Below are 55,763 nucleotides of genomic sequence, written 5' to 3' on the forward strand. Positions count from 1 at the left end.
GGCGGTATAAGCCGCCGGGGCCGCCGCGCTCCGTGGTGGGAGACCGTGGGAGGTCAGGCGCCGATGCGCTGCTTGACCTCGGAGAAGCTCGGGTTGGTCGCGACCGACTCGTCCGGGAAGACGACGGTCGGCACCGTGCGGTTGCCGCCGTTGGCCTTCTCCACGAACGCGACCGCGTCCGGCTCGCGCTCGATGTCGATCTCGCGGTAGCCGATGCCCGCGTCGTCGAGCTGGAGCTTCAGCCGGCGGCAGAAGCCGCACCAGCCGGTCGTGTACAGGGTCAGGTCAGCCATACCGGGCACAACACCGCACCCCGCCGGAATCTTCCCGGCCCGCCGGAGGTGCCGGGTGCCCGTGAGCTGTCGGGGGCGGGTGTCAGGATGGGGTGGTGCCGTCCCGTACCTCCGCCGCCCGCCCTGCCCGCGCGACCCGCGGGGCGGTGCCGGGCAGCCCGGACGGTGACGGGCTGGACCCGGAGCAGCGCGCCGCGGTGACCGCGCCGCGCGGGCCGGTCTGCGTGCTCGCCGGGGCCGGCACCGGCAAGACCCGCACGATCACCCGCCGGATCGCCCACCTCGTCGGGCAGGGCCACGTCGCGGCCGGTCAGGTCCTCGCCGTCACCTTCACCGCGCGGGCGGCGGGGGAGCTGCGCACCCGGCTGCGCGCGCTCGACGCGCCCGGGGTGCAGGCCCGCACGTTCCACGCCGCCGCGCTGCGCCAGCTGCGCTACTTCTGGCCGCAGGTGATCGGCGGGCAGCCGTGGCCGCTGCTCGACCAGAAGCTGCGCCTGGTCGGCCAGGCCGCCGCCCGCGCCAAGGCAGGCACCGACACCGACGCGCTGCGCGACCTGGCCGCGGAGATCGAGTGGGCGAAGTCGACGCTGGTCGCCCCGGTCGACTACGCCGCCGAGGCCGCCCGCCGCAGACGCGATACCCCCGGCCCCGCCGAGCAGGTCGCCGCCGTCTACGCCGGCTACGAGGAGCTCAAGAACACCGCGCAGGTCCTCGACTTCGACGACCTGCTGCTGCACACCGCGGTGTCGCTGGAGGAGCACGCCGGGGTCGCCGAGGAGTTCCGGTCCCGGTACCGCTGCTTCGTCGTCGACGAGTACCAGGACGTCACCCCGCTGCAGCAGCGCCTGCTCGACGCGTGGCTGGGCGAGCGCGACGACCTCACCGTCGTCGGCGACGCCAACCAGACGATCTACACCTTCGCCGGGGCGTCGCCGCGGTTCCTGCTGGACTTCCCGCGCCGGTTCCCCGGCGCCGCGGTCGTGCGGCTGCAGCGCGACTACCGCTCCACCCCGCAGATCGTGACCTGCGCGAACACGCTGATCGGCGCCGCCCGCAACCGCCCCGCCGGGTCCCGGCTGCAGCTGATCGGGCAGCTCCCGCCCGGCCCGGACCCGGACTTCTCCGAGCACGACGACGAGACGGCCGAGGCCGCCGCCGTCGCAGGCCGGATCCTCACCCTGATCAACGACGGCACCGAGCCGTGCGAGATCGCGGTGCTGTTCCGGATCAACGCCCAGTCCGAGGCCTACGAGCAGGCCCTGTCCGACGCAGGCGTCCCCCACCAGGTGCGCGGCGGCGACAAGTTCTTCTCCCGCCCCGAGGTGCGCCGCGCGATGGTCGCGCTGCGCGCCGCCGCCCCCGAGCAGCGGCCCGGCACCGACCTCGTCGAGGTCACCCGGGCCGTGCTCACCGCCCGCGCCGGGCTGTCCGACGAGCCGCCCCGCGGGGCGACGCTGCGGGCGCAGTGGGAGTCGCTGCTCGCGCTCGTCGGCGTCGCCGAGGAGCTGGCCGCGCTGGAGCCGCAGGCGGACCTGGGCCGGCTGTGCGCGGAGCTGGAGACGCGCGCCGACTCCGCGCAGGCGCCCGTCGTGCAGGGGGTGACGCTGGCGTCGCTGCACGCGGCGAAGGGCCTGGAGTGGGACGCGGTCTTCCTCGTCGGGCTCGCCGAGGGCACCCTGCCGATCGGCTACGCCGGCGACGACGAGCAGGCCATCGAGGAGGAGCGCAGGCTGCTCTACGTCGGCATCACCCGCGCGCGACGGGTGCTGTCGCTGTCCTGGGCGCTGGCCCGGGCGAACGGGCGCGGCTCCAAGCGGCGCCGTTCCCGCTTCCTCCACGGCCTGATCCCCGACTCGCACCCGGCGTCGCGGGTCGCGGGGGAGCGGCGCCCCGGTGCGGCCCGGCCGCGCTGCCGGGTCTGCGGGACCCCGCTGTTCGGCAGCGCCGCGACCAAGCTCCTGCGCTGCGACGACTGCCCCTCCGACGTCGACCTCGAGCTGCTGGACCGGCTCAAGCAGTGGCGCGCGGGGGAGGCGAAGTCCCAGGACGTCCCGGCGTTCGTGGTGCTCACCGACGCGACGCTGACCGCGATCGCCGAGCAGCGGCCGTCGGACCCCTCGGCGCTGGTCGGGATCCCGGGCATCGGCGCGGCCAAGCTGGACCGCTACGGCGACGAGATCCTCACGCTGCTGTCCGAGAGCTGATCGACCGAGCTGATCATGCTTCGCGCACGCCGTCGGTGAACTTCCGGCGATTCTTCGTTAATTCGGTTGCCGCCGTGTGCGCGGCGCTTCTAGTGTTCTCGGCACCGACGGAACGAGAGCCGCGCGCGTGACGCGCACTCTGCCGATTCCGATGATCATGCGCCCGGCGGGAGACCGCCGAGTGGGACGACGAAGGAGGTGCCCGATGGACAGCACGACTCGCTACGAGCGGCTGTGGACCGGCACCGACGCGTGCGTCGTCCCTGCGCGCCCGGGGATCCCGGCGACCGCTGCCACCACCGTCGAGCACGGGATCGCGCACGCGTTCCTGGCCGGGGTGCCGATGCAGGCCGCTGTCCCGGCGCCCCGTATCGGGGGACTCGTGTCCCCGATGGCCGATCACAAGTGCAGAGATGCGTCCGTTCCCGGGCGACGAGGGAGTACCTGACCTCGGAGCTCGCATCCAGTCCCAATCGGGGCCGCGGAACCCACGCATCACGGGTTCCACGGCCCCGATTTTTTTGTCCGACAACAGGTTCGATCGAGGAGGTTCGATCGTGTACGTGCGATCAGCTCCGTGTGACGGCGGAGTGTTCCACGAGGGCGGGGGCGGCTCGTCCGGCCCCGAGGACGTTCTGTCCGGATTGCTGCAGGCGGCCACGGTGCACGACGCCGGTGTCGCGCTGCCCTGCCACGACGGCGACGCGGACCTCTGGTTCGCCGAGTCCCCGGCGCAGCTGGAGCAGGCGAAAGCGCTCTGCGCGAGCTGCCCGGTCCGGGACGACTGCCTGGCCGGTGCCCTGTCCCGCGGCGAGCCGTGGGGCGTGTGGGGCGGCGAGATCTTCGAGCGCGGCCGGGTCATCCCGCGCAAGCGCCCGAGGGGACGTCCGCGCAAGGCCGACCTGGAGCGCGACCGGGCCCTCGCCCTGGCCGCGGGCCAGTAACCGGCACCCGCAGCACTCCCGTTCCGGCCACCGGCCACCCGAGACCACCCCAGGAGACCCACGATGAACGACTCGATCTTCGTGACGGCGATGCCGTCCCCGCGCCCGCTCCGCCCGACCGGCGGGGAGCACACCGCCACCCACCCCACGCAGGAGAACGCGATGTCTCTCATCCAGGAAGCGCTGGCGAGATCCCATCAGCACGAAGCGAGGCAACGGGCGGCCGAACACCGGCTGGCCCGGCAGCTGACCGCGGGCCGGGGCTGGACCCGGCTCGCGTCGTGGGCCGCGGCCCGCGCCGAACGGGCCCGCACCCGCGCGGCCTGAGCAGCTCCGCCACACGAGACCGCCGCCCCGTCCGGAACTCCCGGGCGGGGCGGTGGTGTTCCCGCGGGTGCCGGCCCGGGCGCCGCAGGTGCGCTCTGCTCTGCTCACCTGTACGCATCACCGCAGTTCAGCGCGGTGCCGGAGTCCGGCGGGACGGTCGCGGGCTCAGCCGGTCGGTGCGTCCGGCTCGAACATCTCCGGCTGCCACTGCGCGACGATCTCGCGCAGCCGCACGTGCGTGTCGAGCTGGCACAGGATCCCGACGGTCCCCATCGTCACCCGGTGCACCAGCAGGAACCGCGGCGGCAGGTTCAGCGACCGGCCGATCGCCGCGTCCGGGTGCCGCAGGTCCCCGACCCGCTCGGCCTGCGCCTGCAGCCAGGGCCGGTCGAAGTGGAACTCCTCGGTCTCCAGCGGCTCGGTGAACGGCGCCAGGTAGTCCATGACCCGCTCCGGGGTGACCCGCATGCCGTCCCGGACGAAGCCCGCCGAACGCATCAGGTTCATCAGGTCCCCGGCCCGGCGCTCCAGCGAGTACTTGGTCATCATCACCAGCTCGGACGGCATGCCCTCGGGCATCCGCGCGACGGCACCGAAGTCGAGCACGAGCAGCCGGCCGTCGTCGGTGATCTGGAAGTTGCCCGGGTGCGGGTCGGCGTGCAGCAGGTGCGCCCGGTCCGGTGCGGAGTAGTGGAACCGGGACAGCAGGGTGCCTGCGTGGTCGCGCTCGGCGCGGGTGCCCTCCCGGATGATCGACGCCAGCGGCCTGCCGTCCACCCACTCGGTCACCACGGCCTTCGGCGCCGACGCGACGACCCGTGGGATGCGGATCTCCGGGTCGTTCTCGTAGAACGACGCGAACTCGCGCTGGTAGGTGGCCTCGTCGCGGTAGTCGAGCTCCTCCTCCATCCGGTCGCGGAGCTCCTGGACCAGGGGCCGGACCTCGGTGCCGGGGACCAGCGGCTGCAGGATCCGGCTCATCCGGCCGAGCTGGCGCAGGTCCGAGCGCAGCGCCGCCTCCGCACCCGGGTACTGGACCTTGACCGCGACCTCGCGGCCGGTGTGCCAGACCGCGCGGTGCACCTGACCGATGCTCGCCGACGCCGCCGGGGTCTCGTCGAACTCGACGAACCGGCGCTTCCAGGAGCGGCCGAACTGCTGGGTCAGCATGTAGTCGACGTCGGCCATCGGCATCGGCGGCGCCGCGGCCTGCAGCTTGGTCAGCGCCTCCCGGTAGGGCTCGGCGTACTCGTCGGGGACGGCCGCCTCGAACACGCTCAGTGCCTGGCCGAACTTCATCGCGCCACCCTTGAGCTCGCCGAGGACGGCGAACAGCTGCTCGGCGCTCTTGGCGGCCAGCTGCGCGGCGATCTCGTCCCGGTCGGCCCCGGTGAGGCGGCGCCCGAAGCCGGCCGCGGCCCTGCCGGCGACGCCGAGCGGGAGGCCGGCGAGCTTGGCGGTGCGCGAGGCGGTCCGTCGGGGTATGTCGCTCACCCCTCGATTGTCCACCCCGTGACGGGTTCGGCGCACGGCGTGATCGTGTCGCGGTACGTCGGCGCCGTGCGGGCCCGGTCCGCACCGCACCCGCAGGCCGGGTGCGCCGACCAGCGCCGCAGCGTGACGTCGGTACCGGCAGGCGACAGCTCCAGCGACGCGCCGAGCACGGCGGGCGGAACCCCGGTGACCGGGCCGTCCAGCGTGGCCAGCACCTGCCCGACGACGAGTGCTGCGGTGCCGGAGACCACGTGCGGCACAGCGGTTCCGGTGTCTGCGGCGAGCTGTGCGGAGACCAGCGGCCAGAGTGGGTCGAGCGTGGTGCGGGCCAGGTCGACGCACCGCAGGCACGGGCTGCGGCCGGGCAGTACCAGCGGCCCGACGACGCCGCTCCCGTCGCGCAGCGTCACCGGGAGGTGGTCGGTGCCGGGGACCTCGACGGTGCCCACCGGGACGACCAGATCGGGTGCCGCACCCGTCGGCGGGCCGGTGCGGACACGGGGCGCCACGACGGCCAGGACCTCCCGCAGCGCGGCGTCGCGGGCCCGGCCGACGGCCTGCGGACCGAGTCCGGCGACGACGTCGGCGGTGCCGGCCGTGCCGGACACCCGCGGGTGCACGTGCCCGACCCCCGACGCGGCCAGCCCCAGCACCACGGCGACGGCCGGCGGTCCCTCCCCACGCACGACCACCACCGACGACGCCCGCACCCGCTGCAGACGGGCGTCCCGGTCGGGGTCGGTGAGCAGGCCGTCGTCGAGCAGGGTGGTGAGCAGAGCGGTCAGCGCCTGCGCGTCCGACGGGACGGCCGCCCGGGCCAGCAGCTCGGAGACCGGCCGGGGCCCGGCCTCCAGCAGGTCGAGCACGGCGACGGCGGCGGGGGAGAGGTTCTCCACGACACGCGCGGTCTCCGCGCCGCTGCCGAGCTGGCGCGCTCCGGGCCCGCGGACGAGCACGACCAGCCCCGGCGCGAGCCCGAGCCGCTCCGGCAACCACGACGGGGACGGGGACCTGGTGCGGCACACCGGGGACACGGAGTCGCTCATACCGGACGAGGGTGCCGACCCCCGCGTGGGGGCGCGGGCGAACGGCCGCGGATGTTCGCGATCGTGACCACGAACCCCCGGCCGACCGGCCGGAACGACGATCCCGGGTCGTACCCTGGACGGCATGGCGAGTCCACCGGTGGAGGTCCGACGCAGCGCCCGCCGGAAGCGAATGGTCAGTGCCCGGCGCGAGGGCGACCGGGTGGTCGTGTTCATCCCGGGCTGGATGAGCGCGGAGCAGGAACGCGACTGGGTCGCGGAGATGGTGAAGCGGATCGAGGCCGGTGAGGCCCGCCGCCGCTCACCCGGACGCAGCGGCGACGAGGCCCTGCTCGCCCGCGGCCGTGAACTGTCGAAGCGCTGGCTGGAGGGGCGGGCGAAGCCCGTCTCGATGCGCTGGGTGCCGACGATGCGCACCCGCTGGGCGTCCTGCACCCCCGACGACGGCACGATCCGGATCAGCGAGCGGTTGCGCGACGCACCGGGCTGGGTCGTCGACTACGTGCTGGTGCACGAGCTGGCGCACCTGCTGTCCGCCGCGCACGACGACGTCTTCTGGAACTGGGTGTACCGCTACCCGCGCACCGAGCGGGCGATCGGCTACCTCGAGGGCCTGAACGCGGCCGCGTCGCTGAACCTGAGCGGTGTCGACGACGGCGACGACGGCACCGACGACCCACCCGGCGGCATCCTGCCCGACGCCGAGCTTCCCGACGCCGAGCCACCCGCCGCGACCGGCTGAGCCGCGCCCGGGTACTCCCGACCGCGGCTCCGGCCCGTCGCGACCGGCCGGGCCGGCGCGACGGGGGACCGGTCAGGCCTTCTGCGGGCCCCCGGATCCGGTGTCACCGTCGGAGTCGGAGCCGGAGTCGCCGTCAGAGTCGGATTCGGAGCCGCCCTCGGACTCGGTGCTGTCGTGGGAACCGGTGCCGGGCTTCGACTCCCCGGAGCCGCTGTCCGTGTCGCTGTCCGTGTCGGTGTCCTTCTCGGCGTCGGCGGCCATCTGCCGCTCCAGCTCCGCGATCGGGTCGTCCGGCACCGAGCCGGAGCCGCCGCGGACGAACGCGGCCGGGTCGTCCAGGTCGTCGGCGGACGGGATGAGGTCCGGGTGCGCCCACACGGCGTCGCGCCCCTCGATCCCCTTCTCCTGCCGCAGCAGCGTCCACAGCTCGGCCGCGGCACGCAGCTTCCGGGGCCGCAGCTCGAGCCCGACGATCGTCGCGAACGCCTCCTCGGCCGGTCCGCCGGACGCGCGGCGGCGGCGCATGGTCTCGCGCATCGCGTCGGCGCCCGGCAGGCGCTCGGACAGCGCCTCGGCGACGACCGCGTCGACCCAGCCCTCGATCAGGGCGAGCAGCGTCTCCAGCCGCGCGAGCGCCGCCTTCTGCTCCGGGGTGTCCTCCGGCTCGAACATGCCCGAGGACATGGCCTCCTGGATCGACTCCGGGTTCGACGGGTCGATCCCGCGGGCCAGCTCCTCGATCCGGGAGGTGTCGACGGAGATGCCCCGCGCGTAGTCCTCGACGGCGCCGAGCAGCCGCTCGCGCAGCCAGTGCACGTGGGTGAACAGCCGCTGGTGCGCGGCCTCGCGGGCGGCGAGGTAGAGCGTGACCTCGCCTGCCGGGCGGTCCAGGCCCTCGGTGAACCGGGAGATCGCCTCCGGCAGCAGCGCGGTCGTGCGCTCCGGCGCGACCGGGACACCGAGGTCGGTGGAGGTCAGCACCTCCTTGCCGAGCTGGGCGAGCCCCTGGCCGAGCTGGCTGCCGAACGCCATGCCACCCATCTGGGAGAGCATGCCGAGCATCGGGCCGGCCTGGGAACGGACCTCCTGCGGGAGCCCCTCGACCCACGCCGACGCCAGCCGCTTCGCCACCGGGTCGCACAGCCGCTTCCAGGTCGGCATACCGGCCTTGACCCAGTCCGTGGGCGTCCAGGCCTTCACCTCGCCGCCGGTCGCGGGGAACTCGGTGGCCGGGTCGAGCCACAGCTCGGCGAGCTTCACGGCCTCGACGACCGCGGAGCGCTGGGCGTCGGTGAGCGACGACGTCGACTGCGCGAGCTGCTGGGTCGCGAGCTGCGCGGCCAGGTCGTAGTTGACCGGGCCGCCGTCGCCGGAGCCGGTCTGGCTGTGCGAGAGCATCTGGCCGAGCTGGGACAGCATCTGCCCGAGCTGGCTCATGTCGAACTCGCCGCCGCCGGGCATGCCGCCCATGCCGGGGATCCCGCCGGGCATGCCGGGGAAACCGCCCATGCCGCCGGGTCCGCCCTGGCCGGGGGCGTCGCCCGACTGCGGGTGCGAGCCGAAACCGAACGGGTCCTTGGGCCCCTGGTCCCCGGAGTCGCCGGAACCCGAGCCCGAGCTCTTGTCCGGGGTCTTCCCGGAGCCCTCGGTGCGGCCGTCGTCGGAGTCGCCGCCGCCCTCCTCGCGGTCGCGGTCGCGGTCGGCGGGGCCGAAGCCGAACGGGATGTCGCTCATGCCCCCACCGTACGCGGGGCGGGGGTCGCCTCGCCGCGCCCGACGGCCGACGATCGGTGCTGTTCGCCGCGGCCGAACAGCGCCGGCCCCGGGAGCCGGACCGGACCGGGGAGCCGAGGGTCAGGAGCAGCCGGCAGGCGTCCCGCCACGGTCCACGGTCTCCAGCGCCGACACGGCCTCGCCGAGCGACCCGATGCGGATCAGCTGCAACCCGTCCGGTGCGTTCTGCGCGGCCTCGGCGCAGTTGGCCGCGGGGACCAGGAAGAGCTGCGCACCGACCTGGCGGGCCTTCGCCATCTTGAACGGGATGCCGGAGATCGGGCCGACCTTCCCCGCGGCGTCGACGGTGCCGGTGCCGGCGACGAACCGGCCACCGGTCAGCGGGCCGGGCGTCAGCTTGTCCACCAGCGCGAGGCTGAACATCAGCCCGGCCGAGGGCCCGCCGACGTCGCCGAGGGTGATCGTGAGCTTCTGCCCGGGAGCCGGGGAGGTGGCCGGGGTGATCCCGAGGAACGCCTTGGCGGGGTCGTCGGGGCGCGGGCCCGGGGTGAGCGTGACGTCCCGGGGCGGGCCACCGCCGCGCACCGTGGTCAGGGTCAGCGGCTCACCGGGTTTCGCGGCGCCCATCGCGGCGAGCAGGGTCGGTACCGAGGTCACCGGCCTCCCGCCGGCGGCGCGGATCTCGTCGCCCGGCGCGAGCACCCCCACCGACGCCGAGCCCTCGGTCAGCGCGCCGACCGTCACCCGGGTCGGGAGCTTCAGGTAGGTGAGCGCGGCGGCCTCGGCGTTGGCGATCGACCCGTCGAACTCCTGCTGGTTCTCCTGGGTGACCTGGTCGGTCGACAGGCTCGGCGGGTACAACGACGAGCGCGGAGCCAGCTGGTACTGCGGCGAGACCCAGAGCTGCAGCGCCCGCACCACGGAGATGCCGTCGCTGACCCCGACCGTGGTCATGTTGAGGTGGCCGGTGGTCGGGTAGGTCGGCAGCCCCTCGGCGGACACGACCGGCGCCCCGTGCTCCTCGCCGAGCGTGTCGAACGTCGGGCCGGGGCCCAGCGCGACGACCGGCGCGGGCACGATCGCGCCGACGGCGACGAGCGCCAGCAGGAGCACGAGCGCCGACCACCACGACGAAGATCGAACGCCCACCCGGGCAGACTACGGAGCCGCCGCGACACCGGTCCGCGCGGGACCGCGGCATGCGAAGGACGTCCGATTGGTCCCGACACGCCGAGAGGAAACCGGGAACTCACCGGCCCTCCGTAGAGTTGACCGGACGGTGGCGCGCACACCCCGGCGTGCGGGCACCGTCAGCCGGTGTGACCTCCGGTGTCGTACCCGAACTTGGAGTGTGCCCGTGTCGTCCATGCGGCCCCCCGTGGGAGCGCCGTCGCTGACCCGCCGAACCCGGATGCTGCTGATCGCGGCGGGCGTCCTGGTGGTGCTCCTCCTGGGTGGGTCGCGGCTCCTGAACTTCTACGTCGACTGGCTCTGGTTCGGCGAGGTCGGCTTCCGCAGCGTCCAGCTGTCGCGGCTGTTCACCCAGGTCGTGCTGTTCGGCGTCGTCGGCCTGCTGGTCGGCGGGCTCGTCGCGCTCACGCTGTGGCTGGCCTACCGGGCCCGGCCGGTGTTCGTGCCGGTGTCCGGCCCGGAGGACCCGGTTGCCCGCTACCGCACGGTGATCATCCAGCGGCTGCGGACGTTCACGATCGCCGTGCCGGTGGTCATCGGGCTGATCGCGGGGCTGGCCGCACCGACGCAGTGGCAGACGGTGCAGATGTTCCTGCACGGCACGCCGTTCGGGAAGGTCGACCCGGAGTTCGGCAACGACATCTCCTTCTACGCCTTCACCCTGCCGTTCCTGCGGATGGTGCTGAACTGGCTGTTCGTCGCCGTCACGATCTGCTTCGTGCTGGCGCTGGTCACGCACTACCTGTTCGGCGGGATCCGGCTGTCCGGGCGCTCGGGCTTCGTCTCGACCGCCGCGCGGGCGCACCTCGCGATCCTGGCCGGGACCTTCGTGCTGCTCAAGGCGGTCGCGTACTGGTTCGACCGGTACGACCTGCTGTGGTCGGGCCGCAACTCCCAGACCTTCTTCGGGGCCACCTACACCGATCTGAACGCGGTGCTGCCCGCCAAGTTGATACTGCTGATCATCGCGGTGCTGTGCGCGCTGGCGTTCTTCGCCGCGGCGTTCCGGCAGAACCTGCAGATCCCGGCGGTCGCCGTCGTCATGCTGGTGATCTCCTCGATCCTGGTCGGCACGGTGTTCCCGCTGGTGCTGCAGCAGTTCGTCGTCGCCCCGAACGCGAACGAGCGCGAGGCCCCGTCGATCGAGCGGAACATCGCCGCGACCCGTGACGCGTTCGGCATCACCCCGGACAAGGTCGACATCAAGCCGTACTCGGGGGAGTCGCAGGCCACGCCCGCGCAGGTCCGCGCGGACACCGACACGATCCCGAACATCCGGCTGCTCGACCCGGGCAAGCTCAACAAGACCTTCACCCAGCTCCAGCAGCGCCGGAACTTCTACGGCTTCTCGCCGAACCTCGACATCGACCGCTACACCCTCGGTGGCCGGACCCAGGACTACGTCGTCGCCGCCCGGGAGATGGACGCCAACGCGCTGGCGGGCAACCAGCAGGACTGGATCAACCAGCACCTCGTCTACACCCACGGCAACGGCTTCGTCGCCGCGCCGGCGAACCAGATCAACGCCGCGCTCGAGGACGCCGGCGGCCAGGGCGGCCTGCCGAAGTTCACCGTCAGCGACACCCAGACCCGCGGTGCGATCCCGGTGCAGCAGCCGCGGATCTACTACGGCGAGCTGCTCGACAACCAGTACTCGATCGTCGGCGCCGAGCCGGGCACCGCACCGCGTGAGTACGACTCGGACAACGCGCAGTACACCTACACCGGAGCCGGCGGCGTCCCGATCGGGAACCTGTTCGACCGCGCGGTGTTCGCGTTGGCCCACGGCGAGCGGAACATCCTGTTCAACAGCTCGATCAACGACCAGTCGAAGATCATGTACGTCCGCAACCCGCGGGACCGCGTGCAGGCCGTCGCGCCGTGGCTCAAGCTCGACAACGACCCGTACCCCGCCGTCGTCGACGGCCGGGTGCAGTGGATCGTCGACGGCTACACCACGCTGCAGAACTACCCCTACGCCGAACGGGTCCCGCTCGGTGACGCCACCTCGGACTCCCGGCTCGGCACCGGCAACCAGCAGCTGCCGAACGAGAACATCAGCTACCTGCGGAACTCGGTCAAGGCCACCGTCGACGCCTACGACGGCACCGTGAAGCTCTACGGCTTCGACGAGTCCGACCCGGTGCTGCAGACCTGGGAGAAGGCGTTCCCGGGCACGGTGCTGCCGAAGTCGGACATCAGCAAGGACCTGCAGGCGCACCTGCGGTACCCGGAGGACCAGTTCAAGGTCCAGCGCGAGCTGCTGACCCGGTACCACGTCGACAACCCCGGCGAGTTCTTCTCGACGGTGTCGTTCTGGGACGTGCCCTCCGACCCGACCGTGCAGGGCGGTGGCGGCGGCGCGCAGGACTCGCAGCCGCCGTACTACCTGTACTCCGGGCTGCCGGGTCAGGACGGCCCGTCGTTCCAGCTGACCAGCGCGCTGGTCAGCCTGCGGCGGCAGTTCCTGTCGTCCTACGTCTCGGTCAGCTCCGAACCATCGACCTACGGGAAGATGACGGTCCTGCAGCTGCCCGACGACACCCAGACCCAGGGCCCGCAGCAGGTCCAGGCCCGGTTCCTGAGCTCGCCGGACGTCGCGACCCAGCTGAACATCCTGCGGCAGAACCAGACCACGATCGACTACGGCAACCTGCTCACCCTCCCGGTGGCCGGTGGGCTGCTCTACGTCGAGCCGGTCTACATCGAGCGGGCCGGGCAGGAGTCGGCGTCCTACCCGCAGCTGGCCCGGGTCCTGGTCAGCTACGGCGACCGTGTCGGCTACGACGCCAGCCTGTCCAAGGCACTGGACCAGGTGTTCGGTGCCGGGGCCGGCGCCGCGGCGGGCAACAACGCGCCGGTGACCGGCGGCCAGCCGGCCCAGCCGACGCCGCAGCAGAACGGTCAGGCCCCGGCGCCGTCCGGGGCGAACCCCGCCCAGGCGGCCGCGGCCCAGCAGATCAAGCAGGCCCTGACCGACCTCAAGGCGGCCCAGAAGGACGGCGACTTCGCCAAGCAGGGCGACGCGCTGGCCGAGCTCGACAAGGCCGTGTCGGCGTTCCAGGGTGCGACCGGCGGCTGACCTGCACACATGCGGGACCGGGCACCCCGAGCGCGGGGCGCCCGGTCCCGGTGTGTACAGTTGCTCCTGCAACAGAGACGGAGTTCGCCGGGAACCGGCGGTGCTCCGGACGGCGCGGGGTGGAGCAGCTCGGTAGCTCGCTGGGCTCATAACCCAGAGGTCGTAGGTTCGAATCCTACCCCCGCTACTACCCGAAGGGCCCCGGCATCGCGCCGGGGCCCTTCGTGCGTCACAGGGTCCGTTCAGCGGTGCGTCATCACGGGTTCGCCCGGACGGCACCCCCGCTGCGGAAGCCGGAGGAGTGGCGTTGTACAGTGGGTACACAACACAGACGGAGTTCGCCGGGAAACCGGTGGAGTTCCGGACGGCGCGGGGTGGAGCAGCTCGGTAGCTCGCTGGGCTCATAACCCAGAGGTCGTAGGTTCGAATCCTACCCCCGCTACTACCCGAAGGGCCCCGGCATCGCGCCGGGGCCCTTCGTGCGTTCCGGGCGCTCGTGCTCGGTCCGTGCCCAGCTCGTGCTCAGTTCGTGCGGGGCGCGACCTCCAGCACCCGGTACCCCTTCTCCGAGGTCAGCCGGGTGGTGGGGAAGCCGTGGCCGTCGAGCCAGCGATGCAGTGAGTCCGAGCCGAGGTTCTTCGACACGACCAGGAACGCGCGCCCGCCCGGCGCCAGCCGCGGCAGCCACGCCAGCATCATCGCGTGCAGCGCCTGCTTGCCCGACCGGATCGGCGGGTTGGAGTAGATGCCGGCGAACGTGACGTCGGCGGGGACCTCGTCGGGGTGACACGCCGTCACGTTGCCCAGCCCGGCCGCCTCGGCGTTGCCGCGGGTCAGGCCGAGGGCACGCTCGTTGAGGTCCACGGCCCACACCGGGAGCCTGCGGCGCCGCGAGGCGATCGTCAGCGCGATCGGGCCGTAGCCGCAGCCCAGGTCCAGCAGCGGGCCGCGGACGGCTGGCATCGGCACGGAGTCGAGCAGCACCTTGGTGCCGCGGTCCAGACGGCCGTGCGAGAAGACGCCGGAGTCGGTCGTCAGGGACAGCTCGACGTCCCCGGAGTGCACGCGCACCGTCCCGGGACGGCTCGCGACGGACGGGCTGGCGCTGAAGTAGTGGTCCCCCACGGACCGGAATGCTACGGCCCGGACAATGAGCGCATGAGCACCCCGCAGGACGTCCCGATTCGCGACGAGCCGATCCGGATCGGCCAGTTCCTCAAGCTGGCGAACCTGGCCGCGGACGGCGGGCACGCCCGCGAGCTCCTGGAAGCCGGGGTCGTCACCGTCAACGGCGAGCTCGAGTACCGGCGCGGCGCCCAGCTGCACCGCGGCGACGTCGTCGCGGTCGACGGGGTGGCCGTGCGGCCGTCCTGACGGCCCCGCCGACCGGCCCGGGCAGGCTTCAGTGCCAGCCGAGCGCGGTCTCGGTGTGCCGGGCCAGGCGCGGGGCGAGTGTCTCGGCGTAGCTCGCGGTGAGGTGGTTGTCGTCCATGTAGACGAGCACGTTGCCCACCTCGCTGGGACACGTCGTCGCGGTGCAGATGCCATCGGCCATGTCCAGGAACGACACGTTCGGCGGCACGTCCGGGATCATCGTGTACGGCGCCGGGTTCTCGTAGGCCGCGCTGCGCGGGATCGCGCAGCTCTCGGCGTTGCGGCCCTCCCGGCCCACGCAGTCCGGCACGTTGAAGTCCGGGCGCGGGTTGTCCCGCACGGCGATCACCGGGATCCCGGCGTCGTGCATCTTCCACCACGCCCCGACGAAGCCGGCCGGGGTCTGCTCGCGACCGCCGGGGCGGACGTCGCGGGTCGCCATCCCGATGACCGCGTCGGGCCGTTCGGCGGCCAGCTCGTCGGCGGCCTTGGCGTTCCAGTCCACGCAGCCGGCGTCGTTCGGGTCGGTGTCCGAGGTCGTCGAGAACGGGCACGCGCCCCGGAACATCCCGATGATCTCCCAGTTCTTCTGCGCGGCCACCGGCATCATCGTGGCCACGAACTGCTGGGCGTGCGAGTCCCCGACCACGGCGACGCGCTTGGCGGCCGGACCCGGCCCGGGGGCGGGGATGTGGCACACCTCGACGTCCTGGCGCTCCGGGGCCGCGGACGGCGCGCACTGCCACACCCCGCGCCGGTAGCTCCAGTCGTCGGAGGCCTTCACCAGGGTCGGGGTCAGCTCGGCCTCGGGCACGTCCGTGACCCCCGCCGACGGGTCCAGCACGGTCGCGCCCGGGTGGGTCGCGGTGCCGGCCTCGACCTGGGTCGACGACCGCACCAGGGCGAGCCCGGCCCAGCCGGCGCAGCCCAGCAGGACCACGAGCGCGAACACCAGTGAGATCCGCAGCGCGCGGCGGGTCCCGGCCTGCTGCAGCGGGCGCTCCACGAGGCGGTGCGTGGCGTAGGCCAGCACCAGCGACAGCGCGATGACCGCGCCGCCGGAGTACGGGCCGAGGTGGTCGCGGCCGGTGTACACCAGCGTCAGCGTGAGGATCGGCCAGTGCCACAGGTAGAGCGGGAAGCTGACGTCACCGAGGCTGCGCAGTACCGGCCCGGACAGCAGCCGGTCCGCGCCGAGCCGGTGCCCGCTCCGCCCGGCCAGCAGGACCAGCACCGCGGCCATCGTGGGCCACAGGGCGGCGTAGCCGGGGAAGGCCCGCTCGACGGTCAGGACGGCTCCGCAGGTCACGAGCAGCACGACACCGACCCAGCCGAGGGAGGCGCGTACCCCCGGCGTCAGGACGGGGCGGGTCTCCAGCCGGGAGATCCACAGTGCGAGCAGGCCGCCGAGCGCGAACTCCCAGACCCGGGTCAGCGAGTGGAAGTACGCGAGCGGCTGGTCGACGATCGTCAGGTAGACCGAGTAGGCCAGTGACACCCCGCCGACGACGGCGAGCGTGCCGCTCAGCAGCCGGTGCAGGTCCGCGCCGCGCTGCCGGGCGACGAGCGCGACGGCCCCGACCAGCAGCGGCCACACCAGGTAGAACTGACCCTGGATGGCCAGCGACCAGAAGTGCTGGACGATGCTCTCGGAGTTGCCGCGCGCCGCGTAGTCGACGGCGTCGTGGGCGAGCTGCCAGTTCTCGAGGAACAGCAGCGACGCGACCGTCTCGCGGACGGTCTGCAGCCACCGGCTCTCGGGCAGGACCAGCGCTCCCGCGACCACGCTCGCCGCGAGGACGACCGTGATCGCCGGGAGCAGCCGGGACAGCTGACGGGTCCAGGTGGACCGCAGCCGGATCCGGTCCCGGCCCGCGGCCCGGTAGAGCCCGCCGGTGATCAGGAACCCGGTGATGACGAAGAAGACGTCCACGCCGCCGGAGACCCGGCCGACCCACACGTGGTAGACGACGACCAGGACCGCGGCCAGCGCACGCAGGCCCTGCAGCTCCGGCCGGAACCGCGGGCGTTCGGTACCGGTCGCAGCGCGAACCGGCGCGGTTCCACCGGGGGACGTCACGTGCCGGGCTCCTCTCGCCGCGGGCGCGGCCGGAGAGTCCGGGGCCGTCGCCTGGGAGAGCTCAGTATCCCAGGTATCCACCGGCGGCAGTGGACCGGCCACCCGCGGCCAGGGTGCTCAAGCCGTAGCGGTCGATCATGTAGCGGACGCCCGCGGTGATGTTGGCGACCGGGTCGGTCACGTCGCGGTCGGCGAAGTCCGGGTGCACGTAGGCGCGGAACGTCGAGGGGATCACCTGCATGAGACCCTCGGAGTGGTTGCCGGCCGCGGCGTTGGAGTCCCAGTTGTTGATGGCGTCGGGGTTGCCGCCGGACTCCTTGAGGATGATCTGCTTCAGGCCGGGCGCGTAGGCCTGCGGGAGACCCATGTGGTCCAGGGCCTCGGCGATCCAGCCGTCGACGCCCCCGGCGGAGATCTGCCGGTCCAGCGAGGCGCGGGCGGCCTTGCGCTTGGCCTGCTTCGCCGCCTCCTGCTTGTGCTCCTGGGCGATCTTCGAGGCGACCTGGCGGGCCTTGCCCAGCGACGCGACGTCGGCGAACTGGAAGCTCGACGCCGACTTCGCGGTCGTCGCCGCGTGTCCCGCGGCGGCCGGACCGGCCGGCGACGGGGTGCCGGGGAACGACACCGGGCTGAAGTAGCCGGAGGTGCTGCCGGACGAGGTCTTCTTCGCCGACGGGATCGTCGCCGAGTGCGCGGCCAGCGTGGTCGCGGCGGTGGTCTCCGGGGCGGCGGCCTCGGCGGAGGCGCCCGCGCCGTCCACGGCTGCCGGCACGACGGCGGCGAAGGCGCCGGAGGCGACCACGCCGAATGCGGCGCCTGCCGCAGCGGTCGCGGTGCCGGCACGGCGGGCCGCGACGGCGGCGTGTTTCGGGCCCGACGGCGCGGGGAACGCCGTCGGAGCCTGCGGTGCTGCGGGAGTGGTCGCGGTTCCGGGGAACGCGCGGTCTCCAGCGGGGGAGCGGTGTCCAGGCACGGGGGGAAGCCCTTTCACGTTCACGGACGGCTCCGTGCACGAGCGGCCGGGTCGGGGGTCCCGGGTGAGCCGGCTGGGGAGGCCGGCTGCTGGCCCGCTCGTGATCGGGCCGTGATGACTCGGGGAACCCTAGAGAACCCGATCACTCGGGTCCAGTGCCGGGGCCGCCCGTCGCCGTTCCCGTCGGACCGTTCACCGCGTTCTTGATCTTGTCTGCGCCGAACGGCGCCCGGCGGACGGTGTGCGGTACGCGACGGACGGTAGTTCTCGCAGGTGGCGCGCTCGCCGTCGCGGAGGGACACTGAAGCCGGCTTCAGGTTCCGTCCGGGCGCCGGACGGTACGACCACGGGAACGGCCGGGGGTGCGGAGATGGATTCCGGTGATCTCCTGACGATCGGCGAGATCGTCGATCGCAGCGGGTTCCCGCACTCGGCGCTGCGCTACTACGAGCGCGAGGGGCTGATCAGCGCGAGCCGGACCTCCGGCGGCCAGCGTCGCTACCGGCGCAGCGTGCTCCGCAGGCTGGCGTTCGTGCGGGCGGCCCGCTCGATCGGGATCGGGCTCGACGAGGTGCGCTCCGCGCTGGACGAGCTGCCTGCCGAGCGCCCGCCGACCAAGGCGGACTGGACGCGGCTGTCGCGGGCCTGGCGCGGCAGGCTCGACGAGCAGATCGAGGCGCTCACCGCCCTGCGCGACGGGCTCGACGGCTGCATCGGCTGCGGCTGCCTGTCCATGTCGACCTGCCGCCTGGTCAACCCCGACGATGCCGTCGCCGCGCAGGGCGACGGGGCGCGCCGGTTCCCCGCGGCGCTGCGCCGCCCGCCGGTGCACGGCCGGTGAATCTGCACGGCCGGTGAATCCTCGCCGACCCTGCCCGGTCGCCGGTCCCGTTCCGGGCTCCACCTGCCTAGTGTCGGAGGGGTGACGGACTCGGTTGTGGATCGCTGGTTGACCTTCGACGGCCTCGCCAATGCCCGTGACATCGGCGGGCTCCCCCTGGAGGGACGTGGGCACGTCCGCTCCGGGGTGCTGCTGCGCACCGAGTCGCTGGAGGGGCTGAGCCCCGGCGACGTCGCCCGGCTGACCGGGGAGATCGGCGTCGTGCAGGTGCTGGACCTGCGCACCGACCGCGAGCTCGTCGAGTACGGCGCGGGTGCGCTGGCCGACGCGGGCGTCGAGGTGCACCGGCTCAGCTTCCTGCCCGAGGAGGGGCGCGGCGCCGTATCGCCGGTGGGCCACACAGACCCCACCGTCGCCGGATACCTGGGCTACCTGGGCGACCGCGCGCAGAACGTCGTCGCCGGGGTCCGCCGGATCGCCGCGGCCGACGACGGCGCGACCGTCGTGCACTGCGCGGCCGGCAAGGACCGGACCGGGGTGCTCGTCGCCCTCGTCGAGAGCGCGGTCGGGGTTCCGCGCGATCAGGTCGTCGCCGACTACGCGCTCTCGGCCACCCGGATCGACGACCTGTTCCGCCGCTGGACCGCCGAACGCGGCGAGCCGATGCCCGAGGCCGCCGAGCTGGACCGGCACCGGCCGCGCGCGGAGGTCATGGAGTCGTTCCTGGGCCTGCTCGACGAGCGCCACGGCGGCCCCGTCGAGTGGCTGCGCAGCAACGGGCTCACCGACGACGAGCTGGAGCGGCTGCGGCACCGGCTGCGTGCCTGAGACCCGCTACGGGAGCTCCTCGATCGGCACGTTCGGGTCCAGCTTCCGCAGCGCGCCCGGGTCCCCGGTGACGGCCGGCCAGCCACGACGGCGGGCCGCCGTCACCACCTGGCCGGTCACGATGTCGTCGAGCCCCTGGGAGGCCATCAGCAGTCCCGCCTCCTGGGCGGCGGCCGGGGACAGCTCGTGGATCACCGTGTTGGGCAGGCCCAGCAGGACCTGCAGGGCCGCGTGGTGCTCGGGCTCGACCAGGGACCACGCCCGGCCGAGCGCGGCGCTGGGCACCGCGAGCACGATGTTCTCCTCCACCGCGGCCCAGACCAGGGCTCGCATGTAGACGGGGCGGCCGGTCGCGAAGGCTGCGAGCGCGGCGGCGTCGAGTACTCGTCCACCGATCATCGCGGGCTCAGCCCACGGCCACGGGCGGGCCCGGGCGCAGCGAACGACGCGCCGCGTCCAGCTCGTCGGCCGGCGGTGGCCCGCCGTAGAGGCTGGCCAGGGTGGCCAGCGACCGGTCCCGGTCCTGTCTGCCCTGTACCGCCTCCGCCACGTACGCGGACAGGCTCGCCGCCGATCCGCGACGCACCGCGTCCCGTGCTTCCGCCACCAGCTCGGCCGGCAGCGTGACCGTCACCCGCTCGCTGCGCATACCGCGATCGTACTACGCGCATACCGATCGCGGGCGCATGGCAGGTTACCGACGGGTATGGAAGGCTTCGAGGCGAGGAACACGGCCGTCGCGAACAGCAGCACGACACGCAGAGGAGCGGTGCGTCGCATGGATCTGACCTTTACCCCGGCCGAGGAGGAGTTCCGCGCCGACCTGCGGGCCTGGCTCACCGCGAACATCCCCGAGGAGTGGACCCGTCCGGGATTCTGGGAGTCCCTGGACGACGACGAGAGCTTCCGGCTGCGCCGGGACTGGGAGCGCGACAAGGCCGACGCCGGGTTCGCCGGCATCCAGTGGCCCGTCGAGTACGGCGGCCGCGGCGGCACACCCGGCATGAAGGCCATCTACGACGAGGAGATGGTCCGGGCCCGGGCCCCGCGCACGGTCAACCCGCTGGGCCTGACCTTCCTCGCGCCCACGGTGATGGCCATCGGCACCGACGCGCAGAAGAAGGACATCATCCGGCCGATGCTGCGCAACGAGGTCATCTGGTGCCAGGGCTTCTCCGAGCCCGGCGCCGGCTCCGACCTCGCGGCGCTGTCGACCAAGGGCGTGCGTGACGGCGACGACTTCGTGGTCAACGGCCAGAAGGTCTGGACCACCAACGCCGTGCACGGCGACAAGATCTTCACCCTGGTCCGCACCGAGCCGGGCACCGCGAAACACCGCGGCATCTCGATGCTGCTGATCGACATGGACCAGCCCGGCGTCACCGCCCGGCCGCTCAAGCAGATGAGCGGGGCCAGCGAGTTCGGCGAGGTCTTCTTCGACGACGCCCGCGTCCCGGCCACCGACTGCCTCGGCGAGATCGGCGACGGCTGGCGGACGGCGATGCTGCTGCTGTCCTTCGAGCGCGGCGCCTCGGGCATCTCGCAGTACACCGAGTTCCGCCGCCAGTACGACGAGATCGCCGAGGTCGCGAAGAAGCTGGGCCGCGACACCGACCCGGTGATCCGCGGTGAGCTGGCCCGGGTCCTGACCGAGCTGGAGTGTCTCAAGCTGCACTCGATGCACGTGCTCACCCAGGTCGAGCAGGGCCGGGACCTGGGCTTCGAGGCGTCGATGACCAAGCTGCAGTGGTCCGAGGCGTTCCAGGACCTCTGGGAGGTCTACGACCAGATCCTCGGCGAGTACGCCACCCTGGACACGCTGCCCGACGGCACCGACCTGCAGCCGCTGCACGCCCAGGCCATGTGGTCCCGCTCGGTGACCATCTGGGGCGGCTCGTCCCAGGTCCAGCGGAACATCACCGCCGAGCGCGTGCTCGGCCTGCCCCGGTAAGGAGCCGACATGTTCTTCGCTCTCACGGACGAGCAGCAGGAGTTCGCCGACGCCGTCCGGGACTACCTGGCCGAGCGCTTCGACCTGGCCGCGGTGCGGACCGTCGTCGAGGCAGGCAGCACCGACGACGGCAACCCCGAGTCGCTCTGGAAGGCGGCCGCCGAGCAGGGCTGGCTCGCCGTCACCGCCCCCGAGGACGCCGACGGTCTGGGCCTGGACCTCGTCGAGGCCCAGGTGATCGCCCGCGCGCTCGGCGCAGGCGTCGCGCCCGGGCCGTGGCGCGGCACCGTGGTGGCCATCGAGGCGATCCGCTTCGCCGGGTCCGACGAGCAGAAGGCCACCTGGCTGCCGAAGCTCGCCGCCGGGGAGGCGGTCGGCGCGTTCACGCTGCGCGGCTCGGCCGCCGACGGGCTCCCAGCCGTCGAGTACGGCGCGATCGCCGACGTCGTCGTCGCACCGAGCGAGGACGGGGTGCCCGGGCTCTCGCTCGTCACCGGGGCCACGGCGACCCCGGTCGGCAGCTACGACGGCACCGTCCGGCTCGCCGACCTCGGCGGCGGCACCGCCGAGGCGCTGCCCGGCGCGACCATCGAGGTGCAGAAGCAGCTCGACAACCGGGCCACCGTGCTCGTCGCCGCGGACCTGGTCGGGATCGCCCGCGAGGCGCTGACCCGCACCGTCGCCTACGACCGCGAGCGCGAGCAGTTCGGCGTGCCCGTCGGGTCGTTCCAGGCGATCAAGCACGCGCTGGCCGACCTGCACGTCGGCGTCACGATGGCCGAGCACGCGGTGCTGTTCGCCGCGTACGCGGTCTCCGCGGGGCTCGACGAGGCCGACCTCGCCGTCGCCGTCGCGAAGGCCAAGGCGAGCGAGGTCGCACTGGCCTCGACCGCGGCGATGGTCCAGTACCACGGCGGCATCGGCTACACCTGGGAGCACGAGGCGCACTTCTTCTACAAGCGCGCCAAGCGCCTCGCCGCGCAGTACGGCGACGTCGCCACCCACCGCGAGCGGATCGCGGCGCTCACGATCTGAGCGGCCTCCACGCGCGGTCGCGCGGCCGTCGTTCGCGCGGCCGTCGTTCGCGCAGCACTGTCCGACGTGCACGGTTCGTCCGGTCGCCGCACCCCGGCGACCGGGCGGCCCGGCCGCAGTGGACACGCCGCAGTGGACACCCGGACGGTGCACGGTGGACTCGCGGGGCGCGGCGGGTCGTGGGACCGTCGGACCATGGCCTCCGCGACTCCGGTCAACGCCACTGCCGCAGCACTTCTCGGACTGCTGCACGGCGGTCCGATGACCGGTGGTGACCTCGTCGCCGCCGCGGGCGAGCGGTTCGGGCTGTTCTTCTCCGTCACCCGCAGCCAGGTCTACCGCGAGCTGCCGGTCCTGGCCGACGCCGGACTGCTGCGCCTCGGCAAGCAGGGCCCGCGCGCCTCCCAGCAGTACGTGATCACCGCCGGAGGCCGTCGCGCGTTCCGGAACTGGATCGCCGCGGGCGGCGAGGCCGACGCCGTCCGGAGCCCTATGGTGCTGCGCCTGCTCTACGCCGGACGGCTGACGGTCAAGCAGCGCACCGAGCTGCTGCGAGCGGCTCGCGAGGCCTACGTCGAGCGGCTGTCGGCGGCCGAGGCCGTCGCCGCCGCGACCGACGACCCGTACGCCCGCCCGGTCGCCGACTTCGCCGTCGCGCAGGTCCGGGCGATGCTCGAGCTGATCGACGCGGTGCCCCGGGAATGAGCGCGGGGAGCCCCGCGTACCCTCGATCGTCGTGAATGCCGACGTCCAGGCCGACCTGAAGGACCTCGAGACCACCCTGTCCAGCATCGAGGCCGTCGCCGACGTGCCCGCGCTGCGCCAGGAGATCGAGGAGCTCTCCGAGCAGGCGGGACGTCCGGACCTCTGGGACGACGTCGAGGCCGCCCAGCAGATCACCAGCCGGCTCGCGCACGCCCAGGGCGAGCTGCGCCGGCTCGACGACCTCCGCCGCCGCCTCGACGACGTCCCGGTGCTCTACGAGCTCGCCGAGGACGAGGGCGACCAGGACGCGACCGCCGACGCCGACGCCGAGCGCGCCCGGCTGCGCAGCGAGATCGCCTCGCTGGAGGTCCGGACCCTGCTCTCCGGCGAGTACGACCAGCGCGAGGCCCTGGTGACCATCCGCGCCGAGGCCGGTGGTGTCGACGCCGCGGACTTCGCCGAGATGCTGCTGCGCATGTACCTGCGCTGGGCCGAGCGGCACGGTTACGGCACCGACGTCTACGAGACCTCCTACGCCGAGGAGGCCGGCATCAAGTCGGCCACCTTCGCCGTCCACGCGCCGTACGCGTTCGGGACGCTGTCGGTCGAGGCGGGCACCCACCGCCTCGTGCGGATCTCGCCGTTCGACAACCAGGGGCGCCGTCAGACGTCGTTCGCCGGGGTCGAGGTCGCACCGGTCGTCGAGACCTCCGACCACGTCGAGATCGACGAGAAGGACCTGCGGGTCGACGTGTTCCGCGCGTCGGGCCCCGGCGGCCAGGGCGTCAACACGACCGACTCCGCGGTCCGGCTGACCCACATCCCGACCGGGATCGTCGTCGCCTGCCAGAACGAGCGCTCGCAGCTGCAGAACAAGGCGTCGGCGATGACGGTGCTGCAGGCCAAGCTGCTCGAGCGCCGCCGGCAGGAGGAGCGGGCACTGATGGACTCCTTCAAGGACTCCGGCTCGTCCTGGGGCAACCAGATGCGCAACTACGTGCTGCACCCGTACCAGCAGGTCAAGGACCTGCGGATGAACCACGAGGTCAACAACCCCTCCGCGGTGCTCGACGGCGAGCTCGACGACTTCATCGAGGCCGGCATCCGCTGGCGGAAGCAGACCGAGCAGGCCTCCTGAGCCGGTTCGGCCGGCCTGATCGGCCGGTCGTCGGGCGTGTCGTCGCAGGGTGTGTACGCCGGGCGGCGGTACCGTCTCGCTCCGTGATCGAGCTGCGGGACGTCACCAAGCAGTACCCGGCGTCCGGCCGGCCTGCGCTGGACCGGGTGTCCGCGGATGTCGAGAGCGGCGAGTTCGTCTTCCTCATCGGCCCGTCGGGCTCGGGCAAGTCGACGCTGCTGCGCCAGCTGCTGCGCGAGGAGACACCCACCTCCGGCTCGATCGTCGTCGACGGCCTCGACGTCGCGAAGCTGCCCCGGCGCAAGGTGCCCAAGCTGCGCCAGCGGATCGGCTGCGTGTTCCAGGACTTCCGGTTGCTGTCCCAGCGCACCGTCGGCGGGAACGTTGCGTTCGCGCTGGAGGTGCTGGGGCGCAAGCCCTCCGAGATCCGCCGGGCGGTGCCCGAGCTGCTGGAGATGGTGGGGCTGCAGGGCAAGGCCGACCGGATGCCGCACGAGCTCTCCGGCGGGGAGCAGCAGCGCGTCGCGATCGCCAGGGCGTCGGTGAACCGGCCGCCGCTGCTGCTGGCCGACGAGCCGACCGGGAACCTCGACCCCGAGACGAGCCGGGAGATCATGCAGCTGCTGGAGCGCATCAACCGAGGTGGGACGACGGTGCTGATGGCCACCCACGAGGACTCCATCGTCGACGCGATGCGCCGCCGCGTCATCGAGCTCGACGACGGCCGCGTCCTGCGCGACGAGGCCCGCGCGGTCTACGGGACGGGCCGGTAGATGCGCCCCGCCCTGCTCACCCGCGAGGTCTCCAGCGGCCTGCGCCGCAACGTCACCATGACCCTGGCGATGGTGCTGACCACCGCGGTCACCCTCATGTCGGTCGGCGCCGGGATCCTGGTGATCCGCACGATCGACGACATCACCGCGCTCTACACCGACGACCTGCAGATCCAGGTGGCGCTCACCCCGGACGTCTCGTCGTCGGACACGGACTGCTCCGGGCCCGCCTGCGCCGCGGTGCGCAGCACGCTGGCCGGCACGCCGGGCGTCGGTGAGGTGACCTTCGAGTCCCAGGAGCAGGCTTACACCCGTTTCCGGGAGCTGTTCGCCGGGGAGTCCGTCGCCGACGTCGCCCGGCCCCAGTCGCTGCCCGCGACCCTGCGCGTCACCCTGGCCGACCAGCGCGCCGGGGCGGACAACGCCCGCGCCGCGCTGCAGGGCATGCCCGGCGTGCGCGAGGTCATCGACCAGCGCCGGATCGTCGGGACGCTGTTCGACTTCCTCGGCGGCGTGCGCAACGTGGCGTTCGCGCTGGCGGTCGTGCAGGCCGTCGCCGCGGTGCTGCTGATCTCCAACACCGTGCAGGTCTCGGCATTCACCCGGCGCACCGAGGTCGGCGTCATGCGCCTGGTCGGCGCCACCCGCTGGACCACGCAGCTGCCGTTCCTGATGGAGGCGACGATCGCCGGGGCCGTCGGCGGGCTGCTCGCCGGAATCGGGCTGGTCGCGGCCAAGTACGCCATGGTCGACGACCTGCTGGCCGCGATCGGGACCTCCGGGGTGATCCCGCCGCTGCGGATCACCGACGTCCTCGCGGTGTCGGTGCTGCTGGTGCCGCTCGGCGGGATCGTCGCCGGGGCCACCGGCTACGTCACGCTGCGCGCGTACGTGAAGGTGTGAACGCGCCTGCGATTCCGGTGGCGTCCCGCGGGTAGGCTGGTGGGGTGAAGGAACAGGGCCGGAAGGTGATCGCGCAGAACCGCCGTGCCCGGCACGACTACGCCGTTCTCGAGGAGTTCGAGGCCGGGGTGGCACTGCAGGGGACCGAGGTGAAGAGCCTCCGTCTCGGCCGGGCGTCGCTGGTGGACGCGTTCGCCACGATCGACGACGGCGAGATCTTCCTGCGCGGGCTGCACATCCCGGAGTACGTGCGGGGCAGCTGGACCAACCACGAGCCCCGCCGCACCCGCAAGCTGCTGCTGCACCGCGAGGAGATCGACCGGCTGATGGGCAAGACCCGCGAGGGCGGGCTCACCCTGGTGCCGCTGTCGCTGTACTTCTCCGACGGCAAGGTCAAGTGCGAGATCGCGCTGGCCCGCGGCAAGAAGGCGCACGACAAGCGCCGCGACATCGCCAAGAAGGACGCGGAGCGCGAGATCGCCCGCGCCGTCGGCCGGTCCGCCAAGGGCCGGGCGCGTGAGCTGCGCGGGAGCTGACCCGCCCGCCTAAGGTGGGCGTCGTGGATCTTCCCGCGCCGCCCGCCGACGACGGCGACGTCCCGCGCTGGACCGCCGACCTCGACCTTCCCGGGCTGGTCGACGTGCACGTCCACTTCCTGCCCGAGCGGATGCTGGCCAAGGTCTGGGCCTACTTCGACCAGGCGCAGACGCACTACGGCACCCCGTGGCCGGTGCAGTACCGCCACGACGAGGCCGAGCGCTACGCGATCCTCGAACGCCTCGGCGTGCTGCGGTTCGCGCCGCTGACCTACCCGCACAAGCCGGGCATGGGGGCGTGGCTGACGGAGTGGGCCGGCGAGTTCGCCGACACCCACCCGCGCGCGGTGCGGACCGCGACGCTGTACCCGGAGCCGTCGGTCGCCGACTACCTCGGCGCCGCTGTCGACGCCGGGGCGCGCGTGGTGAAGGTGCACGTCCAGGTCGGCGGGTTCGACCCGCGCGACCCGCTGCTGCGCGACGCCTGGGGGCTGCTCGCCGAGGCCGGCATCCCGTCGGTCGTGCACTGCGGCGACGGGCCGATCCCCGGCTCGTACACCGGGCTGGGGATCTTCGCCGAGGTGCTGGAGGCACACCCCGGGCTGCCGATCGTGCTCGCCCACGCCGGCATGCCCGACTACCGCGGCGCGCTGGAGCTGGCCGAGCGGTACCCGAACGTCGTGCTCGACACGACGATGGTCGGCACCCCGTTCACGCAGCGGATGGCGCCGCTGCCCGGTGACTGGCCTGCGCGCCTGGCCGAGCTGCCCGGCCGGGTCGTGCTCGGCACCGACTTCCCGAACATCCCCTACCCCTACGCCGAGCAGCTCGCCGCGATCCACGACTGGGCCGCGGCCGACCCGCGGCTGGGCCGCGGGTTCCTGCGCTCGGTCCTGTACGACGCCCCCGCCGAGCTCCTCGGTGTGGCGGTCCCGAGCCTTCCCGAGGAGTGACTCCCGTGAGCGACACGAATTCCGAGTCCGATTCCCACCCCGAGCCCGAGTCCGGGGCCGGCCGCGAGTTCGACCTGGTGCTCTACGGCGCGACCGGTTTCGTCGGCGCGCTGACCGCCGCCTACCTGGCCGAACACGCCCCGGACGGGCTGCGGATCGCGCTCGGTGGCCGGTCGGAGCAGAAGCTGCGCGGCGTCCGCTCGACGCTGGCCGGTGCGGCGCGGGAGTGGCCGCTGGTGGTGGCCGACGCGTCGTCGGCGACGGACATGGAGCGGCTCGCCCGCACCGCCCGGGTCGTCGTCTCCACCGTCGGCCCGTACGTCGAGTACGGCCGGGAGCTCGCGGCGGCCTGCGCCCGCGCCGGGACGCACTACGCCGACCTGACCGGTGAGGTGCTGTTCGTCAAGGACTCGATCGACCGCAACCACGACGCCGCGTTCGCGTCCGGAGCGAAGATCGTGCACTCCTGCGGCTACGACTCGGTGCCGTCGGACCTCGGCGTCCTGCTGGCGCACGAGGCGGCGCAGGCCGACGAGGCAGGCGGGCTGACCGAGGTGCGCACGGTCGCGTCGTTCCGCGGCGGGATGAGCGGCGGCACCGCCGACTCGGTGCGGATGCAGATCGAGGCCGCGCACGGCGACCGCGACGACCGCCGCGTCGTCACCGACCCCTTCGCGCTCTGCCCGGACCCGGCCGCCGAGCCGATGCCCGCGCAGCCGTCGCCGACCCCGCCGCCGGGCCGCGGGCCGGACGGCGAGTGGATCGGCCCGTTCATCTTCGCCGGGTACAACGCCCAGCTGGTGCGGCGCAGCAACGCGCTGCTCGACCACGCCTACGGCCGCAGCCTGCGCTACGGCGAGCTGCAGAACTGCGGGCGCGGCCCCCTCGGCGCCGTGGCGTCGGTGCTGCTCACCGGGGCGCTCGGCGCGCTGGTCGCCGGTCTCTCGGTACCGCTGCTGCGCCCGCTGACCGGCCGGCTGCTGCCCACCCCGGGCACCGGCCCGTCGGAGCAGGCCCGCCGCAACGGCTGGTTCCGGATGGACATCGACGCGCAGACGGAGTCCGGGGCCCGCTACCGGGCCCGGGTGCAGGGCGCGGGCGACCCCGGCTACGCCGCGACCGCGGTGATGCTGGGGGAGTCGGCGCTGGCACTGGCGCTGGACACCGGCCGGCTGCCCGACCGGGCCGGGGTGCTCACCCCGGCGACCGCGCTCGGAGACGTGCTGGTCGACCGGCTGCGCGCGGCCGGGCACACCTACGCGGTGGTGCCCGCCTGAGACCCCGCGCGACGCGCATGCCGGAACCGGAATGATCCCGGCGGCCACGGGCGTTATGCTGGTACGGCAACACAGGTGGACCACACACCGACCAGGGGGTGAACGGTTTCGACTCCGATCGTCGATCGAGGTGAAGCGTGCCGAGGAAGGCGACGATGATCTCGTTAACCATCCGTCGCAAACCAATAAGTGCCGACAACAGTCGCACTGCCAAGAGCGCTTTCGCGCTCGCTGCCTGATTCACTCAGGTAGGGCTGTCGGGCCGGAGGCGTCCCCGCTCCGGATCCCGGCATCATTGAGGGGACTCACCCTGCGGCTCGGCCGCGGAGTCGCAGGGGACATCGAACAGCGGCTGGGATCGTCACACCGGCTCGTCCACGTGACCGGTGGATCCGAGTAGAGACACAGTGGACTGCGCACGGAGAAGACCTCGTGAACCGACGGAGGACCCGGGTTCGATTCCCGGCACCTCCACCACCTCGCGAACGGCCCCGTCCCGGACTCCCGGGGCGGGGCCGTTCGTCGTCCGGTGCCCCGGTCGCCGGAGCGCCGGAGATGCCGAGGGGCACCCTCGCTACCGCCGGTGGAAACGAGGGTGCCCCTCGGGGCAGCGGCGGGGCGGTATCGGCGGGGCGGTGAGACGCGCCCCATCGTTGCGTTGTGAAATTGTGCATTGCCAACGTCCGAGGCGGCGGCGCGGTGGCATGCTGACGATCGTGCGCGTGACCGTGGACAAGGACCTCTGCATCGGCGCCGGCCAGTGCGTGGTGACCGCGCCCGACGTCTTCGACCAGGACGACGAGGGCATCGTCGAGCTGCTCGCCGAGACCCCCGACGAGTCCGAGCGCGACGGCGTGATCGAGGCAGAGAACGTGTGCCCGGCCCGGGTGATCAGCGTCGAGAAGTGATCAGCGTCGAGAACTAGCACGCGCACGGCCTCCCCGCCCCGAGAAGCAGAGGAGCTTCGATGGGTCAGTACCGTCAGTACCTCCCGCCCGGGCAACCGAGCTTCCACCTCGACTACCCGGAGCACGCGACCGCGGGCGACCTGCTCGCCGGCTCGGCGCGGCGCTTCGGGGACCGGGTCGCGTTACGCGACGGCGAGGAGACGCTCACCTACGCCGAGCTGTACGACGCCGCCCGCCGCGTCGCCGGTGGGCTCACCGACCTGGGGATCGGCCCCGGGGCGACGGTCGCGCTCGACCAGCCGAACTCCCTGTGGTTCACCGTGAGCTACTACGGCGTCCTGCTCGCCGGGGCCGTCGTCACCCCGGTCAACCCGGGCCTGCCCGCCGGGCTCGTGCACGACCAGCTCGTCGAGGCCGGCGCGGTCGCGGCGATCGCGCACCCGGCCACGCTCGGTGTGCTCGCCGAGGCCGCGGTGCCGGGGCTGCGGCACACCGTCGTCGTCCCGCCGAGCCACGCCGCACCGGGCGAGGTCCCGGCCGGGTTCACCGGATCGCGCCTGGAGACCCTGCTCGCCGCCGAGCCGGCGCCGCGACCCGCGACCGGCCCCGCCGACGTCGCCCAGCTCTGCTTCACCGGTGGTACGACGGGCCGGTCCAAGGCCGTCGAGATCACCCATCGCAACGTCGTCGCCAACTCGGTGCAGACCGCCGCGTACCGCACCGGCTCGGTGCCCCGCGTCGACGACGACGGTGGCGTGTACCTGGAGGCGGTGCCCGCGGCCCGGACACCGTGGACACCGGAGCCGGGGACGACCCGCTCGGTCGCGCTCGCCCCGTTCTTCCACGCCATGGGCCTGATCGGGCAGAACGTGGCCGTGCTCTCCGGCACCGACGTCACCGTCTTCGGCCGCTTCGACCCGGTCCGGTTCCTCGACACCCTGGAACGCCTGCGGGTCGACCAGATGCAGGGCTCGCCCGCCCTGTTCCACGCGCTGCTCGCGGTGCCCGGCGTCGAGCAGCGGGACCTGACCTCGGTCCGCTGGGTCGGCACCGGCGCGGCACCGATCGAGACCGACACCCTGGCCCGCCTCGCGCGGGTGTTCCCGAACGCGATCGTCGTCGAGGGTTACGGGCTCACCGAGGCCACGATGGCACTCGCCGTGCACCCGCTCGCCGGGCCCGGCGTCGTACCGCCCGGCTCGGTCGGCGCGCCGCTGTTCGACACCGAGCTGTCGATCCGCTCGCTCACCGACGGCTCCGAGCTCGGCCCCGGCGAGGTCGGTGAGATCTGGGCCCGCGGCCCGCAGATCGCCGGTGGCTACCGCAACCAGCCGGAGCTGACCGCCGAGCAGTTCCCCGGCGACGGCTGGCTGCGCACCGGCGACCTCGGCCGGCTCGACGACGAGGGTTTCCTGCACCTGTCCGGCCGGGCCAAGGACATGCTGATCTACAAGGGCTACAACGTGTACCCGGCCGCGCTGGAGGAGGTCCTGGTGCAGCACCGGGGCGTCGCGCAGGCCGCGGTGATCGGGGTGCCCCGCGACGGGGTCGGCGAGGTCCCGGTCGCCTTCGTCGTCCCCGCCGCGAGCACCGACGGCACTCCCGGGCTCGCCGAGGAGATCGTCGAGCACGTCGCCGCCCGGGTCGCGCCCTACGCCCGGGTGCGCGAGGTCCGGTTCGTCGAGGCCCTGCCGACCTCGGCCGCGGGCAAGGTGCTCAAGACCGAGCTGCGTGCGTCGTTCGCCGGGACCGCCGCGGGCTGATCCGGTCGCCGCGCAGGCGCGTCGCGGCGCCCCGACACTGGACCGATGGCGCAGGACAGCTCGGCCCCGCTCTGGCTCTTCGGCGACCAGCTCGGCCCGCACGTCTGGGACACCGACGAGTTCGCCGGCCGGGAGATCGTGCTCGTCGAGTCGTCGCGGGCGCTGGGCCGCAAGCCGTTCCACCGGCAGAAGCGGCACCTGCTGCTGTCCGGGATGCGTCACCTCGCCGAGCAGCTCGGCGACCGCGTCACCTACCTGCGCACCAAGACCTACCGCGAGGCGCTGGACAAGGTGGGCAGGCCGGTGGTGGTGCACCAGCCGACGTCGTTCCCTGCCTCGGACCTGGTGCAGCGGTTCCGCACGGAGGGGCTGGTCACCGAGGTCCGCCCGACGCCGACCTTCGCGCTGTCGAAGGCCGAGTTCGACGACTGGGCCGGTGACCGCGACTCGTTCCGGATGGAGGAGTTCTACCGGACCCAGCGCGAGCGGTTCGACGTGCTGATGGAGGGCACCGAGCCCGTCGGCGGCACCTGGAACCTCGACCACGACAACCGCGAGTCCCCGCCCAAGGGCGCCGAGACGCTCGGGGTGACGCCACCGTGGCAGCCGGACGAGGACGAGATCGACGAGCAGGTCCGGGCCGACCTCGACGCCGCCGGGTGGCCGACGGTCGGCGATGACGGCCCGCGCCGGTTCGCCGTCACCCACGACGAGGCGACGGAAGCGTTGCGGCACTTCGTGCAGCACCGGCTCGACACGTTCGGCCCGTACGAGGACGCGGTGCTGGACGAGGACTGGGCGATGGCGCACTCGCTGTTGTCGGTCCCGCTGAATCTCGGTGTGTTGCACCCGCTGGAGGCCGTCCGGGCGGCGGAGCAGGCGTACCACGACGGGACCGCGCGGCTGGCGAGCGTGGAGGGCTTCGTCCGGCAGATCCTGGGCTGGCGGGAGTACGTCTGGCAGTTGTACTGGCGCTTCGGGCGCCGGTACACGCGCAGCAACCGGCTGCGGGCGCGCACGCCGCTGCCGGACTGGTGGACCGATCTCGACGGCGACGCGGTGACCGCGCGCTGCCTGTCGTCGGCGCTGACCGACGTCCGCGACCGTGGTTGGACTCACCACATCCCGAGGCTGATGATCCTCGGCAACCACGCGCTGCAGCGCGGCTACCAGCCGGCCGAGCTGAACGAGTGGTTCGCGACGGCGTTCGTCGACGGGTTCGCCTGGGTCATGCCCGCCAACGTGATCGGGATGAGTCAGCACGCCGACGGCGGCCGGATGGCGACCAAGCCGTATGCCTCCGGCGGCGCCTACATCGACCGGATGACCGACTTCTGCTCCGGCTGCGCGTTCGACCCGAAGGTGCGGGTGGGGGAGAGGGCGTGCCCGTTCACCGCCGGGTACTGGCAGTTCGTGCACCGCAACCGGGAGCTGATGGAGTCCAACCACCGGACCAAGCGGGCCGTCGCGACGATGGACCGGCTGAAGGATCTCGACGCGCTGCTGGAGCAGGAGAGCGCGCGGGAGCGGTTCTAGCGTTCTGCCGGGCCGGTCCGGACGCTGCACCAGGGCAGGAACAACTGCACCAGCGGGCCGACGGCGAGGGCGTAGGCGATCGTGATCGGTCCGAACGTGCCGCCGAGCAGCCATCCGCTCAGTACGACGGTCACCTCGATCGCGGTGCGCGCCCACCGGACCGAGACGCCGAACCGTTGCGAGAGACCGGTCATCAGCCCGTCGCGCGGGCCCGGGCCGAGGCCGACACCGACGTAGGCGGCGGTCGCGGCGGCGTTGAGCACGATGCCGGTGACGGCGCACGCGATCCGCAGCGTCCACCCGTCGAGCTCGGGGATCAGGGCCAGCCAGAGATCCACCGACACCGCGATGACGACGACGTTCGCGACCGTCCCGATCCCCGGCCGCTCGTGCAGCGGTATCCAGGCGAGCAGCACGACCACGGCGACGATCACGGTCGTCGTGCCGATGCTCAGGCCGGTGTGCAGGGCGAGGCCCTGGTGCAGCACGTCCCATGGCATCGCGCCGAGGCTGCTGCGCAGCATGAGCGCCATCGAGCAGGCGTAGGCCACCAGGCCGAGGACGAGCTGGGCCAGTCGGCGGGTGCGGCGCGGCATCCGTAGCGACCAGCGGGTGGTGCGGTCGATCGTCACGGAATGGCATGCTTCCTCGGGCATTGGCCTGCTGTCATCGAGCCAATCCGGGAGAAGTGGCATGAACGCGTCGCGGCTGGCGGAGCTGCTCGGCGGGGTGCACGACGGGTCCGGTCCGGCGTACCGGGCGCTCGCCGACGGCGTCCGGGTGCTGGTCGCGGACGGTCGGCTGCCTGCGGGGACCCGGCTTCCGGCCGAGCGGGCGCTGGCGGAGGCGTTGCGCGTCAGCCGGATCACCGTCACCCACGCCTACCGCGAGCTGCGCCGCGACGGCTGGGCCGAGGCCCGGCACGGCGCAGGAACCTGGGCGCGGCTGCCGGACGGGCCGTTCCGCACCGACGGCGTCTGGGCGCCGGAGCCGGAACGGGCCGGTGTCATCGACCTCGCGCACGCCGCGCCACCGGCGCTCGACGGCATGCCACTGCTGGTCCGCCGGGCGGTGGACCGGCTCGATGTCGAGCTGACCGGGCACGGCTACGGCCCCGAGGGGCTGCCTGCGTTCCGTGCCCGGATCGCCGAGCGCTACACCGCCCGCGGCGCGCCGACCGACCCCGGCCAGATCGTGGTCACCAGCGGTGCGCTGCACGCGATCGGCACCGCCGTCGCCGAGCTGACCGGGCCGGGGGACCGGGTGCTGGTCGAGCACCCCACCTACCCGAGCGCGCTCGACGTCCTGGCCGACGCGGGTGCCCGGGCGGTCCCCGTCGCGCTCGACCGCGACCCGCCCGCGGACGCGTTGCCGCGGGCGGCCCGGCAGACCGCGGCGCGGGCCGCGTACGTGATGGCCGACTTCCAGAACCCCACCGGCGTACTGCTCGACGACGACGCCCGCGCCCGCCTGCTGCAACGGCTGTCCCGTCTCGACGTGGTCGCGATCGTGGACGAGACGTTCGCCGAGCTGGACCTGCGTGATGCCCCGGAGGGGCCGCTGCCGTGCGCCGCGCATGCACCCCGGCCCGACGACGTCGTCACCGTCGGTGGGCTGAGCAAGGTCGCCTGGGGCGGGCTGCGCCTGGGCTGGATCCGCGCCGCCCGTGAGCCAGCGGCCCGGATGCGTCGCCGGCTGGCTCGCGCCCAGATCGCACCGCCGGTGCTGGAACAGCTGATCGGCGTCGAGGTGTTCGACGCGCTCGACGGCCTGCTCGACGAACGCCGCAGGTTGTTGCGCGAGCGCCGCGACGCGTTGGTCGGCCTGCTCGCCGAGGAGTTCCCCGGCTGGCGGGTGCGTCCGCCCGACGGCGGCCTCGCCCTGTGGTGTGACCTGGGAGAACCGGTGTCGAGCGCGCTCGCCGCCGTCGCGCCGCGGCACGGGCTGCTGCTCGCTCCCGGCCCGCGCTTCGGCCTCGGCCGGGCATTCGACGACCGGCTGCGGCTGCCGCTGACCCATCCGGTCCCCGTGCTGGCCGAGGCGGTACGGCGGCTGCGCCGGGCCTACGACGACGTCGGCTCCGGAGCCGCGGCCGGGATGCGGCCCGAGCTGGTGGTCTGAGATCTGTCCGGATTCGTGTCCGTTCACCGGGGCAGGTGGCTAGGCTCGTGCGGACGTACTGACCTCGGAGGCGGCGTGGCGCGGTGGTCCCTGGCTCTGGTGGTGCCGGTGGTGGTTGCGGTGGTCGCGGGGTGTGGGTCGGTGCCGGCGGGGCCGCCGGATCCGTTTCCGCCGCGTCCGCAGGCGATCGACATCGAGCGGTTGGATCCGTGTGCGTTGCTGACTCCGGAGCAGCAGGAGGCGCGAAACGTCGGCTCCGGACAGGCCGGGTCGGCCGTGCTCGACGGTGCCACGACCCGGGCTTGCTCGTGGGTGAGCATCGATTCCCCGCTCAGCTACGCCGCTCAGCTGATTCCTCAGAGCGCCGTGGGGGCCAGTGGGGAGCCGGGAACGATCGACGGCTACGGGAGCGTCCGGGTCGCTGACCGCGTCGACACCTATCCGCGCTGCGATGTTCTGCTGGACGTCAACGACGACCAGCTGATTCGCATCCAGGTCGAAGCTCAGACTCGCCCGAGTCCCGGCGATCAACGGTCCTACCCGGTCGCCGAAGTGTGTGCTGCGGCGGAGAAGACAGCATCAGACGTCCTCAGGAGCGCACGCCGCGCAACGCCGTGATGAGCGGCGTTCACAGTGGTGAACTGCCCAGACGAATGGCAACGGGGACATGACTGGGTGCCTAGCGTCCCGAGCATGACGATTCATGCGAATGCCCCGCGGGGAACCGCCTCGGACAGCTTGATGGTGCAGATCAATCCGGACAACGTGCTCCAGGCGCACGCAGTGTTCGCTTCCCATGCCGAGGCGATCCTCAGACAGCTAGTACGGGCCAGCTTCTGGCGTCGCGTCGATCGTCCTGGTGACGACCCGATCTCGGTCGATGCTCAGCGGCTGTTCCAAGACAAGATCGACACCATCTTGGATGTGCATCGGGCGCACTACGAGGAAATCCTGGAGGTGGCGCGGCGCCTCAAGGAGGCGGCCCTGCAGTACCAGTTCACCGAGGACGAGGTCACCGCGGTCTTGAAGCCGGAGCGTGAGCGATTCGGGCTTCCGCCGCTTCCCCCACCGCCACCCAATCCGCCCCGGTCGTCCTGACCCCGCGCCGGCCGCCGGTCCGCGACGACTGGCAAATCGATCGGCGTCGTCGTCGGCCGGACCGGCGCCGGCGTACGCGTGGCGCCGCGCCGCGCCGGGGGCGAGCGACGCCCGGCCCGGCTACGGCACGGAGGTTCAGACCACCAGGTCCAGCAGCAGTACCAGGATCAGCCCGGTCACCGAGATGACCGTCTCCATGATCGACCACGCCTTCACGTTCTGGACCACGGTCAGGCCGAAGTACTCCTTGACCAGCCAGAACCCGGCATCGTTGACGTGGGAGAAGAACAGCGACCCGGCGCCGATGGCGAGCACCAGCAGCGACGTCTGACCCGCGTCGAGGGTCGGCAGCAGTGGCACCATGATCCCCGCGGCGGTGACCGTCGCGACCGTCGCCGAGCCGGTGGCCAGGCGGATCGCCACCGCGACCAGCCAGCCGAGCAGCAGCGCGGAGATCCCGGCGCCGGTCGCCCAGCTCGCGATGAGCTGGCCGATGCCGGTGTCGACGAGCGTCTGCTTGAACCCGCCGCCGGCGGCGACGATCAGCACGATCCCGGCGATCGCGGGCAGCGACGCTTCCAGCGTGGCGGTGACCGCCTTGCGGCCCATTCCGGCACCGCCGCCCAGGGTGAACATTGCGACGATCACCGAGATCAGCAGCGCGACCAGCGGCGTCCCGATCAGGTGCAGGGCGTCGTGCACCGGCTCGCCCTTCGTGCTCACGACGTCGGCGACCGCGCGGGCCATCATCAGCACGACCGGCAGCAGGACCGTCGCGAGGGTGATCGCGAAGCTCGGGCGGCGACGCTCCGGCTCGGCCCCGACGCCGTCGGAGCCGGTGCCGGAGTCGGAACCGGCGTCGGTGCCCGACCCGCCGGAGCCGGCGGTGACGGCGACCTTCGCGTCGAACAGGGCCGGCGGGGCGACGTCGACCCAGCGGGCGGCGAAGCGCGCGAACACCGGACCGGCCACGGCGACGACCGGGATCGCGACGAGCACACCGAGCGCCAGCGTGATGCCCAGGTCGGCGTTCAGGACACCGATCGCGGCCAGCGGGCCCGGGTGCGGCGGGACGAGCCCGTGCATCGCGGACAGCCCGGCCAGCGCCGGGATGCCGACGGCGATCACCGACAGCTGCGCCCGCCGCGCCACCAGGAAGATCACCGGCATCAGGATGACCAGGCCGATCTCGAAGAACATCGGCAGCCCGATCAGGGCTCCGACCAGCGCCATCGCCCACGGCAGCGTGCGCGGTCCGGAGCGGGCGACGATGCCGTCGACCAGCCGGTCGGCGCCGCCGGAGTCGGCGAGCAGCTTGCCGAACATCGCGCCGAGCGCGATCAGCGTGCCGACGCTCGCGGCGGTCTCGCCGAAGCCCGTGGTGAAGGACTCGACGGCGTCGGTCATCGGCACCCCGGCGACGGCGGCGACCAGCAGCGAGCCGATCGTCAGTGCGAGGAACGGGTGCAGCGAGAACTGGGTGATCAGCACGACCAGCGCGACGATCCCGACCACGGCGGCGGTGATCAGGCGTCCGCCGGAGGCGACCGGGGCGGCCTGCTCGGCGGCGAGAACCAGGGTGGGCAGCAGCGTGCTCACACCGACACCCCCACGAGGGCACGGGCCTCGGCGCCCTCGACGAGGGTCTCGACGTCGCTGTCGAGGTCCAGGGTCACGCCGGGCTCGTCGTCCTCGAGCGGCTCGAGCGTCGCGAGCTGGGAGGTGAGCAGAGCCGGGGGCATGAAGTGGCCGTGCCGGTCGTCCATCCGGCGGGCGAGCACGTCGCGGCCGCCGTGAAGGTGCACGAACCGGACGGTCGGGGCGCTCGCGCGCAGCCGGTCGCGGTAGACGCGGCGCAGCGCCGAGCAGGCGACGATCAGGCCGGTGCCGGCGTGCCGGGCGAGCTCGGCGCCGACGGCGTCGAGCCAGGGCCAGCGGTCGTCGTCGGTCAGCGGGACGCCGGCGTGCATCTTGGTGACGTTCGCCGCGGGGTGGAGGTCGTCGGCGTCGAGGAAGGGGACTCCGTGGCGCGCGGCGAGCGCGCTCCCGACCGTCGACTTGCCGGATCCGGAGACGCCCATGACGACGATCAGGGGCGGGGTGGACGGCGTCGAGCGCTGCTGCTGCGTCATTGCATCGGCTCCTCGGTGTGGCAGGTTCGCCCCAGAGTGCGCTTTAAGTAGTACTTATTCAATACCGTATCGATACAGATACGATGAAACGCCGCTACCTGCGGTTTTGGTGTGCCAGGATCACCGGATGACGGGGCAGGAGCGGGCGCGCAACGGCGGCGGACTGCACGCGGACGTGCTCGACCGGCTCGGTGCGCTCGTCGCCGGCGGGGAGCTCGAACCCGGCCAGGTCCTGCGCGCCGACGAGCTGGGCGAGCGGTTCGGGGTGTCGCGCACCGTCGTCCGCGAGGCCGTCCGGGTGCTGGAGTCGATGGGGCTGGTGCAGAGCCGCCGCCGGGTAGGAGTCACCGTCGCCCCGCGCGAGCGCTGGAACGTGCACGACCCGCGGGTGATCCGCTGGCGGCTCGACGGCCCGGACCGGGACCGGCAGCTGCAGTCGCTGTCCGAGCTGCGCGCCGGCGTCGAACCGGTCGCGGCACGGCTGGCCGCGGTGCGTGCGACGCCCGAGCAGTGCGGGGACCTCGTCGGGGCCGTCATGGACATGGCCGTGTACGGCCGTTCCGGGGACCTGGCCGCGTACCTGGAGGCCGACGTGCAGTTCCACCGGACGCTGCTGGCCGCCTCCGGCAACGAGATGGTGGCCGCGCTCGAGGGGGCCGTGGCCGAGGTGCTCGCCGGCCGGACCCGGCACCACCTCATGCCCGACCGTCCCGAGCCGCGGGCGATCCGGCTGCACTCCGACGTCGCCGACGCCGTCCGCGAGGGCGATCCGGACGCCGCGGAGACGGCCATGCGGGAGATCCTGGTCGAGGCGTCCGCGGCCATGCGTGCGGTCACCGGTACCTCACCCGAGGACGGGTGAGGACGATCCGGGCGTAGCACTCGGGGCCTCCGGATCGACACCTCTCCTGTGTTCCCGCCGGGAGGCGGGTGATGAAGGGGAGACGATGTCGGTCGAGCACGTGGTCGAGGAGCTCCAGCGCCTCGGCATGTCCGGTTACGAGGCCAAGGCCTATGTCGCGCTCGTCGCGGGTGGGGCGGCGCTGAACGGCTACGAGGTCGCGAAGCGGTCCGGGGTGCCGCGCAGCACCGTCTACGAGACGCTCGGCAAGCTCGTCGGGCGCGGGGCCGCGTTCGAGGTCCGCGGCGACGACGACGCCGTCGGCTACGTCGCGCTGCCGCCGGAGGTCCTGCTCGAGCGGATGCGCCGCGAGTTCGACGCCACGGTGACCAGCCTGAACGACTCGCTGACCGGCCTGCACGGGCCCGAGCAGGCCCGGCTCGTGCACCCGCTGACCGACCGTGCGTCGCTGGTCCAGCGGGCGCTCGACGTCGTCGCCACGGCCCGCCTGGAGCTGTTCGTCTCGGGCTGGCCGCAGGAACTCGTCGACCTCAACGCGGCGCTGCGCGGGGCCGAGGAACGCGGTGTGCGGGTGGCGAAGGTGGTCTTCGGCTCCGACGCCGACCCGGTCGGCTGGACCACCGAGCACCGCTGGTCGGCGCCCGACGCCGTCGAGGCCGACCTCGGGCGGCGCATGCTCGTCGTCACCGCCGACCGCGACGCCGCCGTGGTCGGCGGGCTCGCCGCCGACCACACCCGCGGGCTCTACACCGACGATCCGGCGACGGTCATGCTCGCCGTCGAGTACGTCCGCCACGACATCGCGCTGCACCTGGTCGCCGACCGCTACGCCGGCGCCGGGTTCGCCGAGTTCTGGGCGTCCGACCCGAGCGTCGCGCGGCTGCGCCGACCGCTGGAGTACCGGGCCGGCTGATCAGCCGGCCGGCATCTCGTCGGGACGGTCGCCGCCGAGGTGACGGCCGAAGAAGTCCAGGATGATCTGCGCACGCCGGACCCGGTTGCGCGGAGCGCCGCCCCGGGACAGGCCGTGGCTCTCGCCGGGGAAGCGCCAGTACTCGACGGGCTTGCCGAGCAGTCGCAGTGCGACGAACAGGCCATCGGCCTGCTCCGGCGGGCAGCGCAGGTCCTCCTCCGAGTGCAGGATCAGCATCGGCGCGGTGATCGCGGCGGCGTCGTGCACCGGGGACATCGCCCGGTAGCGCTCCGGCTTCTCGTAGAGCGTGACGCCGAACTCCCAGTGGAAGAGCCCGCCTGCGTCCGAGCTCCACTCGTTGGACTCGATGTTGTTCACCGCGCGCTCGCTGCACGCGGCGGCGAACCGGTCCGGGTGGTGCGAGGCCAGCCAGGTCGTGAGGTAGCCGCCGTAGGACCCGCCGAGGACGCCGACGCGGTCGCGGTCCAGCTGCGGGTAGGCCTCCAGCGCGCCGTCGAGCGCGGCCATGACGTCGTCGGCGTCGATGCCGCCCCAGCCGGTGCCCGGCGCGACCTCGGCCTCGGGCGCCCGGATCGCCTGCAGCCAGCTCTCGCTGCGCCCGGTCGAGCCGTGCGGGTTGCACCAGACGACCGCGTAGCCGGCGCCCGCCCAGAGCCGGAACTCGTCGAACCAGCTGCTGCCGTACTGCGCCATCGGGCCGCCGTGGATGGACAGCAGCGTCGGGAACGGGCCGTCGCCGCGACCGGTCGGCAGCAGCACCCAGGTGTCGATGTCGCCGTCACCGGCGGGGGAGGGGACGCCGAGGCGTTCGGGCATCGGGGCGGGGACCTCGGCGTGGAACGCGTCGGTCAACCCGGTGCGCCGCACGGGTTCCCCGGCGTCGTCGAGGACGTAGAGCTCGGGCTGGTGGGTCGGGTCGCCGATCAGCAGCGCGGTCGTGCCACCGGCGCGGTCGTACCCGGCGACGACGCGGTCGCCGCCGACGAGCAGCTCCGGCTGGTCCCCGGCCGCCGTGCCGACCCGGTGGAGGGTCACCGCGCCGCCGTCCTCGGCGGCGAACAGCAGGGCCTCGCCGTCCCAGACCGGGGCGCGGGCGCCCGGGAACGGCCGGCAGGTGCGGTCGAGCGAGCCCGCGAGCCGGGTCTCGGCGCCGGTCGTGACGTCGATCACGACGGGGTGCGCGTTCGCCGGGACGGCCAGGTGCTCGTCGGCGACCAGGGCGGCGACACGGTCCCCGTCCAGGGAGAACGACGGCAGCGCGTACAGCGCGGGCGTGGTGGTCAGCAGCCGCGGCTCGGCGCCGGCATCGTCGACGTCGACGAGATAGAGCCCGCGGGTCTCCGACAGGTCCCAGTCCTTCTCCCGCCCGGCCGCGACGACCAGCGTCCGGTTGTCCGGCGACCACGCCGGGTCGGAGTGCTCGAACGGGCCGCCGGCGACGATCCGCGGCGTGCCGGCACCGGCGGCGTCGACCACGAACACGCTCGACGGCCGGTCGATGATCCAGCCCTCGCCGTCGAGCCGGGAGAAGAGCCGGTCGATCCGGCGCGGGCCGCGGGAGCGGTCGTCGTCGCCCTGGTCGTAGCGGGCGGTGCGCTCGCGGGAGACGAACGCGATCCGCGCGCCGTCCGGCGACCACGCGACCTCGGAGATCCCCTCGTCGCGGGTGCACAGCACGACCGGCTCGCCGGGCCCGTCGAGCGGCAGGACCCGCAGCGACGCACCGCCTTCGCCGGTGCTGGTGACGACGGCCAGCCGTGTCCCGTCCGGCGACCACACCGGCGACGAGTCGCCGTGCTCGCTGCCGGTCAGCTGGCGCGGCGGGGTGGCGCCGTCGGCGTCGGCGAGCCAGACCGAGGTGCGGTAGCGGTCCTTGTCGAGGTCGACCCGGCGCACGGCGAACGCGATGCGCGAGCCGTCCGGGGAGACGGCGGGGGAGCCGATGTCGATGAGTCGTCCGATGTCACGGGGTTGCACGCGTCGCACGCTAGGTGGGATGACGGGCGGACGGCACCCCCCTTTCCGGGGCGTGAACCCGCTGCTGTAGTGTTCTCCATGTCGCAAGGGGCTGTGGCGCAGCTGGTAGCGCACTTGACTGGCAGTCAAGGGGTCAGGGGTTCGAATCCCCTCAGCTCCACCCTTCTTCACCAGCCGGGACTTCGGTCCCGGCTTTTTTCTTGCGCGGGTGTGCGGACGGCAGGTAGTGACATCGGTCAGCTCACGCTGAGCCGTGGTCGTCGGAGACGATCACGGCCGTAGGGGCGCTCCCACTTCGAGTACCTGTCAGCCTGACGGCGATAGACGGCTTTGGCGACAGCGGTCCCGCTGTAGCTGGCCGGGCGCACGTGAGCCGTGCGCCAGTGGGACGCCCGCTCTGGAGCGCAGCGGTGCGAAGCCCGTGCCGCGCCTTACTTGGGATCCACTCAGTAGCTGTCGGCTTTTCCGCTGATTCTAGCTATATCGAGTGGCGTTCATCCTCCTGTGCGGTGCGTTCAGTTTCAGAGTCGCGTAATCCGGTTTCGCTCAATTGATCTGCAGATTCTCCCCTGTTCGGACAGCGGTGAATATTGTTAGTTCTGAGGGCTTGGCTTGGAGTGCGAGTCGATATATGTGCGAGCCGCGGGGATGCGCAAGAGTAGGTAGGTCGCGCTGCCGATCAGGACCAGGCCGACGGAGCCAAAGGCGAGTGGGGGGCCGCCGTCAGTGGTGCTGTCGATCGTTAGAAGGGAAGCTATCGCTGCAGCGAGCGCGGCAAGGATCAGGGCCGCGGTCCGTGCCCAACGCTGACCTGCGGCGAGGAATGGAAGAATCACCAGCATTGGGCCGATGGGAAGGCTGGCCGCAGGCGTTGCAAGTGCGAATATGGAGCACAGTGCAAGGCAGGTTGTGCCAAATTGCACCGGTCGCGGAGGCCGCGGTCGTGGAGTGGCGACAGGTACGGTGCCGAATGCGCCCGGCGCGTTGGGGAATCGACGGAGAGATTCCGAAAGTCGAGTACTGTCGTAGAATGTCCGAGCCCATGCGGACCCCGGCTTCGCCATTCGAAATGCACCGAATAGCCAGCATGGATGTATTATGATGCCTAGCGCCAACATTCCATACTTCCCCTTGAGTGTTAGTGCCGTCAGTAGAGCCAAGAACGCCGTTAGAAGTATGGACATGACGGAGGATGCCTCCTGGCGGGTGATCGGTTCTGGCAGCGGCTTCCGAGTCGTGGCGGTGCGGTCCTCCGGTGAGGGTGTCATCGGTCAGTTCGGCTCGCGGGTGGCTGCTCGATGGCTCGTTTGTACTTGATGATCGCAAAGTTGTCAGGTGTGGAGCCCTGTATTGGTCAGGTCATGTTGGGTCGGAAGGCTTATGACGTGGAGACGCTCGGACCTGGGGCGTGCCTCTCAACCCGGTCGTCCGGGGCTGCGGGGCGACCATCGGGGTCGCGTTGTCCGGTCCTGACCGAGCCCTGTGGGTCAGAATCGAGCCATTGCTGCCTTCATCGAACGGTATGCCCAGCCGTCCGTTCGCCGACCATGGCAGGGGGCAGGGGTCGGCGAGTTCAGGCGGTGGAAGCACGTGATCTTGGTGCTCGGTGGGACAGGATCACCACGTGCGGAAAGTGTTGACGTTGGCCGAGCGTGAGGAGATTTCACGCGGCCTGGCCGAAGGCCTGGAGTACCGCACGATCGCGAGCGCGATCGGGCGGGACCCGTCGGTGATCTCCCGTGAAGTACGTCGTCACGGCGGCCGGGACCGGTACCGGGCCGCGCCGGCGGATGCAGCGGCCCGGGCGCGGCGGGGCGGCCGAAGAAGATGGCCCTCGACCGGCTGAACTCACCGGGTCCTGGGCGGCCAGCCAGTAACGGAGGCTCTCCGGATCGTGCTTGGCGACCGCCCGGTAGACGACGACCGGTGTCCGCCACCCGGCGAGGTTGTCGGCGAGGAAGGTCGCGGGATCGAGCGTCGGGGTGAAGGGGAACGGCCGCTCCGCCGGATTCCGCTCGGCCTCGTCGTCCATGTCGTAGAGGATCAGCCCGTCGAGATTCAGCTCGTGCAGCCGCCGGACCGTGGTGTCCGCGATCTGCTGGACACGCTCGGCTGTGGTGGTCGATCGCGGCGGCGTAACCGCGAACAGCAGGGGCTAGTCACAGCGGAGGGGATCCACGACGCCAACCTATCCACGACGGCCCCTGCGACGTCGGGCGAGCGCAGTTCCCTCAGGTCACCGCGATGACGACCTTGCCCGCGGTGTGGCCGTTCTCGACGGTGGCGAGAGCGGCCGGGGCGTCGGCGAGCGGATGGACGTCGGTGATCCTGAGCTCGAGCGACCCGTCCAGTGCCAGCCGTGCGGCGCGCTCCAGGCTCTCGCGGTCGAGGCGCCGTTCGACGACGCGCCCGCCGAGCTCGGTCACCGAGGGGTCGCCCACGGCGATGACGTCGTGCGGGTCGCGGGCCAGTGGTGCGACCGTCCGCAGCGAGGCACCACCGACCAGGTCGACGACGCCGTCGACGCCGTCCGGAGCCGCCGTGTGCACCGCCGTGGCGACGTCGCCTGCGGTGTAGTCGACGAACCGGACCCCGATCGCCTCGGCGACGCCCCGCTTGGCGGGACTCCCGGTGCCGACCACCCGCAGCCCGCGCCGCACGGCCAGCCGCGCGACGGCGCTCCCGACCCCGCCCCCGACCCCGTTGACCAGCACCGTGGCACCGGCCGGCAGGTCCAGCTGGTCGAGTGCGTCCACTGCGGTCGTCCCGGCCACCGGCAGGGTCGCCGCCACCGCCGTGGGCAGCCCCGTAGGAATGCGGGCGGTGTTCGCGGCGGACAGCACCGTCGTCTCGGCGTAGGTGCCGCCCCCGGTGAGCGCGAGGCCGAACACGGCGTCACCCACCTCGAACCCGTCGACGTGTTCGCCCACGGTGACGACGGTTCCCGCCGCCTCCACACCCAGCACGAGCGGGAACGGGCGACCACCGTCGAGCCCGGGGACCAGGCCGGCCCGCAGGTAGTAGTCGAGGGGGTTCACCCCGGCGACGTCCACTCGGATCCCGACCTCATCGGGGCCCGGGACGGGATCGGGACGCTCGATCAGCTCCTGCACCTCCGGGCCGCCGTACCTGCTGAAGCCCCAGGCCTCGGACATCTGCCACCTCCGGGTTCACCGTCCCCGGTACGTCCGGGGCCGGCTCCACCTTCACCGCTCACATCGGTGGCAGGGGCAACGTCGTGCGGCGCAGGTCACAGGATCAGGCCGAACGTGTCTCCGGGGCGGCGGCCAGCTCCGCGCGGTGCCGGCTGTTGGTCTGCAGCAGCCCGTCGAGCGCGTCCCGGGTCTCGACGAGGTGCGTGATCTCGGCGTCGATCCGTGCGCGCTCGCGCGCCATCGTCGCGAACGCCGAGTCGACGACGCCGAGGTCGTCGGGAGTCTCGACGCAGGGCAGCACTGACGCGATCACCCGGCTGGACAGGCCCGCGTCGAACAGCCGCCGGATGAGCGACACCCGCTCGACCTCGTGATCGGAGTAGTGCCGCTGCCCGGTCCGGGAGCGGCAGCTGGTCAGCAGGCCCTGCTCCTCGTAGTACCGCAGCGAGCGCGGACTCGCGCCCGTGCGCCTGGACAGCTCGCCGATCCGCACGTCGTCGAGGTTACGCCGGGACGGGCGGGCTCGGCCGGATCGACTCCGCATGCGGGGCGACCGGTGGCTGGGTCCCGGTGATCACCGGTCGAGGAGCGGAACGTGCGCTCAGCGGGTGATCTGCTCCTCAACCGGTGATCTTGCAAATGGGCCGGGCTCATCAGAACTGGTGACGCTCCGGCAGACGCAGTAACCGGGGCTGCCCCATCCGCGACACGGAGGTCAGAGGCCCGGTGCGGGCCGACCGTCGCGGAAGCAGGGGGCAACGAGATGAGCATCGGCCGCTACGTCCTCACCGGAGTCGTCACCGCGACGTTCGCCGCCGGCGCGTGCGTGGCGACGACGGGTGCGGCCGTGTCGGGCCCGGCTCGGACCCCGCTCGTCCCGGCTGCGACGACGACCGTCCCCGCCGCGCCCGCCGCCGGACTGCTGGTCGGTATCGACGCAGCCGCGGCCGGCCCCGCCGGTGCTGCGGGGCAGGCGATCGAGGCCGCCGCGCAGGAACAGGACCGGGTTGCGGCGGCAGCCCGGGAGGAGACGGCGCGGCAGAAGGAAACCGATGAGAAGGAGCCCGACGAGAAGGCTGCCGAGCAGGAGGCGGACGACCAGGCCACGGCCCCGGAGCCGGCCGCCTCGGACCCGGCCGGTTCGGTCTCGACTGGGCAGGCCGAGTCGTCGGGCGCGCAGGAGTCCGACACCGGCTGCGCGCGGCGGGCGATGGCGGCCGGGAAGTTCGACCCGTCGTGTGCCGCCTACCAGGGGTATCTGGACCCGGGGACGTCCGCGGGGCGTGCCCCGACGAGCGGGGAGATCCAGACGCAGTGGGCGTGCGAGAAGGGTCTGATCCCGAAGAACGAGTGCTGAGCCCGTCGGCCGGAGCCGGGCGGTCGTGCTCACGCCGAGTACCCACGGCGACGTTCCGTGCGTCCGTGGATGGGCCATCATGACCTGGCCGACGACGACCGGAGGACCATGACGAAGCCGTTCCGCGCCGTGGTCGTGGCCGCGGTGGCCGCGACGGCGGTGCTCGGGCTCGGCGGCTGTACCGGTATCACGACGACCACCCACACAGTCACCGACGACACCACGGTCGAGCAGCGCATCTCCGCGGTCCGGCTCGAGGGAGACGCGGGTGGCGTCACCGTCGACGGCCGGCCTGGGACCTCGGGCGCCACCGTGCACCGCTCGATCGACTCGCCGAACCCGCCGCCGCCCGGGCCGACCCACGAGGTCGACGGCGGGACGCTCGTGCTGCACGGCTGCGGGCAGCACTGCTCGGTCGACTACACGGTGACCGTGCCTCCCGGGCTGCCGGTCACCGGCGGCACCAGCAGCGGAGCCGTCGAGCTGAACGACGTCGGCTCCGTCGACGTGTCCACGAGCTCCGGAGGGATCACGCTGCGCGACGTGGCCGGCCCGACGACGGTGCACACCACCAACGGCGCCGTGCGGGGTACCGGGATCAACGGCGACGACACCCGGGTACGGACGAGCAACGGGGAGATCGACCTGACCCTGGCGACCCCGCAGAACGTGCAGGGCGAGACCAGCAACGGCGAGATCGGTCTGACCGTGCCGTCCGGCTCCTACCGGGTCACAACGCGGACGACCAACGGCGACGAGCAGGTCGACGTGCCGGACGACCCGTCGGGGACGCACCGGCTGGACCTGACCACGTCCAACGGGGCGATCTCGGTCCGGCATGGGTAGCGGGTCCCGGCAGTCGTGCCGGACACTCGCGGACAGGCATGATCTCGCCGTAGGCATCCCCGGCACGGAGCAGACCTGTTGGGAGGGGCGATGTCAGGAGACCCTGCCACCTTCGACCACCTCGTCCACTGGGTGGGCGACGTCGACGAGGCCATGGCGTCGTACGACGCTCTGGGCCTGCCGACCCGGGCCGCGCTCACCATGCCCGGGTTCCGTAATGCTGCGTGGGGCGTGGACGACGAGCGCTACGTCGAGCTGGCCTCGGTCGACGACTGGGAGGCGGTGAAGACCTCCAGGTACGCCGACGGTCTGGAGGTGCTCAAGCCCGCCATCGACGCGCTCGACGGGCCCGGCTTGCTGACCTTCGCCGTGGACGTGCCCGACGCGCGGGCGACTGCGGCCCGGTTGCGCCGAGCCGGCCGGGACGTGGACGAGATCGCGGTGTGGTTCGAGGAGAAGGGGGCAGGGTTCGTCGAGGCCTTCGTCCGTGACGCGCCCGCGTACTTCCCCTTCTTCATCAGCTACGACCCTCCGCGCGCGGAGATCGCCCGGATGCGCGCCGAGTACCGGGCGGCCGAGGGCATCACCTTCGAGGGCCGTCCCGACCTGGTCGCCCTGCTGGCCCGCACCCCCGACCCGGACACCGACGCGCGCCTGCTCGCAGACCTCCTCGGCTGTCTCGTTGTCGGCACCACGGTCGCGCTGCCGGGTGCCGAGGTGCGTTTCGAGGAAGGCAACCCGGCCGGGCTGTACGGCATCTCGGTCCGCGGTCTCGAGCGGCCGACCGGACCGACCGAGGTGGCGGGCATGACCGTGGTCCCCGGACCCTGACGGTCGGGGAGATGGCCCGACCGGCTACCCGCCCATCGCCTTCGCCAGCGTGAGCGCCAGGTTCGTCCGGTCCCGCGCCCCGACCTTGCGCAGCAGCGCCGAGACGTGGTTCTTCACGGTGCCCTCCGCGAGGTGCAGTGCCTCGGCGATCTCGGTGTTCGTGGCACCCTCGGCGACCAGCGCGCCCACCCGCCGCTCGGTGCCGGTCAGCACGGCGAGCGAGTCGTCCGGCCGGTCGGGACGTCGCAGGTGCCGGGCGATCCGCGGGTCGAGCACCAGACCGCCGGCCGCGACGGCATGCACCGCCTCCTCGAGCCGCTCGGGCCCGACGTCCTTCAGCAGGTACCCGGACGCGCCGGCCTGGATCAGGGAGCCGACGAGGTCGGCGTCCTCGAAGGTCGTCAGCACCAGCGCGGGGAGATCGGGATGGGCGTCACCCATCGCCTGGACCAGGGCGAGCCCGTCCATCCCCGGCATCCTGGCGTCGGTGATCACGACGTCGGGACGCACCGCCGGGATGAGTGCCAGAGCCTCCCGGCCGTCGTCGGCCTCGCCGACCAGCTCGATCCCGGCGAAGGTCTCGCACACCAGCCCCAGACCGCGTCGCAGGAACTCGTGGTCGTCGACGACGAGCACGCGGACGGCGGGCCTGCCCGCGCCGGACCCGGTCACGACCCGGCCCCGGGCAGGTGGAGCTCGAGACGGAAGCCGCCGTCCTCGCCGCCGTGCGGCCGGGCGATCACGGTGCCGCCCAGGACCTTCGCCCGCTCGCGCAACGAGACGATGCCGTACCCGGCCTCCTGTGTGCCGCCGCTGCCGTTGTCGTCGAGGGTGACCGTCACGCCGCTCGGTGTCGTGTCGATCCGGAGCGTCGCCCGGGTGGCGCCGGAGTGCCGGACGACGTTGGTCAGCGCCTCCTGCGCGAAGCGCACCGTGAGCAGTCCGGTCTCGGGGGAGAGGTCGCCGCCACCCACCGTCGTGAAGGCGACGTCGAGGCCGGTCGAGGTGAACGAGGCGGCGATGGACCGCAGCGACCCGACGGGGTCCTCGGTGTCGGCGGTGACCGGGTGCATCGCCCGGACCGCGCGGCGCATCTCGTCGAGCGCGTCACCGGTGGCCGCACGTGCGGTGCGGATCTCCGCACGCGCCCGGTCGGGCGACTTCTCGATCATCCGCTCGCTGAAGTCGAGGCGCATGCCGATCCCGGTGAGCCGGTGCCCCAGCCCGTCGTGCAGTGCCGCGGCGACACGTGCTCGTTCCTCGGCGACGCGGAGGTCCTGTTCGGTGGCCAGCTTCTGCTGCAGTTCCCGGTTCGCGGCTTCGAGGTCGGCGAGTGCGGCGTTGCGCTGTTGCTCGGCGAGCGTGATCCGCCGCAGTGTGTACGCCAGGTAGATACCGAATCCGACGATGAAGGCCATGCCGACGGATTCGGAGACGATCGTCGCCCACGACGATCCCGCGATCACGTGGAGGGTGGCTCCCGCCGCCGTCAGAACTGCGATCAGGCCGATGCAGTAACCCAGGTGCAGTTCGTAGCAGAGCGCGAGAACGGCGATCCACACCAGGCCGACACCGCTGACGGAATTGGCCAGCAGGCACCCGGGGATGGCGAGCACGGCGAGTACGAGGGCTGTCGACCGTGACGACCGCCCCGCTGCGTGCCGGCGGAGCCACCAGAATGCCAGGCCGCCGAAGACGGCCCCGATGGCGATCCCCGGGATTCCTCTGGCCGGTGAAGGGCCTTCGAGGAAGGTGGAGGCGTAGAGCAGCTGCGCCAGGACCAGGGCGACCTGGATGGTGCGGGTGTTCACCGCGGCGGGAGCCCACACCTGGAGCCGACCGGGCGGCCGCGCGGCCGACGGTGTGCTCTGCTCCACGGAATCAGCGTATCCGCGCGGACGGCGGATCACCCATGACCACGGTCATGATCGGAAATGACCGCAGTCCGGCCGGATGGTGACGCCGGCTCGTCGATCGAGCGGGAAAACGATTCTAACGTCGAGCTCATGGAACCTGTGCGAGCCGGGGACGCTCACGACCACGAGACGCTGCATGGGCATGAATCCCCGCCGGTCGGGAACGAGCCGCGAATACCGCTGAACTGGTGGGGGCTCGCCATTCGCTTCGTGGTCGCGGTGGTGACCCTGACCGGAATGAACCTCCTCGCCTCCGGTATCTCGTTGCTGTTCGGCGACTCGGTGTCGAGTGAGAGCGCGGTGGCCGTGCTGTCCCTCCTGCAGTACGTAGTCGTGCTCGCGGGTGTCGTCGCTGTCGTGGCGTTCTGGATGCGCGCGGTCGAACGCCGCCGGCTCGCCGACGCCGGCTGGGTCTTCAGCCTCCGGGGCCTCGGATGGCTGGCAGTCGGGCTCGGCGCGAGCCTGGCCGTCTACGGGGTGCTGCTCGCCGTGCCTGCCGTCGGGATCCCGCTGTTCGAGAGCGGTCCGACCTACTTCGACATCGCGAACGCGCCACCGCTGTGGGCGGTGCTGCTGGATACGGTCGGGCTGGCCTTCGTGCTGCAGGGGATCCCCGAGGAGCTCCTCTGGCGGGGGTGGCTCTTCGGCATCGTCCGGGACCGGCCCTGGCTCGCCTTCTGGTGGACGACGCTGAGCTTCGCGTCGATCCACCTGATCTCCCAGGGCGGGCAACAGCACTGGTACGACCGCTTGAGCTACCTGGCGATACCGCTCGGTTTCGGCGCGCTCGCCGGAGCGCTCGTGCTGGTGACCAGGTCGATGTGGGTCGCCGTAGGGATCCACGCCGGCTTCCACCTCTGGGGCTCGACGATCGAGCTGTTCACCGGCCAGGAGCTGGGGAGCTCCTCGGAGGTCAACCTCGTCGTCGGGACGGCGTTCCTGATCCCCGCCGCCGTGGTGCTGCTGTGCCGGTCCCGGACGCGCAGGCGGCGCGACGTGGCGCCGAGCGGGGCCGGCAACGGTGCGTGAGCGGCCTACGGGAGTGGCACTCAGGCGCAGAACCCCGGGCAGCGGCCGAGCGTGCCGTGGAAGACGACCGTCGTGCCGTCCGGTCCCCGCTCCACGTCGACGTCGTCGGCGCACGCCTCGATCATCGACAGCCCGCGCCCGCGGTAACCGGGATCGCCCGACGGATCCCGCCAGCAACCGGTGTCGGTCACCTCGAAGCGGACCCGCAGCCGCGGGCACACGGGGCCCTGCTCGACGTCGCCGCGCAGCGTCACGGTGCCCTCCGGGACGTCCGACGGCGCACCCGCGTAGGCGTGCTCGATGCTGTTCGACACGGCCTCGTTCACGGCCAGGACCAGGTCGGACATGGTGTTGCACGGCGTGTCGACCCCGCACAGCGCGGCCAGCCACCGGCCGGTCTCACGTCGGGAGCGTCCTGCGGCGCCGGGTTCGGCGGGCAGTTGCACGTACAAGTCGGGGGGCACGGCCACGACTACCCCGCTCGGACGTGTCCGACTCATCGGATGCCGTAGTGGGACCCGACGTGCGGCCCCGGGGCCGTGGGCATACGGTTGCCCACAATGGGCCTCGATCGTCAGGAGCCGGCAGGGGACGTGTCCGTCCCCGACCGGCCGGATAGCGGTGTCGGGCGTGACGACGAGTACGCGCACCTCGACGCGCCGCTGCGCGCGTTCGCCGCGGCAGGTCCCGGCGACCCGGAGCGTGCCCGGCTGCGCGACGAGCTGGCCCGTGGCTTCCACCCCGTCGTCCGGCACATCGCGAACCGCTACCGCCAGCGCGGTGAGCCGGTCGACGACCTCGAACAGGTCGGCGCGATCGGCCTGCTCAACGCGCTCGACCGGTTCGAGCCGGACCAGGGCGCCCCGTTCCTGGCCTACGCCGTACCGACGATCACCGGCGAGATCCGGCGTTGGTTCCGGGACCGCACCTGGTCGATGCGCGTGCCGCGCCGGCTCAAGGACATGCAGTCGCGGATGGCGCGCGCGCAGGAGGAGCTGTCGGCTCGCCTCGGCCGGGCACCACGCGTCTCCGAGCTCGCCGAGTACCTGGGCATGCCCCGCGAGGAGATCATCGAGGGACTGCAGGCGCAGGACTCGTACCGCTCGGACTCCCTCGACCAGATGGTCGGGGACAGCGAGAACCCGCTCGCGGAGATCGTGGGCGGCATCGACGCCGGGATGGACGCCGTGGAGGCACGCGAGTCACTGCGTCCCGCGCTGCGCAAGCTGCCCGAGCGCGAGCGCACGATCCTGATGCTGCGCTTCTTCGGCAATCAGACCCAGACCCAGATCGCCGCGCAGGTCGGGCTCTCCCAGATGCACGTGTCGCGTCTCCTGTCGCGCACGCTCGCCACGCTGCGCGACGACCTCGCCACGGAGCCGACACCGTCGGGCCGTCCGGACGCCGACGCGTCCTGAGCACGCCTTTTCCCGCTGCTCCGGCCGTGATCCGGACCTCCTGGACGTTTCCGTCCTCACACGTTCGGGAACCGTCTCGTACCCCGGTTCGTCACCGTCCGTTCACCGGACGGCGAGCCGGTCCGATCGAGGGGAGAACACCGGCCGATGGCTACCAGCACCAAGACCGTGAGCATCGAGGCACTCGAGGCGACCGCCGCCCGGGTGGAGCGCGCCGCCGAGCGTGCCGAGCAGGCGGCGGCCCGCGCCGAAGCCGCGGCGAGCGTGCCCGCCGCGGTTCAGCCCGGCACCGAGTCCGGGAAGAAGGCCGAGTCCGGGAAGAAGAAGGACTCGAAGAAGTCGGACTCCAAGAAGGACTCCAAGAAGGACTCCAAGAAGGACTCCAAGAAGGCCGACTCGAAGAAGGAGTCGGCGAAGGACGAGAAGAAGGCCGGCAAGAAGGCCGAGGCGGACAGCAAGTCCGGGAAGAAGTCCGGCAAGAAGGACAAGAAGGCCAAGAAGGCCGACAAGAAGGCTGAGAAGAAGGCGCTGGAGAAGGCTCGCCGCGCCGAGGAGCGGGAGGCCGAAGAGGCCGTGCGCGCCGCCGGGAAGGCGAAGAAGGCGACCGGCAAGGACGCGAAGAAGGCCACGTCGGCGGCGTCGCAGACCGCGAACGGTCACGTCAACGGTGCGGCCGCCCCGACGAGCGTCGCCACCGCAGCTAAGCAGCAGTCGGCGTCCGTGCCGCAGCAGCGTGCGGCGGCTCCCGGCGACCAGGTCACGAAGAAGGCCGTGACCAAGGACTCCGCCGCGAAGGGCTCTGCTGCGAAGGACTCCGCGACGACGAAGACGGCGCCGAAGGACCGGAAGCAGGCGACGTCGACGCAATCCACCCGTAAGCAGACCGCGCAGAAGCAGACCGGGCAGCAGAAGCAGACGGGGCAGAAGCAGGCCGGGCAGCAGAAGCAGACCGGGCAGGGACAGCAGGCCGAGCAGGAGTCGCCGCAGAAGAAGGCGGCGCGTACGCGGGCGGCGAACCGGGCGAAGGCCGAGGCCAACGGGACGGCGACCGCCCGGAAGACCACCACGCGCAAGGCCGCCCCGCGCAAGGCGCCCGCCGCGCACGAGACGATCGCTCCGGATACCTCGCGGACGGCCTGACAGCTCAGTCCCGGTAGATCCCGGGACGCTTCTCGGTGAACGCCGCGACGGCCTCCTGCAGGTCGGCGGAGACTAGCTGCCCGCCGTTCCACGTCGCGATCTGCTCCAGCCCGTCGGCGACGGAGTGGTCGCGGGCGTAGGTGATCGCGTACTTGGTGCCGCGCAGCGCCAGCGGAGACTTCGCGGCCAGCTCCGCGGCGAGACCGGCGACGCGGTCCTCGAGGGCGTCGGCGTCGGGCAGGGTCTCGTTGACCAGCCGGATCTGCTCCGCCTGCTCGCCGTCGACCGGTCGGCAGAAGTAGGCCATCTCGCGGGCCACGCCCTCGCCGACGATGTGTGGAAGCCGCTGCAGGACACCGACGTCGGCGGCGAGGCCCATGTCGACCTCCTTGAGGACGAACTGCGCGTCGCGGGTGGCGTAGCGCAGGTCGCAGGCGACCGCGAGATCCAGACCGGCGCCGACGCAGGCCCCGCGGATCGCGGCGATCATCGGCGTACGGCACCTCTCGACGGCGGTGATGCACTCCTGCAGGTCGAGGATGGTGCGGCGCAACGCATCCGCGCCGTGTCCCGGAGACGTCGGGTCGGCGGTACCGGTGAGCCCGCCCAGCATCGACAGGTCGATGCCGGCGCAGAAGTGGCTGCCGTTGCCGCTGATCACGACGACGCGGACGGACGGGTCGGCGTCGAGGGCCCGCAGCGCGTCGCGCAGCTCGAACCACATCGCCTCGTTCATGGCGTTCGCGGCCTTCGGCCGGTCCAGCCGCAGCCGTGCGACGCCGTCCGCCACCTCGATGGCCAGGGTCGTCGGATCGCCCATGGTTCGCCTCCTCGCGTGTCCCGCAGCGAGGCTACCGTGCGGTAACCCCGGATCCCGTGATCACCTGTTGTGGAGCGATGGGACCGCACAGCGTGCGATCCGCTCCGCAACCGGTGATCACGGGCGTGCGGACGGGCCTCTACCCTGCTGCGGTGACCGCCGCGCCCGACCTGACCAGCACCGCGAACCCCCGGGTGAAGTCCCTGGTCCGGCTGCGCAACCGCCGCGCCCGGGACGCGGCAGGCGTCACCCTGGTCGAAGGGCACGACGAGCTGTCGCTGGCGCTCGACGCCGGCGTCCGGCCGACCGAGCTCTACTGGGCGCCCGACCTGGTTTCCGGTGACGGGACCGACGCGCTGCTCGACCGGGTCCGTGACACCGGCGCCCGGACGATCTCGGTCAGCCGGGAGGTGTTCGCGCGCATCGCCTACCGCGAGTCCCCGGACGGCTGGCTGGCCGTCGCGCCGTCCCCGGTTCGCTCCCTGGACGACCTGGAGCTGCGCCCGGACGCGCTGGTGCTGGTCGCCGAGGGGGTGGAGAAGCCGGGCAACGTCGGCGCGATGCTGCGTACCGCGGAGGCGTGTGGGGCGGACGCGGTGGTCACCGCGTCCGCGGAGCGCGCGGGCACCGACTTCGCCAACCCGAACGTCGTGCGCGCGTCGAAGGGGACGGTGTTCGCCGTCCCGGTCGCGACGGGGACCTCGGAGCAGGTGCTGGACTGGCTGCGGCGGCGCGGGGTGCGTGTCGTCGTCACCACCCCGGCCGGGCGCACCGAGCTGGGCCGCGCCGACCTCACCGGCCCGACGGCGCTGGTGATCGGCACCGAGGCCACCGGGGTCACCGGCCTGTGGCTCGACGGCGCCGACGACACCGTCGTCATCCCGATGCGCGGCACCGTCAACTCGCTCAACGCCTCGATCGCCGCCGCCGTCGCGCTGTACGAGGCGACCCGCCAGCGCGACGGCGGCTGATCCCGCGGCTCAGACCAGCTCGGCCCGCAGCCGCTTCTTGTCGGTCTTGCCGATCCCGGTCAGTGGCAGCACGTCGACGAACGAGATCGTCCGCGGCACGTACATCGCCCCGGCGCGCTCGGCGACCAGCTCGCCCAGCTCGTCGCCGGTCGGGGCGGAGTCCCCGGCGACGACGGCGGCGTGCACGGCCTCCGTGCCGTCGCCGTCCGGCGCGCCGAACACGGCGGCCTGGCGGACGCCCGGGTGCTCCATGAGCAGGTCCTCCAGCTCGGAGGTGTACACGTGCCCGCCCACGACGACGACCATGTCCTTCACCCGGTCGGCCAGGTGCAGGTACCCGGCGTCGTCCTGCCAGGCGACGTCACCGGTGCGGACCCAGCCGTCGCGGACGGTCTCCGCGGTCAGCTCGGGCTGCTTCCAGTAGCCGTCCATCTCGGTGCCGCTGCGCACCCACAGCTCGCCGCGCTCCCCGGCCGCGACGGGCTCGCCGTCGTCGCCGACGATCGCGATCTCGGTGGTCGGCAG

The 55,763-nt window shown here is 72.6% G+C and carries 54 protein-coding genes, 3 tRNA genes, 1 other RNA gene and 1 pseudogene (1 of these 59 running past the window's edge); 38 read left to right on the plus strand and 21 right to left on the minus strand.

Translation table 11 applies throughout. The features are described 5' to 3' along the window. Positions 1 to 53 precede the first annotated feature (53 nt). On the minus strand, positions 54 to 293 hold the full coding sequence (locus ACLE50_RS20695) for a glutaredoxin domain-containing protein (protein WP_410945271.1): 240 nt from the start codon (positions 291 to 293) through the stop codon (positions 54 to 56). 146 nt (positions 294 to 439) lie between these two features. On the opposite strand from ACLE50_RS20695, the gene ACLE50_RS20700 reads away from it, so the two are divergent. From ACLE50_RS20700 to ACLE50_RS20715, 4 genes are all read left to right on the plus strand, one after another. Further along, positions 440 to 2,497 carry an ATP-dependent DNA helicase UvrD2 gene (locus ACLE50_RS20700; protein WP_410945356.1) on the plus strand — a complete coding sequence of 686 codons (2,058 nt, stop codon included), beginning with the start codon at positions 440 to 442 and terminating at the stop codon, positions 2,495 to 2,497. A gap of 205 nt (positions 2,498 to 2,702) precedes the next feature. Then, complete coding sequence (locus ACLE50_RS20705; RefSeq protein WP_410945272.1) at positions 2,703 to 2,945, plus strand: hypothetical protein; 243 nt, start codon at positions 2,703 to 2,705, stop codon at positions 2,943 to 2,945. A 187-nt stretch (positions 2,946 to 3,132) separates the two neighbouring features. Further along, the gene (locus ACLE50_RS20710) at positions 3,133 to 3,441 is read left to right on the plus strand and encodes a WhiB family transcriptional regulator (protein ID WP_410945357.1); all 309 of its coding nucleotides are present in this window, start codon (positions 3,133 to 3,135) and stop codon (positions 3,439 to 3,441) included. 63 nt (positions 3,442 to 3,504) lie between these two features. Then, complete coding sequence (locus tag ACLE50_RS20715; protein WP_410945273.1) at positions 3,505 to 3,768, plus strand: hypothetical protein; 264 nt, start codon at positions 3,505 to 3,507, stop codon at positions 3,766 to 3,768. A gap of 165 nt (positions 3,769 to 3,933) precedes the next feature. Here the strand turns inward: ACLE50_RS20715 and ACLE50_RS20720 are convergent, their stop codons facing one another. Together ACLE50_RS20720 and ACLE50_RS20725 are read right to left on the minus strand one after the other, a co-directional pair. Next, positions 3,934 to 5,262 carry an ABC1 kinase family protein gene (locus ACLE50_RS20720; RefSeq protein ID WP_410945274.1) on the minus strand — a complete coding sequence of 443 codons (1,329 nt, stop codon included), beginning with the start codon at positions 5,260 to 5,262 and terminating at the stop codon, positions 3,934 to 3,936. After that, entirely contained in the window at positions 5,259 to 6,308 is a 1,050-nt protein-coding gene (locus ACLE50_RS20725) for a hypothetical protein (RefSeq protein ID WP_410945275.1), read from the minus strand. Before ACLE50_RS20725 ends, ACLE50_RS20720 begins: the two co-directional genes overlap by 4 nt. 124 nt (positions 6,309 to 6,432) lie before the next feature. Here ACLE50_RS20725 and ACLE50_RS20730 point away from each other — a divergent pair, with 124 nt between their 5' ends. After that, positions 6,433 to 7,050 carry a M48 family metallopeptidase gene (locus ACLE50_RS20730; protein ID WP_410945276.1) on the plus strand — a complete coding sequence of 206 codons (618 nt, stop codon included), beginning with the start codon at positions 6,433 to 6,435 and terminating at the stop codon, positions 7,048 to 7,050. 72 nt (positions 7,051 to 7,122) lie between these two features. Here ACLE50_RS20730 and ACLE50_RS20735 read toward each other — a convergent pair whose 3' ends face one another. Together ACLE50_RS20735 and ACLE50_RS20740 are read right to left on the minus strand one after the other, a co-directional pair. After that, positions 7,123 to 8,784 (minus strand): zinc-dependent metalloprotease, encoded by a 1,662-nt coding sequence (locus ACLE50_RS20735; RefSeq protein WP_410945277.1) that lies wholly within the window; start codon positions 8,782 to 8,784, stop codon positions 7,123 to 7,125. A gap of 120 nt (positions 8,785 to 8,904) precedes the next feature. Next, a complete protein-coding gene (locus ACLE50_RS20740; RefSeq protein WP_410945278.1) occupies positions 8,905 to 9,933 on the minus strand; it encodes a YlbL family protein in 1,029 nt (342 codons plus the stop codon). Between the two features lie 217 nt (positions 9,934 to 10,150). On the opposite strand from ACLE50_RS20740, the gene ACLE50_RS20745 reads away from it, so the two are divergent. The 3 genes from ACLE50_RS20745 to ACLE50_RS20755 all read left to right on the plus strand — a co-directional run bounded on the left by ACLE50_RS20745 (position 10,151) and on the right by ACLE50_RS20755 (position 13,499). Then, positions 10,151 to 13,057, plus strand: a complete 2,907-nt coding sequence (locus ACLE50_RS20745; RefSeq protein WP_410945279.1) for a UPF0182 family membrane protein — start codon at positions 10,151 to 10,153, stop codon at positions 13,055 to 13,057. A 113-nt stretch (positions 13,058 to 13,170) separates the two neighbouring features. Beyond that, positions 13,171 to 13,244, plus strand: a tRNA-Met gene (locus ACLE50_RS20750). Positions 13,245 to 13,425: 181 nt separating this feature from the next. Then, positions 13,426 to 13,499: transfer RNA gene (locus ACLE50_RS20755), tRNA-Met, on the plus strand. Between the two features lie 80 nt (positions 13,500 to 13,579). Here the strand turns inward: ACLE50_RS20755 and ACLE50_RS20760 are convergent. Then, positions 13,580 to 14,182 (minus strand): class I SAM-dependent methyltransferase, encoded by a 603-nt coding sequence (locus ACLE50_RS20760; RefSeq protein ID WP_410945280.1) that lies wholly within the window; start codon positions 14,180 to 14,182, stop codon positions 13,580 to 13,582. A 33-nt stretch (positions 14,183 to 14,215) separates the two neighbouring features. Between ACLE50_RS20760 and ACLE50_RS20765 the strand changes: the two genes are divergently transcribed. Continuing rightward, complete coding sequence (locus tag ACLE50_RS20765) at positions 14,216 to 14,431, plus strand: RNA-binding S4 domain-containing protein (RefSeq protein ID WP_410945281.1); 216 nt, start codon at positions 14,216 to 14,218, stop codon at positions 14,429 to 14,431. Positions 14,432 to 14,459: 28 nt separating this feature from the next. Here the strand turns inward: ACLE50_RS20765 and ACLE50_RS20770 are convergent, their stop codons facing one another. Beyond that, entirely contained in the window at positions 14,460 to 16,511 is a 2,052-nt protein-coding gene (locus ACLE50_RS20770) for an acyltransferase family protein (RefSeq protein WP_410945282.1), read from the minus strand. Between the two features lie 61 nt (positions 16,512 to 16,572). Further along, positions 16,573 to 17,313 (minus strand): transglycosylase SLT domain-containing protein, encoded by a 741-nt coding sequence (locus ACLE50_RS20775; protein WP_410945283.1) that lies wholly within the window; start codon positions 17,311 to 17,313, stop codon positions 16,573 to 16,575. A 541-nt stretch (positions 17,314 to 17,854) separates the two neighbouring features. On the opposite strand from ACLE50_RS20775, the gene soxR reads away from it, so the two are divergent. Then, on the plus strand, positions 17,855 to 18,325 hold the full coding sequence (gene soxR / locus ACLE50_RS20780) for a redox-sensitive transcriptional activator SoxR (protein ID WP_410945284.1): 471 nt from the start codon (positions 17,855 to 17,857) through the stop codon (positions 18,323 to 18,325). Between the two features lie 81 nt (positions 18,326 to 18,406). Then, complete coding sequence (locus ACLE50_RS20785; RefSeq protein WP_410945285.1) at positions 18,407 to 19,153, plus strand: tyrosine-protein phosphatase; 747 nt, start codon at positions 18,407 to 18,409, stop codon at positions 19,151 to 19,153. A gap of 6 nt (positions 19,154 to 19,159) precedes the next feature. Here the strand turns inward: ACLE50_RS20785 and ACLE50_RS20790 are convergent, their stop codons facing one another. Both ACLE50_RS20790 and ACLE50_RS20795 read right to left on the minus strand, forming a co-directional pair. After that, a complete protein-coding gene (locus ACLE50_RS20790) occupies positions 19,160 to 19,552 on the minus strand; it encodes a hypothetical protein (protein WP_410945286.1) in 393 nt (130 codons plus the stop codon). A 7-nt stretch (positions 19,553 to 19,559) separates the two neighbouring features. After that, positions 19,560 to 19,802 (minus strand): ribbon-helix-helix domain-containing protein, encoded by a 243-nt coding sequence (locus tag ACLE50_RS20795; protein WP_410945287.1) that lies wholly within the window; start codon positions 19,800 to 19,802, stop codon positions 19,560 to 19,562. Positions 19,803 to 19,931: 129 nt separating this feature from the next. Here ACLE50_RS20795 and ACLE50_RS20800 point away from each other — a divergent pair, with 129 nt between their 5' ends. The 13 genes from ACLE50_RS20800 to ACLE50_RS20860 all read left to right on the plus strand — a co-directional run bounded on the left by ACLE50_RS20800 (position 19,932) and on the right by ACLE50_RS20860 (position 32,631). Continuing rightward, positions 19,932 to 21,104: an acyl-CoA dehydrogenase family protein gene (locus ACLE50_RS20800; RefSeq protein WP_410945288.1), complete on the plus strand. Its 1,173-nt coding sequence runs from the start codon at positions 19,932 to 19,934 to the stop codon at positions 21,102 to 21,104. Positions 21,105 to 21,113: 9 nt separating this feature from the next. After that, a complete protein-coding gene (locus ACLE50_RS20805) occupies positions 21,114 to 22,139 on the plus strand; it encodes an acyl-CoA dehydrogenase family protein (protein ID WP_410945289.1) in 1,026 nt (341 codons plus the stop codon). A 195-nt stretch (positions 22,140 to 22,334) separates the two neighbouring features. After that, the gene (locus ACLE50_RS20810) at positions 22,335 to 22,844 is read left to right on the plus strand and encodes a PadR family transcriptional regulator (protein ID WP_410945290.1); all 510 of its coding nucleotides are present in this window, start codon (positions 22,335 to 22,337) and stop codon (positions 22,842 to 22,844) included. Positions 22,845 to 22,875: 31 nt separating this feature from the next. Beyond that, complete coding sequence (gene prfB, locus ACLE50_RS20815) at positions 22,876 to 23,982, plus strand: peptide chain release factor 2 (protein ID WP_410945291.1); 1,107 nt, start codon at positions 22,876 to 22,878, stop codon at positions 23,980 to 23,982. 83 nt (positions 23,983 to 24,065) lie between these two features. After that, positions 24,066 to 24,755 (plus strand): cell division ATP-binding protein FtsE, encoded by a 690-nt coding sequence (gene ftsE / locus ACLE50_RS20820; protein WP_410945292.1) that lies wholly within the window; start codon positions 24,066 to 24,068, stop codon positions 24,753 to 24,755. Continuing rightward, positions 24,756 to 25,658 (plus strand): permease-like cell division protein FtsX, encoded by a 903-nt coding sequence (gene ftsX / locus ACLE50_RS20825; RefSeq protein ID WP_410945293.1) that lies wholly within the window; start codon positions 24,756 to 24,758, stop codon positions 25,656 to 25,658. A 44-nt stretch (positions 25,659 to 25,702) separates the two neighbouring features. Next, complete coding sequence (gene smpB, locus ACLE50_RS20830) at positions 25,703 to 26,194, plus strand: SsrA-binding protein SmpB (RefSeq protein ID WP_410945294.1); 492 nt, start codon at positions 25,703 to 25,705, stop codon at positions 26,192 to 26,194. Between the two features lie 14 nt (positions 26,195 to 26,208). Then, positions 26,209 to 27,147: an amidohydrolase family protein gene (locus ACLE50_RS20835; RefSeq protein ID WP_410945295.1), complete on the plus strand. Its 939-nt coding sequence runs from the start codon at positions 26,209 to 26,211 to the stop codon at positions 27,145 to 27,147. Between the two features lie 5 nt (positions 27,148 to 27,152). Then, entirely contained in the window at positions 27,153 to 28,424 is a 1,272-nt protein-coding gene (locus ACLE50_RS20840; RefSeq protein WP_410945296.1) for a saccharopine dehydrogenase family protein, read from the plus strand. A gap of 94 nt (positions 28,425 to 28,518) precedes the next feature. Continuing rightward, positions 28,519 to 28,901, plus strand: a transfer-messenger RNA (tmRNA) gene (ssrA, locus tag ACLE50_RS20845). 239 nt (positions 28,902 to 29,140) lie between these two features. Further along, entirely contained in the window at positions 29,141 to 29,332 is a 192-nt protein-coding gene (locus ACLE50_RS20850) for a ferredoxin (protein ID WP_410945297.1), read from the plus strand. Positions 29,333 to 29,391: 59 nt separating this feature from the next. Continuing rightward, positions 29,392 to 31,095 carry a class I adenylate-forming enzyme family protein gene (locus tag ACLE50_RS20855; RefSeq protein ID WP_410945298.1) on the plus strand — a complete coding sequence of 568 codons (1,704 nt, stop codon included), beginning with the start codon at positions 29,392 to 29,394 and terminating at the stop codon, positions 31,093 to 31,095. A gap of 45 nt (positions 31,096 to 31,140) precedes the next feature. Further along, on the plus strand, positions 31,141 to 32,631 hold the full coding sequence (locus ACLE50_RS20860; RefSeq protein ID WP_410945299.1) for a cryptochrome/photolyase family protein: 1,491 nt from the start codon (positions 31,141 to 31,143) through the stop codon (positions 32,629 to 32,631). Here the strand turns inward: ACLE50_RS20860 and yczE are convergent. Next, positions 32,628 to 33,227 (minus strand): membrane protein YczE, encoded by a 600-nt coding sequence (yczE, locus tag ACLE50_RS20865; protein WP_458788565.1) that lies wholly within the window; start codon positions 33,225 to 33,227, stop codon positions 32,628 to 32,630. The two genes, ACLE50_RS20860 and yczE, sit on opposite strands and share 4 nt — an antisense overlap. Positions 33,228 to 33,324: 97 nt before the next feature. Between yczE and yczR the strand changes: the two genes are divergently transcribed. The 3 genes from yczR (at position 33,325) to ACLE50_RS20880 (ending at position 35,850) form a co-directional block, all read left to right on the plus strand. Then, on the plus strand, positions 33,325 to 34,752 hold the full coding sequence (gene yczR, locus ACLE50_RS20870; RefSeq protein ID WP_410945301.1) for a MocR-like transcription factor YczR: 1,428 nt from the start codon (positions 33,325 to 33,327) through the stop codon (positions 34,750 to 34,752). A gap of 75 nt (positions 34,753 to 34,827) precedes the next feature. Next, positions 34,828 to 35,370: a DUF3558 family protein gene (locus ACLE50_RS20875; protein WP_410945302.1), complete on the plus strand. Its 543-nt coding sequence runs from the start codon at positions 34,828 to 34,830 to the stop codon at positions 35,368 to 35,370. Between the two features lie 75 nt (positions 35,371 to 35,445). Further along, positions 35,446 to 35,850, plus strand: a complete 405-nt coding sequence (locus ACLE50_RS20880; protein WP_410945303.1) for a hypothetical protein — start codon at positions 35,446 to 35,448, stop codon at positions 35,848 to 35,850. Between the two features lie 135 nt (positions 35,851 to 35,985). Here ACLE50_RS20880 and ACLE50_RS20885 read toward each other — a convergent pair whose 3' ends face one another. Both ACLE50_RS20885 and ACLE50_RS20890 read right to left on the minus strand, forming a co-directional pair. Continuing rightward, complete coding sequence (locus ACLE50_RS20885) at positions 35,986 to 37,440, minus strand: GntP family permease (RefSeq protein WP_410945358.1); 1,455 nt, start codon at positions 37,438 to 37,440, stop codon at positions 35,986 to 35,988. 5 nt (positions 37,441 to 37,445) lie between these two features. Beyond that, the gene (locus ACLE50_RS20890; RefSeq protein WP_410945304.1) at positions 37,446 to 37,982 is read right to left on the minus strand and encodes a gluconokinase; all 537 of its coding nucleotides are present in this window, start codon (positions 37,980 to 37,982) and stop codon (positions 37,446 to 37,448) included. Positions 37,983 to 38,109: 127 nt separating this feature from the next. Here ACLE50_RS20890 and ACLE50_RS20895 point away from each other — a divergent pair, with 127 nt between their 5' ends. Both ACLE50_RS20895 and ACLE50_RS20900 read left to right on the plus strand, forming a co-directional pair. Further along, complete coding sequence (locus tag ACLE50_RS20895; RefSeq protein WP_410945305.1) at positions 38,110 to 38,844, plus strand: FadR/GntR family transcriptional regulator; 735 nt, start codon at positions 38,110 to 38,112, stop codon at positions 38,842 to 38,844. Positions 38,845 to 38,929: 85 nt separating this feature from the next. Then, a complete protein-coding gene (locus tag ACLE50_RS20900) occupies positions 38,930 to 39,757 on the plus strand; it encodes a TrmB family transcriptional regulator (protein ID WP_410945306.1) in 828 nt (275 codons plus the stop codon). On the opposite strand, the gene ACLE50_RS20905 is transcribed toward ACLE50_RS20900, so the two are convergent. After that, positions 39,758 to 41,755, minus strand: a complete 1,998-nt coding sequence (locus tag ACLE50_RS20905; protein ID WP_410945307.1) for a S9 family peptidase — start codon at positions 41,753 to 41,755, stop codon at positions 39,758 to 39,760. 87 nt (positions 41,756 to 41,842) lie between these two features. Here ACLE50_RS20905 and ACLE50_RS20910 point away from each other — a divergent pair. Beyond that, positions 41,843 to 41,915, plus strand: a tRNA-Ala gene (locus ACLE50_RS20910). Positions 41,916 to 43,361: 1,446 nt separating this feature from the next. Next, positions 43,362 to 43,556, plus strand: a pseudogene (locus ACLE50_RS20915) (helix-turn-helix domain-containing protein); the annotation flags it as partial. 430 nt (positions 43,557 to 43,986) lie between these two features. On the opposite strand, the gene ACLE50_RS20920 reads toward ACLE50_RS20915, so the two are convergent. Beyond that, the gene (locus ACLE50_RS20920; RefSeq protein ID WP_410945308.1) at positions 43,987 to 44,910 is read right to left on the minus strand and encodes an NADP-dependent oxidoreductase; all 924 of its coding nucleotides are present in this window, start codon (positions 44,908 to 44,910) and stop codon (positions 43,987 to 43,989) included. Positions 44,911 to 45,013: 103 nt separating this feature from the next. Beyond that, entirely contained in the window at positions 45,014 to 45,403 is a 390-nt protein-coding gene (locus ACLE50_RS20925; protein ID WP_410945309.1) for a MerR family transcriptional regulator, read from the minus strand. Positions 45,404 to 45,673: 270 nt separating this feature from the next. Between ACLE50_RS20925 and ACLE50_RS20930 the strand changes: the two genes are divergently transcribed. The 3 genes from ACLE50_RS20930 (at position 45,674) to ACLE50_RS20940 (ending at position 47,944) form a co-directional block, all read left to right on the plus strand. Further along, positions 45,674 to 46,267, plus strand: a complete 594-nt coding sequence (locus ACLE50_RS20930; RefSeq protein WP_410945310.1) for a hypothetical protein — start codon at positions 45,674 to 45,676, stop codon at positions 46,265 to 46,267. Between the two features lie 108 nt (positions 46,268 to 46,375). Then, positions 46,376 to 47,113: a DUF4097 family beta strand repeat-containing protein gene (locus tag ACLE50_RS20935; protein WP_410945311.1), complete on the plus strand. Its 738-nt coding sequence runs from the start codon at positions 46,376 to 46,378 to the stop codon at positions 47,111 to 47,113. A gap of 90 nt (positions 47,114 to 47,203) precedes the next feature. Further along, entirely contained in the window at positions 47,204 to 47,944 is a 741-nt protein-coding gene (locus tag ACLE50_RS20940) for a VOC family protein (RefSeq protein WP_410945312.1), read from the plus strand. A 24-nt stretch (positions 47,945 to 47,968) separates the two neighbouring features. Here ACLE50_RS20940 and ACLE50_RS20945 read toward each other — a convergent pair whose 3' ends face one another. Together ACLE50_RS20945 and ACLE50_RS20950 are read right to left on the minus strand one after the other, a co-directional pair. Continuing rightward, complete coding sequence (locus ACLE50_RS20945) at positions 47,969 to 48,616, minus strand: response regulator (RefSeq protein WP_410945313.1); 648 nt, start codon at positions 48,614 to 48,616, stop codon at positions 47,969 to 47,971. Beyond that, positions 48,613 to 49,821: a histidine kinase gene (locus ACLE50_RS20950; protein WP_410945314.1), complete on the minus strand. Its 1,209-nt coding sequence runs from the start codon at positions 49,819 to 49,821 to the stop codon at positions 48,613 to 48,615. The genes ACLE50_RS20945 and ACLE50_RS20950 overlap by 4 nt, the downstream gene beginning before the upstream one ends. 57 nt (positions 49,822 to 49,878) lie before the next feature. On the opposite strand from ACLE50_RS20950, the gene ACLE50_RS20955 reads away from it, so the two are divergent. Then, the gene (locus ACLE50_RS20955) at positions 49,879 to 50,889 is read left to right on the plus strand and encodes a CPBP family intramembrane glutamic endopeptidase (protein WP_410945315.1); all 1,011 of its coding nucleotides are present in this window, start codon (positions 49,879 to 49,881) and stop codon (positions 50,887 to 50,889) included. Between the two features lie 20 nt (positions 50,890 to 50,909). Here the strand turns inward: ACLE50_RS20955 and ACLE50_RS20960 are convergent, their stop codons facing one another. Beyond that, positions 50,910 to 51,353 (minus strand): ATP-binding protein, encoded by a 444-nt coding sequence (locus ACLE50_RS20960; protein WP_410945316.1) that lies wholly within the window; start codon positions 51,351 to 51,353, stop codon positions 50,910 to 50,912. Positions 51,354 to 51,482: 129 nt separating this feature from the next. Between ACLE50_RS20960 and ACLE50_RS20965 the strand changes: the two genes are divergently transcribed. Both ACLE50_RS20965 and ACLE50_RS20970 read left to right on the plus strand, forming a co-directional pair. Beyond that, the gene (locus ACLE50_RS20965) at positions 51,483 to 52,307 is read left to right on the plus strand and encodes a SigB/SigF/SigG family RNA polymerase sigma factor (protein WP_410945317.1); all 825 of its coding nucleotides are present in this window, start codon (positions 51,483 to 51,485) and stop codon (positions 52,305 to 52,307) included. 147 nt (positions 52,308 to 52,454) lie between these two features. Next, positions 52,455 to 53,447: a hypothetical protein gene (locus ACLE50_RS20970; RefSeq protein ID WP_410945318.1), complete on the plus strand. Its 993-nt coding sequence runs from the start codon at positions 52,455 to 52,457 to the stop codon at positions 53,445 to 53,447. Between the two features lie 4 nt (positions 53,448 to 53,451). Here the strand turns inward: ACLE50_RS20970 and ACLE50_RS20975 are convergent, their stop codons facing one another. Beyond that, complete coding sequence (locus ACLE50_RS20975; protein WP_410945319.1) at positions 53,452 to 54,267, minus strand: crotonase/enoyl-CoA hydratase family protein; 816 nt, start codon at positions 54,265 to 54,267, stop codon at positions 53,452 to 53,454. A gap of 152 nt (positions 54,268 to 54,419) precedes the next feature. Here ACLE50_RS20975 and ACLE50_RS20980 point away from each other — a divergent pair, with 152 nt between their 5' ends. Then, positions 54,420 to 55,238, plus strand: coding sequence for a TrmH family RNA methyltransferase (locus ACLE50_RS20980; protein ID WP_410945320.1), 819 nt, complete (start codon positions 54,420 to 54,422; stop codon positions 55,236 to 55,238). Positions 55,239 to 55,247: 9 nt separating this feature from the next. Here ACLE50_RS20980 and ACLE50_RS20985 read toward each other — a convergent pair whose 3' ends face one another. Continuing rightward, a protein-coding gene (locus ACLE50_RS20985; RefSeq protein WP_410945321.1) for an AMP-binding protein crosses the window boundary here: on the minus strand, positions 55,248 to 55,763 show its final stretch. It continues 1,044 nt past the right edge of the window; only the last 516 of its 1,560 coding nucleotides appear in the window; its start codon lies beyond the right edge, outside the window — the gene reads right to left on this strand; the stop codon is at positions 55,248 to 55,250.

The sequence above is a fragment of the Pseudonocardia phyllosphaerae genome, from assembly GCF_046546475.1.
Lineage (GTDB): Bacteria > Actinomycetota > Actinomycetes > Mycobacteriales > Pseudonocardiaceae > Pseudonocardia > Pseudonocardia phyllosphaerae.

What these genes read in the sequence shown, in the direction of transcription:
- ACLE50_RS20695 (WP_410945271.1), bottom strand. Translation starts at nt 293, where the DNA reads ATGGCTGACCTGACCCTGTACACGACCGGCTGGTGCGGCTTCTGCCGC.
- ACLE50_RS20705 (WP_410945272.1), top strand. Translation starts at nt 2,703, where the DNA reads ATGGACAGCACGACTCGCTACGAGCGGCTGTGGACCGGCACCGACGCG.
- ACLE50_RS20715 (WP_410945273.1), top strand. Translation starts at nt 3,505, where the DNA reads ATGAACGACTCGATCTTCGTGACGGCGATGCCGTCCCCGCGCCCGCTC.
- ACLE50_RS20725 (WP_410945275.1), bottom strand. Translation starts at nt 6,308, where the DNA reads ATGAGCGACTCCGTGTCCCCGGTGTGCCGCACCAGGTCCCCGTCCCCG.
- ACLE50_RS20730 (WP_410945276.1), top strand. Translation starts at nt 6,433, where the DNA reads ATGGCGAGTCCACCGGTGGAGGTCCGACGCAGCGCCCGCCGGAAGCGA.
- ACLE50_RS20735 (WP_410945277.1), bottom strand. Translation starts at nt 8,784, where the DNA reads ATGAGCGACATCCCGTTCGGCTTCGGCCCCGCCGACCGCGACCGCGAC.
- ACLE50_RS20745 (WP_410945279.1), top strand. Translation starts at nt 10,151, where the DNA reads ATGCGGCCCCCCGTGGGAGCGCCGTCGCTGACCCGCCGAACCCGGATG.
- ACLE50_RS20765 (WP_410945281.1), top strand. Translation starts at nt 14,216, where the DNA reads ATGAGCACCCCGCAGGACGTCCCGATTCGCGACGAGCCGATCCGGATC.
- soxR (WP_410945284.1), top strand. Translation starts at nt 17,855, where the DNA reads ATGGATTCCGGTGATCTCCTGACGATCGGCGAGATCGTCGATCGCAGC.
- ACLE50_RS20790 (WP_410945286.1), bottom strand. Translation starts at nt 19,552, where the DNA reads ATGATCGGTGGACGAGTACTCGACGCCGCCGCGCTCGCAGCCTTCGCG.
- ACLE50_RS20795 (WP_410945287.1), bottom strand. Translation starts at nt 19,802, where the DNA reads ATGCGCAGCGAGCGGGTGACGGTCACGCTGCCGGCCGAGCTGGTGGCG.
- ACLE50_RS20800 (WP_410945288.1), top strand. Translation starts at nt 19,932, where the DNA reads ATGGATCTGACCTTTACCCCGGCCGAGGAGGAGTTCCGCGCCGACCTG.
- ACLE50_RS20805 (WP_410945289.1), top strand. Translation starts at nt 21,114, where the DNA reads ATGTTCTTCGCTCTCACGGACGAGCAGCAGGAGTTCGCCGACGCCGTC.
- ACLE50_RS20810 (WP_410945290.1), top strand. Translation starts at nt 22,335, where the DNA reads ATGGCCTCCGCGACTCCGGTCAACGCCACTGCCGCAGCACTTCTCGGA.
- ftsX (WP_410945293.1), top strand. Translation starts at nt 24,756, where the DNA reads ATGCGCCCCGCCCTGCTCACCCGCGAGGTCTCCAGCGGCCTGCGCCGC.
- ACLE50_RS20855 (WP_410945298.1), top strand. Translation starts at nt 29,392, where the DNA reads ATGGGTCAGTACCGTCAGTACCTCCCGCCCGGGCAACCGAGCTTCCAC.
- ACLE50_RS20860 (WP_410945299.1), top strand. Translation starts at nt 31,141, where the DNA reads ATGGCGCAGGACAGCTCGGCCCCGCTCTGGCTCTTCGGCGACCAGCTC.
- yczE (WP_458788565.1), bottom strand. Translation starts at nt 33,227, where the DNA reads ATGCCGCGCCGCACCCGCCGACTGGCCCAGCTCGTCCTCGGCCTGGTG.
- yczR (WP_410945301.1), top strand. Translation starts at nt 33,325, where the DNA reads ATGAACGCGTCGCGGCTGGCGGAGCTGCTCGGCGGGGTGCACGACGGG.
- ACLE50_RS20880 (WP_410945303.1), top strand. Translation starts at nt 35,446, where the DNA reads ATGACGATTCATGCGAATGCCCCGCGGGGAACCGCCTCGGACAGCTTG.
- ACLE50_RS20890 (WP_410945304.1), bottom strand. Translation starts at nt 37,982, where the DNA reads ATGACGCAGCAGCAGCGCTCGACGCCGTCCACCCCGCCCCTGATCGTC.
- ACLE50_RS20895 (WP_410945305.1), top strand. Translation starts at nt 38,110, where the DNA reads ATGACGGGGCAGGAGCGGGCGCGCAACGGCGGCGGACTGCACGCGGAC.
- ACLE50_RS20900 (WP_410945306.1), top strand. Translation starts at nt 38,930, where the DNA reads ATGTCGGTCGAGCACGTGGTCGAGGAGCTCCAGCGCCTCGGCATGTCC.
- ACLE50_RS20920 (WP_410945308.1), bottom strand. Translation starts at nt 44,910, where the DNA reads ATGTCCGAGGCCTGGGGCTTCAGCAGGTACGGCGGCCCGGAGGTGCAG.
- ACLE50_RS20930 (WP_410945310.1), top strand. Translation starts at nt 45,674, where the DNA reads ATGAGCATCGGCCGCTACGTCCTCACCGGAGTCGTCACCGCGACGTTC.
- ACLE50_RS20935 (WP_410945311.1), top strand. Translation starts at nt 46,376, where the DNA reads ATGACGAAGCCGTTCCGCGCCGTGGTCGTGGCCGCGGTGGCCGCGACG.
- ACLE50_RS20940 (WP_410945312.1), top strand. Translation starts at nt 47,204, where the DNA reads ATGTCAGGAGACCCTGCCACCTTCGACCACCTCGTCCACTGGGTGGGC.
- ACLE50_RS20955 (WP_410945315.1), top strand. Translation starts at nt 49,879, where the DNA reads ATGACCGCAGTCCGGCCGGATGGTGACGCCGGCTCGTCGATCGAGCGG.
- ACLE50_RS20970 (WP_410945318.1), top strand. Translation starts at nt 52,455, where the DNA reads ATGGCTACCAGCACCAAGACCGTGAGCATCGAGGCACTCGAGGCGACC.
- ACLE50_RS20975 (WP_410945319.1), bottom strand. Translation starts at nt 54,267, where the DNA reads ATGGGCGATCCGACGACCCTGGCCATCGAGGTGGCGGACGGCGTCGCA.